The organism is Streptomyces sp. NPDC002853, assembly GCF_053591915.1.
The window spans coordinates 113,617-170,787 of record NZ_JBSFUS010000003.1 but is presented as its reverse complement, the minus strand read 5'-3'; the positions used below and the strand labels follow the sequence as shown (position 1 = coordinate 170,787).

At 70.5% G+C, this 57,171-nt stretch carries 51 protein-coding genes and 1 tRNA gene (1 of these 52 only partly in view); 24 read left to right on the top strand and 28 right to left on the bottom strand.

The features are described 5' to 3' along the window. Window positions 1–594: the 5' portion of a helix-turn-helix transcriptional regulator gene (locus ACWD02_RS08645; RefSeq protein ID WP_451206260.1), read on the bottom strand. The gene continues 549 nt to the left of window position 1, outside the view; only the first 594 of its 1,143 coding nucleotides appear in the window; its start codon is at window positions 592–594; its stop codon lies off the left edge, out of view. Window position 595: 1 nt separating this feature from the next. Beyond that, window positions 596–1,495 (bottom strand): DUF4097 family beta strand repeat-containing protein, encoded by a 900-nt coding sequence (locus tag ACWD02_RS08640; protein WP_451206257.1) that lies wholly within the window; start codon window positions 1,493–1,495, stop codon window positions 596–598. A 169-nt stretch (window positions 1,496–1,664) separates the two neighbouring features. Between ACWD02_RS08640 and ACWD02_RS08635 the strand changes: the two genes are divergently transcribed. Next, the gene (locus ACWD02_RS08635) at window positions 1,665–2,513 is read left to right on the top strand and encodes a hypothetical protein (RefSeq protein ID WP_451206254.1); all 849 of its coding nucleotides are present in this window, start codon (window positions 1,665–1,667) and stop codon (window positions 2,511–2,513) included. A gap of 47 nt (window positions 2,514–2,560) precedes the next feature. On the opposite strand, the gene ACWD02_RS08630 is transcribed toward ACWD02_RS08635, so the two are convergent. From ACWD02_RS08630 to ACWD02_RS08610, 5 genes are all read right to left on the bottom strand, one after another. Next, a complete protein-coding gene (locus ACWD02_RS08630) occupies window positions 2,561–2,743 on the bottom strand; it encodes a DUF6104 family protein (protein WP_003961784.1) in 183 nt (60 codons plus the stop codon). 188 nt (window positions 2,744–2,931) lie between these two features. Beyond that, window positions 2,932–6,741: a multifunctional oxoglutarate decarboxylase/oxoglutarate dehydrogenase thiamine pyrophosphate-binding subunit/dihydrolipoyllysine-residue succinyltransferase subunit gene (locus ACWD02_RS08625; protein WP_451206251.1), complete on the bottom strand. Its 3,810-nt coding sequence runs from the start codon at window positions 6,739–6,741 to the stop codon at window positions 2,932–2,934. A gap of 259 nt (window positions 6,742–7,000) precedes the next feature. Then, window positions 7,001–8,086: a HAMP domain-containing sensor histidine kinase gene (locus ACWD02_RS08620; protein WP_451206248.1), complete on the bottom strand. Its 1,086-nt coding sequence runs from the start codon at window positions 8,084–8,086 to the stop codon at window positions 7,001–7,003. 13 nt (window positions 8,087–8,099) lie between these two features. Further along, window positions 8,100–8,840 (bottom strand): response regulator transcription factor, encoded by a 741-nt coding sequence (locus ACWD02_RS08615; protein WP_363209230.1) that lies wholly within the window; start codon window positions 8,838–8,840, stop codon window positions 8,100–8,102. A gap of 65 nt (window positions 8,841–8,905) precedes the next feature. Continuing rightward, window positions 8,906–9,610, bottom strand: coding sequence for a spermidine synthase (locus ACWD02_RS08610; protein ID WP_451206244.1), 705 nt, complete (start codon window positions 9,608–9,610; stop codon window positions 8,906–8,908). Between the two features lie 164 nt (window positions 9,611–9,774). Between ACWD02_RS08610 and ACWD02_RS08605 the strand changes: the two genes are divergently transcribed. Both ACWD02_RS08605 and lon read left to right on the top strand, forming a co-directional pair. Continuing rightward, the gene (locus ACWD02_RS08605; protein ID WP_451206241.1) at window positions 9,775–10,521 is read left to right on the top strand and encodes a rhomboid-like protein; all 747 of its coding nucleotides are present in this window, start codon (window positions 9,775–9,777) and stop codon (window positions 10,519–10,521) included. 133 nt (window positions 10,522–10,654) lie between these two features. Continuing rightward, window positions 10,655–13,078, top strand: coding sequence for an endopeptidase La (gene lon, locus ACWD02_RS08600; protein ID WP_451206238.1), 2,424 nt, complete (start codon window positions 10,655–10,657; stop codon window positions 13,076–13,078). An 83-nt stretch (window positions 13,079–13,161) separates the two neighbouring features. Here the strand turns inward: lon and ACWD02_RS08595 are convergent, their stop codons facing one another. Beyond that, on the bottom strand, window positions 13,162–14,004 hold the full coding sequence (locus tag ACWD02_RS08595) for a lysozyme (RefSeq protein ID WP_451206236.1): 843 nt from the start codon (window positions 14,002–14,004) through the stop codon (window positions 13,162–13,164). Window positions 14,005–14,282: 278 nt separating this feature from the next. Here ACWD02_RS08595 and ACWD02_RS08590 point away from each other — a divergent pair, with 278 nt between their 5' ends. Continuing rightward, window positions 14,283–14,801, top strand: a complete 519-nt coding sequence (locus ACWD02_RS08590) for a MarR family winged helix-turn-helix transcriptional regulator (protein WP_451206233.1) — start codon at window positions 14,283–14,285, stop codon at window positions 14,799–14,801. Between the two features lie 179 nt (window positions 14,802–14,980). Here the strand turns inward: ACWD02_RS08590 and ACWD02_RS08585 are convergent, their stop codons facing one another. Beyond that, window positions 14,981–15,826, bottom strand: coding sequence for a protein phosphatase 2C domain-containing protein (locus tag ACWD02_RS08585; RefSeq protein WP_451206231.1), 846 nt, complete (start codon window positions 15,824–15,826; stop codon window positions 14,981–14,983). Window positions 15,827–16,194: 368 nt separating this feature from the next. Between ACWD02_RS08585 and ACWD02_RS08580 the strand changes: the two genes are divergently transcribed. Genes ACWD02_RS08580 through ACWD02_RS08560 form a run of 5 tightly spaced genes read left to right on the top strand, consistent with a single transcriptional unit; the run spans window position 16,195 to window position 21,865 of the window. Next, window positions 16,195–19,038 carry a nitrate- and nitrite sensing domain-containing protein gene (locus ACWD02_RS08580; protein ID WP_451206228.1) on the top strand — a complete coding sequence of 948 codons (2,844 nt, stop codon included), beginning with the start codon at window positions 16,195–16,197 and terminating at the stop codon, window positions 19,036–19,038. Between the two features lie 8 nt (window positions 19,039–19,046). Continuing rightward, window positions 19,047–19,580: a roadblock/LC7 domain-containing protein gene (locus ACWD02_RS08575; protein ID WP_451206224.1), complete on the top strand. Its 534-nt coding sequence runs from the start codon at window positions 19,047–19,049 to the stop codon at window positions 19,578–19,580. After that, window positions 19,577–19,981, top strand: a complete 405-nt coding sequence (locus tag ACWD02_RS08570) for a DUF742 domain-containing protein (RefSeq protein ID WP_451206221.1) — start codon at window positions 19,577–19,579, stop codon at window positions 19,979–19,981. Before ACWD02_RS08575 ends, ACWD02_RS08570 begins: the two co-directional genes overlap by 4 nt. Continuing rightward, the gene (locus ACWD02_RS08565; protein ID WP_451206219.1) at window positions 19,962–20,591 is read left to right on the top strand and encodes a GTP-binding protein; all 630 of its coding nucleotides are present in this window, start codon (window positions 19,962–19,964) and stop codon (window positions 20,589–20,591) included. Before ACWD02_RS08570 ends, ACWD02_RS08565 begins: the two co-directional genes overlap by 20 nt. Before the next feature lie 41 nt (window positions 20,592–20,632). Continuing rightward, window positions 20,633–21,865 (top strand): styrene monooxygenase/indole monooxygenase family protein, encoded by a 1,233-nt coding sequence (locus ACWD02_RS08560; RefSeq protein WP_451206216.1) that lies wholly within the window; start codon window positions 20,633–20,635, stop codon window positions 21,863–21,865. Window positions 21,866–21,950: 85 nt separating this feature from the next. Here the strand turns inward: ACWD02_RS08560 and ACWD02_RS08555 are convergent, their stop codons facing one another. From ACWD02_RS08555 to ACWD02_RS08540, 4 genes are all read right to left on the bottom strand, one after another. After that, a complete protein-coding gene (locus tag ACWD02_RS08555; protein ID WP_451206214.1) occupies window positions 21,951–23,030 on the bottom strand; it encodes an NlpC/P60 family protein in 1,080 nt (359 codons plus the stop codon). A 150-nt stretch (window positions 23,031–23,180) separates the two neighbouring features. Continuing rightward, window positions 23,181–23,459, bottom strand: a complete 279-nt coding sequence (locus ACWD02_RS08550; protein ID WP_451206211.1) for a hypothetical protein — start codon at window positions 23,457–23,459, stop codon at window positions 23,181–23,183. 33 nt (window positions 23,460–23,492) lie between these two features. Further along, window positions 23,493–24,221, bottom strand: a complete 729-nt coding sequence (locus tag ACWD02_RS08545; RefSeq protein WP_451206208.1) for a TetR/AcrR family transcriptional regulator — start codon at window positions 24,219–24,221, stop codon at window positions 23,493–23,495. A 59-nt stretch (window positions 24,222–24,280) separates the two neighbouring features. After that, window positions 24,281–25,219: an AurF N-oxygenase family protein gene (locus tag ACWD02_RS08540; protein ID WP_451206205.1), complete on the bottom strand. Its 939-nt coding sequence runs from the start codon at window positions 25,217–25,219 to the stop codon at window positions 24,281–24,283. Window positions 25,220–25,426: 207 nt separating this feature from the next. On the opposite strand from ACWD02_RS08540, the gene ACWD02_RS08535 reads away from it, so the two are divergent. Continuing rightward, window positions 25,427–26,533 (top strand): ferritin-like domain-containing protein, encoded by a 1,107-nt coding sequence (locus ACWD02_RS08535; RefSeq protein WP_451206203.1) that lies wholly within the window; start codon window positions 25,427–25,429, stop codon window positions 26,531–26,533. 37 nt (window positions 26,534–26,570) lie between these two features. Then, a complete protein-coding gene (locus ACWD02_RS08530) occupies window positions 26,571–27,476 on the top strand; it encodes an ADP-ribosylglycohydrolase family protein (protein ID WP_451206200.1) in 906 nt (301 codons plus the stop codon). 33 nt (window positions 27,477–27,509) lie between these two features. Here the strand turns inward: ACWD02_RS08530 and ACWD02_RS08525 are convergent, their stop codons facing one another. The 7 genes from ACWD02_RS08525 to ACWD02_RS08495 all read right to left on the bottom strand — a co-directional run bounded on the left by ACWD02_RS08525 (window position 27,510) and on the right by ACWD02_RS08495 (window position 34,097). Further along, window positions 27,510–29,009 (bottom strand): penicillin-binding transpeptidase domain-containing protein, encoded by a 1,500-nt coding sequence (locus ACWD02_RS08525; RefSeq protein ID WP_451206198.1) that lies wholly within the window; start codon window positions 29,007–29,009, stop codon window positions 27,510–27,512. Further along, a complete protein-coding gene (locus tag ACWD02_RS08520; RefSeq protein ID WP_451206195.1) occupies window positions 29,006–30,370 on the bottom strand; it encodes an FtsW/RodA/SpoVE family cell cycle protein in 1,365 nt (454 codons plus the stop codon). The genes ACWD02_RS08525 and ACWD02_RS08520 overlap by 4 nt, the downstream gene beginning before the upstream one ends. Before the next feature lie 63 nt (window positions 30,371–30,433). After that, a complete protein-coding gene (locus tag ACWD02_RS08515; RefSeq protein WP_451206193.1) occupies window positions 30,434–30,796 on the bottom strand; it encodes an SH3 domain-containing protein in 363 nt (120 codons plus the stop codon). Between the two features lie 128 nt (window positions 30,797–30,924). Then, on the bottom strand, window positions 30,925–32,226 hold the full coding sequence (locus ACWD02_RS08510) for an ATP-binding protein (RefSeq protein WP_451206190.1): 1,302 nt from the start codon (window positions 32,224–32,226) through the stop codon (window positions 30,925–30,927). Further along, window positions 32,223–33,014 carry a hypothetical protein gene (locus ACWD02_RS08505; RefSeq protein WP_451206188.1) on the bottom strand — a complete coding sequence of 264 codons (792 nt, stop codon included), beginning with the start codon at window positions 33,012–33,014 and terminating at the stop codon, window positions 32,223–32,225. The genes ACWD02_RS08510 and ACWD02_RS08505 overlap by 4 nt, the downstream gene beginning before the upstream one ends. A 99-nt stretch (window positions 33,015–33,113) precedes the next feature. Beyond that, window positions 33,114–33,659 carry a class F sortase gene (locus ACWD02_RS08500; protein WP_451207421.1) on the bottom strand — a complete coding sequence of 182 codons (546 nt, stop codon included), beginning with the start codon at window positions 33,657–33,659 and terminating at the stop codon, window positions 33,114–33,116. Between the two features lie 153 nt (window positions 33,660–33,812). Next, complete coding sequence (locus tag ACWD02_RS08495) at window positions 33,813–34,097, bottom strand: hypothetical protein (protein WP_451206185.1); 285 nt, start codon at window positions 34,095–34,097, stop codon at window positions 33,813–33,815. Between the two features lie 560 nt (window positions 34,098–34,657). Between ACWD02_RS08495 and ACWD02_RS08490 the strand changes: the two genes are divergently transcribed. Next, entirely contained in the window at window positions 34,658–35,461 is an 804-nt protein-coding gene (locus ACWD02_RS08490; RefSeq protein WP_451206182.1) for a nuclease-related domain-containing protein, read from the top strand. A 16-nt stretch (window positions 35,462–35,477) separates the two neighbouring features. On the opposite strand, the gene ligD is transcribed toward ACWD02_RS08490, so the two are convergent. Further along, the gene (gene ligD, locus ACWD02_RS08485; protein ID WP_451206180.1) at window positions 35,478–36,383 is read right to left on the bottom strand and encodes a non-homologous end-joining DNA ligase; all 906 of its coding nucleotides are present in this window, start codon (window positions 36,381–36,383) and stop codon (window positions 35,478–35,480) included. Between the two features lie 110 nt (window positions 36,384–36,493). On the opposite strand from ligD, the gene ku reads away from it, so the two are divergent. The 3 genes from ku to ACWD02_RS08470 all read left to right on the top strand — a co-directional run bounded on the left by ku (window position 36,494) and on the right by ACWD02_RS08470 (window position 39,481). After that, window positions 36,494–37,609, top strand: a complete 1,116-nt coding sequence (ku, locus tag ACWD02_RS08480) for a non-homologous end joining protein Ku (RefSeq protein ID WP_451206177.1) — start codon at window positions 36,494–36,496, stop codon at window positions 37,607–37,609. Window positions 37,610–37,689: 80 nt separating this feature from the next. After that, complete coding sequence (locus ACWD02_RS08475) at window positions 37,690–37,956, top strand: type B 50S ribosomal protein L31 (RefSeq protein WP_451206174.1); 267 nt, start codon at window positions 37,690–37,692, stop codon at window positions 37,954–37,956. A 142-nt stretch (window positions 37,957–38,098) separates the two neighbouring features. Further along, entirely contained in the window at window positions 38,099–39,481 is a 1,383-nt protein-coding gene (locus tag ACWD02_RS08470) for a DUF1254 domain-containing protein (protein ID WP_451206171.1), read from the top strand. A gap of 46 nt (window positions 39,482–39,527) precedes the next feature. Here the strand turns inward: ACWD02_RS08470 and ACWD02_RS08465 are convergent, their stop codons facing one another. From ACWD02_RS08465 to ACWD02_RS08450, 4 genes are all read right to left on the bottom strand, one after another. Then, the gene (locus tag ACWD02_RS08465; RefSeq protein ID WP_451206168.1) at window positions 39,528–40,193 is read right to left on the bottom strand and encodes an Rv1733c family protein; all 666 of its coding nucleotides are present in this window, start codon (window positions 40,191–40,193) and stop codon (window positions 39,528–39,530) included. A 33-nt stretch (window positions 40,194–40,226) separates the two neighbouring features. Next, window positions 40,227–41,087 (bottom strand): rod shape-determining protein, encoded by an 861-nt coding sequence (locus ACWD02_RS08460; RefSeq protein ID WP_451206165.1) that lies wholly within the window; start codon window positions 41,085–41,087, stop codon window positions 40,227–40,229. Beyond that, window positions 41,084–41,458 (bottom strand): TraR/DksA family transcriptional regulator, encoded by a 375-nt coding sequence (locus tag ACWD02_RS08455; RefSeq protein WP_451206162.1) that lies wholly within the window; start codon window positions 41,456–41,458, stop codon window positions 41,084–41,086. The genes ACWD02_RS08460 and ACWD02_RS08455 overlap by 4 nt, the downstream gene beginning before the upstream one ends. 118 nt (window positions 41,459–41,576) lie before the next feature. Beyond that, window positions 41,577–41,894, bottom strand: a complete 318-nt coding sequence (locus ACWD02_RS08450; protein ID WP_451207418.1) for a TraR/DksA C4-type zinc finger protein — start codon at window positions 41,892–41,894, stop codon at window positions 41,577–41,579. 478 nt (window positions 41,895–42,372) lie between these two features. Here ACWD02_RS08450 and ACWD02_RS08445 point away from each other — a divergent pair, with 478 nt between their 5' ends. From ACWD02_RS08445 to secD, 3 genes are all read left to right on the top strand, one after another. Then, a complete protein-coding gene (locus tag ACWD02_RS08445) occupies window positions 42,373–43,389 on the top strand; it encodes a HAMP domain-containing sensor histidine kinase (protein WP_451207414.1) in 1,017 nt (338 codons plus the stop codon). Then, entirely contained in the window at window positions 43,373–44,062 is a 690-nt protein-coding gene (locus ACWD02_RS08440) for a response regulator (protein ID WP_451206159.1), read from the top strand. Before ACWD02_RS08445 ends, ACWD02_RS08440 begins: the two co-directional genes overlap by 17 nt. Before the next feature lie 1,891 nt (window positions 44,063–45,953). Next, window positions 45,954–48,377 (top strand): protein translocase subunit SecD, encoded by a 2,424-nt coding sequence (secD, locus tag ACWD02_RS08435; RefSeq protein ID WP_451207411.1) that lies wholly within the window; start codon window positions 45,954–45,956, stop codon window positions 48,375–48,377. On the opposite strand, the gene ACWD02_RS08430 is transcribed toward secD, so the two are convergent. From ACWD02_RS08430 to ACWD02_RS08420, 3 genes are all read right to left on the bottom strand, one after another. Continuing rightward, entirely contained in the window at window positions 48,349–48,927 is a 579-nt protein-coding gene (locus tag ACWD02_RS08430; protein ID WP_451206156.1) for a dihydrofolate reductase family protein, read from the bottom strand. The two genes, secD and ACWD02_RS08430, sit on opposite strands and share 29 nt — an antisense overlap. A 100-nt stretch (window positions 48,928–49,027) precedes the next feature. Beyond that, window positions 49,028–49,240 carry a hypothetical protein gene (locus tag ACWD02_RS08425; protein WP_451206153.1) on the bottom strand — a complete coding sequence of 71 codons (213 nt, stop codon included), beginning with the start codon at window positions 49,238–49,240 and terminating at the stop codon, window positions 49,028–49,030. Between the two features lie 100 nt (window positions 49,241–49,340). Continuing rightward, window positions 49,341–49,412, bottom strand: a tRNA-Arg gene (locus ACWD02_RS08420). A gap of 165 nt (window positions 49,413–49,577) precedes the next feature. Between ACWD02_RS08420 and ACWD02_RS08415 the strand changes: the two genes are divergently transcribed. From ACWD02_RS08415 to thrB, 6 genes are all read left to right on the top strand, one after another. Continuing rightward, window positions 49,578–50,096, top strand: coding sequence for a response regulator (locus tag ACWD02_RS08415; RefSeq protein WP_451206150.1), 519 nt, complete (start codon window positions 49,578–49,580; stop codon window positions 50,094–50,096). A 316-nt stretch (window positions 50,097–50,412) separates the two neighbouring features. After that, entirely contained in the window at window positions 50,413–51,720 is a 1,308-nt protein-coding gene (gene nrtL / locus ACWD02_RS08410; protein ID WP_451206147.1) for an ArgS-related anticodon-binding protein NrtL, read from the top strand. Between the two features lie 140 nt (window positions 51,721–51,860). Further along, window positions 51,861–53,252, top strand: coding sequence for a diaminopimelate decarboxylase (gene lysA, locus ACWD02_RS08405; RefSeq protein ID WP_451206144.1), 1,392 nt, complete (start codon window positions 51,861–51,863; stop codon window positions 53,250–53,252). 158 nt (window positions 53,253–53,410) lie between these two features. After that, window positions 53,411–54,703, top strand: a complete 1,293-nt coding sequence (locus tag ACWD02_RS08400) for a homoserine dehydrogenase (protein WP_451206141.1) — start codon at window positions 53,411–53,413, stop codon at window positions 54,701–54,703. A gap of 6 nt (window positions 54,704–54,709) precedes the next feature. Continuing rightward, complete coding sequence (gene thrC / locus ACWD02_RS08395; protein ID WP_363209279.1) at window positions 54,710–55,768, top strand: threonine synthase; 1,059 nt, start codon at window positions 54,710–54,712, stop codon at window positions 55,766–55,768. A gap of 308 nt (window positions 55,769–56,076) precedes the next feature. Then, window positions 56,077–56,994, top strand: a complete 918-nt coding sequence (thrB, locus tag ACWD02_RS08390; RefSeq protein WP_451206138.1) for a homoserine kinase — start codon at window positions 56,077–56,079, stop codon at window positions 56,992–56,994. Window positions 56,995–57,171 lie beyond the last annotated feature (177 nt).

Genomic DNA, 57,171 nt, shown 5'->3' with positions numbered 1-57,171 from the left:
CCGCCGGGCCTGCTCCTTCCACTCCGTCTTGGCGCGCTTGAACTCCTCCTTGGCCTGGCGCCAGCCCTCCTTGTCGCCCCAGGAGCCGTCGAAGAAGTCCGCGGGGTCGGGGAAGGGCCTGCCCGCACCGGAGCCGGTGCCGCTCTTGCCCTCGGCCGTGCCACCAGCCGTGCCGCCAGCCGTCCCACCAGCAGTGCCGCCGGACGCGCGCGCCTCCTTGGCCGCCTCCCGCATCTCACGGCGCAGCTCACCGGCCGCGCCCCGCACGCCGTCCCGGATCTCCGCGGCCAGCTCGGCGACGGAATCGCGGATCTCCAGCTCCAGGTCGGCCAGCTCACCGCTGCGGTCGGCCAGTTCGGCGCGGCCCGCGTCCGTGATGGCGTACACCTTCCGGCCGCCTTCGGTGGTGTGTGTGACCAGGCCCTCGGCCTCCAGCTTCGCCAGGCGCGGGTAGACCGTGCCGGCCGAAGGTGCGTACAGCCCCTGGAAGCGTTCCTCCAGGAGGCGGATCACCTCATAGCCGTGGCGCGGCGCCTCGTCGAGGAGCTTGAGCAGGTACAGGCGCAGTCGGCCGTGGGCGAACACGGGGGCCATCTCAGAGCACCTTCTTGTCGGTCGGGGCGGCGTCGGACGGGGGAGTGTCCGTGGGGTCTGTCGGGCCTGGGACGTCGTCGGGCCGATCTTCCTCCGTCGGTGGCCTGCGCAGCAGCGCGATGGACCCCGACACCGTCGTCGCCTTGAGCTTTCCGCTGCCCGAGCCCAGGCGGCCGGTGATCTTCTTCGCCCCCCACTGGCCGCTGACCCGCAGATCCTCGAACGCGTTGGACACCGCGCCGCTCGCGGTGTTCGCCTCGACGTCCGTGTCCGTCGGATGGGGCAACCGGATCGCTATCTCGCCCGAGACGCTCGTCAGGCCGATGTCGGCGGGGACGCCCGCCGGGTCGAGGTCCACGATCATCGAGCCGCTCACCGAATCGGCACGGACGGAGGACCCCGCCCCCTCGAAGACCGTGAGATCGCCGGAGACGGAGTTGAAGCGCAGGTCGCCGGTGATGCCCTGGGCCTCCACGCTGCCGGAGACCGTGTCGGCGCGGACCCGGCCCGAGAGACCCACGAAGGTGGTGTCCCCGGTGACGCCCTTGACCTCCGTGCTCCCCTCGATCCCCGAGACCACGGCACCCGCCCCGACCACGCCCACCTCGACGCGGGTGCCCGCGGGGACGGCCAGGGAGACCACCGCGCTGCGGCGCCAGCCCTTGCGGTCGAGCCACTTGAGGAAGCCCTTCCAGGGCAGGTCGTCATAGGCGACGGTCAGCACGCCGTCGACCTGCGTGACGGTCAGGGGTGGCCCCTCGATCTCGGAGACCTCGAGGCGGGCGGAAACTTCGTCGGTGCCCACGACGTTCACCGTTCCGTTGACCACGCGCACGTGGAGGGTCTTCACGGGGGCGTCGAACGTGAGCTTCTGGGGCTCGGCGACGGACCACTCTGACATCGGGCTGACCTCCTCGGCGGGTGCGGCTGCTGCGGAGCGGGAGGGCCGAAGGCCCGACAACAACGCGCCATATCGCGTCTCTTCAACACACGATATATCGCGGTCACGGAAAGTCAAGACACCCTCGCCTCTCTGCGCCAAATATGGCGATTTGACCTAGCGTGGGGCCATGTCGTCCGAAGCTTTCGAGCACGCCGCAGTCGGTGCCGCCGGTGCACTGCTGCTCTGCCGGGCCGAACCTGACGCGGTCGAGCCCGCCGCCCGCCTGTTGCGCGAACAGATGCTGCTCGCTCCGGCGGGCCGCGAGTGGAGCGTGCTCGTGCCCGAGGGCAAACCCTGGGTGCACGGTGACGAACCGGTGGACCGGGTGCTCACGGGGTGGGCCACCGCGCTCGCCGTCGGGGCGAACTGGCCCGTACTCGCGCTGTGGTGGGACTCCGACCGCTCGGGCTGCACCCTCGCCGCGGGCTTCCGGCGCACCGTCGAGTACGTATGGCTGGCGAACGGGACGCCCGTGGGTGAGGACGAGGCGCTGCGGACCTTCGCCGCCCGCCTGGGTCTAGACCCCGTCCTGGACCTGCAGGCCCTGGAGGCCCTGGGACGCCCCGACACGGAGGCCGACGCCCGCGCGCGTCTGCTGGGGCTGCTAGCCGTCCTCGCGCGGGCAGAGGTGGCCCTCCCGGCAGGCCTCGGCCCCGGTGAGCCGGCGGACCGGCTGCGCACGGTGGCGCGCATGGCGCCGGGAGTGCGGGAGGTCGAGTGGTCGGGATGGCGGGACGCGGTACGTGCGGAGCTGGACGTGGTCGAGCGGGGACCCTTCGGGCCCTGGCTGCGGGGACCCCGGGCGCGTGCCCTGGCGGTCGCGCAGATGGCCGCGGGACTGCCGCTGGCGGCGTGGGCCGTGCGGCGGCGCAGCGGGGGATGGGCCGTGGCCGGCGCACTCCTGCTGGTGCACGGCTCCCTGGGGCTGGCCTACGACAGGGTGCGGGCCGCCGACGCAGGGTCGGCGCGGGGCTGAGACCAGCGGGGGCCGGGTCCTGACGGTCCTCCGGTGACGGGTCGGTCCTACTCGTCCTCGTCCTCGTCGTCCAGGCGGGCCAGCCAGGTCGCCAGGCGCTCGACCGGTACCTCGAAGTCCGGGTTGAGGTCCACGAAGGTACGGAGCTGCTCGGCGAGCCACTCGAAGGTGACTTCCTCCTCGCCGCGCCGCTTCTCCAGCTCCTCGATGCCACGGTCGGTGAAGTACAAGACAGGCTCCGCGATTCAAGAACGACTGACTACTGACGACTGACTACTGACGACTGACGAGCGGTGTGCTCGGGACATTCAGGATAAGCCGATACGCCGATGGGCCCGGCCCCGGGTGACAAGCACTCGGGACCGGGCCCACCGGCGTAAAGGCTGCCGTACGGACCGCTCGAACGAACCGCTCGGGCTTACGCCTCGAAGACCTCGTTCAGGAGCTGCTCCTGCTCCTGCTCGTGGCGCTTCTTCGAACCGACCGCCGGGGACGAGCCGTGCGGCCGCGAGATGCGGCGCAGGCGCTCGCCGTGCGGGATGTCCGCGCCGACCGCCAGGTCCAGGTGGTCGATGAGGTTGAGGGCGATGAAGGGCCACGCGCCCTGGTTCGCCGGCTCCTCCTGCGCCCACAGGTACTTCTCGGCGTTCGGGTACTTGGCGATCTCCGCCTGGAGCTCGGCACCCGGCAGCGGGTACAGACGCTCGATGCGGATGATCGCGGTGCCCGTGTCGCCGCGCTTCTTCCGCTCGGCCTCGAGGTCGTAGTACAGCTTGCCCGCGCAGAAGACGACCTTGCGGACCGCCGACGCCTCGACCGTGTCGTCGCCGATGACCGGGCGGAAGCCGCCCGTCGTGAACTCCTCCGTCTTCGAGGCCGCCGCCTTGAGGCGCAGCATCGACTTCGGGGTGAAGACCACCAGCGGCTTGTGGTGCGGGTTGTGCACCTGCCACCGCAGGAGGTGGAAGTAGTTCGACGGAAGGGTCGGCATCGCGACCGTCATGTTGTTCTGCGCGCACAGCTGGAGGAAGCGCTCGATGCGGGCGGACGAGTGGTCCGGTCCCTGGCCCTCGTAGCCGTGCGGAAGCAGCAGCGTGACGCCGGAGTGCTGGTTCCACTTCTGCTCGGCGGCCGAGATGTACTCGTCCACCACCGTCTGCGCGCCGTTGACGAAGTCACCGAACTGCGCTTCCCACATGACGAGGGACTCGGGACGGGCCAGTGAGTAGCCGTACTCGAAGCCCATCACCGCGTACTCGGAGAGCAGCGAGTCGTAGACGTTGTAGCGCGCCTGGTCCTCGGAGAGGTACAGGAGCGGCGTGAAGTCCTCGCCCGTCTCGCGGTCGATGAGGACCGCGTGGCGCTGACCGAACGTGCCACGACGCGAGTCCTGGCCCGAGAGGCGGACCGGCGTGCCCTCCAGGAGCAGCGAACCGATGGCGAGGGTCTCGCCCATGCCCCAGTCGATCGTGCCTTCCTCGACCATCGACATGCGGCGCTGCAGCTGCGGCAGCAGACGCGGGTGGACGGTGACCCGGTCGGGGATGTTGACCTGGGACTCGGCGATCCGCTTGACGACCTCCTGGGAGATCGAGGTGTCGACGTTCACCGGGAACTCGGCCTCCGGGGCCGGGACCTCGGCCTCGGCGGGCTGCGAGATGGCCTCGCGGACCTCGGTGAAGACCTTCTCCAGCTGCCCCTGGAAGTCCTGCAGGGCCTGCTCGGCCTCTTCCAGGGTGATGTCGCCGCGACCGATGAGGGACTCGGTGTAGAGCTTGCGCACCGAGCGCTTCTTGTCGATCAGGTCGTACATCAGCGGCTGCGTGAACGCCGGGTTGTCCGACTCGTTGTGACCGCGGCGGCGGTAGCAGATGAGGTCGATCACGACGTCCTTGTTGAACGCCTGACGGAACTCGAACGCGAGCCGCGCGATGCGGACGACGGCCTCGGGGTCGTCGCCGTTCACGTGGAAGATCGGCGCCTCGATCATGCGGGCCACGTCCGTGGCGTACATGGAGGAGCGCGACGACTCCGGGGCGGCGGTGAAGCCGACCTGGTTGTTGATGACGATGTGAACCGTGCCGCCGGTGCGGTAGCCCCGCAGCTGCGACATGTTCAGCGTCTCGGCGACCACACCCTGGCCCGCGAAGGCCGCGTCACCGTGCAGGGCGACCGGCAGGACCGTGAAGTCCGTGCCGCCCTTGTTGATGACGTCCTGCTTGGCGCGGGTGATGCCCTCGATGATCGGGTCGACCGTCTCCAGGTGGGACGGGTTCGCCGCGAGCGAGACCTTGATCTGCTCGCCGTCCAGGCCGGTGAAGGTGCCCTCGGCGCCCAGGTGGTACTTCACGTCGCCGGAGCCGTGCATGGACTTCGGGTCCATGTTGCCCTCGAACTCGCGGAAGATCTGGGCGTACGACTTGCCCACGATGTTCGCGAGGACGTTCAGGCGGCCGCGGTGGGCCATGCCGATGACGACCTCGTCCAGGCGCGACTCGGCGGCGCTGTCGATGACGGCGTCGAGCAGCGGGATGACGGACTCGCCGCCCTCCAGGGAGAAGCGCTTCTGGCCGACGTACTTCGTCTGGAGGAACGTCTCGAAGGCCTCGGCGGCGTTCAGCCTGCGCAGGATGCGCAGCTGCTCCTCGCGCTCCGGCTTCGAGGCGTGGGTCCGCTCGATGCGGTCCTGCAGCCACTTGCGCTGCTTCGGGTCCTGGATGTGCATGAACTCGATGCCCGTGGTGCGGCAGTACGAGTCGCGCAGCACGCCGAGGACGTCGCGCAGCTTCATCATGGACTTGCCGGCGAAGCCGCCGACCGCGAACTCACGCTCCAGGTCCCACAGGGTGAGGCCGTGCTCGGTGATGTCCAGGTCGGGGTGCTTGCGCTGCTTGTACTCCAGCGGGTCCGTGTCGGCCATGACGTGGCCGCGGACGCGGTAGGAGTGGATCAGCTCGAAGACGCGGGCGGCCTTCGTGACGTCGTCGTCGTGCGAGGCGTCGATGTCCTTGAGCCAGCGGACCGGCTCGTACGGGATGCGGAGCGCCTTGAAGATCTCGTCGTAGAAGTCGTTCTCGCCGAGCAGCAGGTTCGCGACGATGCGCAGGAACTCGCCCGAAGCGGCGCCCTGGATCACCCGGTGGTCGTAGGTCGACGTGAGCGTCATGACCTTCGAGATGCCGAGCTTGTTCAGGGTGTCCTGGGACGTGCCCTGGAACTCCGCGGGGTAGTCCATCGAGCCGACGCCCATGATGACCGACTGTCCGGGCATCAGGCGGGGGACCGAGTGGACCGTGCCGAGGCCACCGGGGTTGGTCAGCGAGACCGTGACACCGGTGAAGTCGTCCATGCCGAGCTTGCCGTCGCGAGCGCGGCGGACGATGTCCTCGTAGGCCTGCCAGAACTCGAAGAAGTTCAGCGTCTCGGCCTTCTTGATGCCCGCGACGACCAGCTGGCGGTCGCCGTTCGGCTTCACGAGGTCGATGGCGAGGCCGAAGTTCACGTGCTCCGGCTTGACCAGCGTCGGCTTGCCGTCCTTCTGTACGAAGGAGTAGTTCATCGACGGCATGGCCTTGATGGCCTGCACCATCGCGTACCCGATGAGGTGCGTGAAGGAGATCTTCCCGCCGCGGGCGCGCTTGAGGTGGTTGTTGATGACGATGCGGTTGTCGAAGAGCAGCTTCACCGGGACCGCGCGGACCGACGTCGCCGTCGGGACCTCCACGGAGGCGTTCATGTTCTTCGCGACCGCGGCGGCGGGGCCGCGCAGCGTCACGTACTCGGGCCCGGCCGGGGCCTCCGACGCCGCTGCCGCGGGCTCCGCCTTGGCGGCGGGCTTCGCGGCGGCGGGCTTGGCGGCGGGGGCCGGAGCGGCGGCCGCGGGCTTCGCCGCCGGGGCTGCGGGCGCGGCGGACGCGGCGGGCTTCGCGGGTGCGGCCGGAGTGGCGGCGGGTGCGGCAGGAGCTGCGGGGGACGTGGTGGCCGCAGCCCCCGCGGCCGCGTCACCCGCCGGCTTGGCCGGGGCAGCGGCAGGTGACGCAGCCGCTCCCGGCTTGTAGTCGGCGAAGAAGTCCCACCAGGCTCGGTCGACCGAATTCGGGTCCTGGAGGTACTGCTGATAGATCTCGTCGACGAGCCACTCATTGGGACCGAAGGCAGCAGCAGGGTCCTTGCCCTGACCGTCTTGGTCGGTCGAGATGCTCGAGCTACTGGGGGACTGTGACGACACGGCGGTAACCGCCCTCTTCCGCTTCACAAGGTGATGGACAGCGGGAATCAAGGCTACGCCTCCATTGCCGCCAGGTGCAGGCCGGGCCCGTCATCCGTCGCGTAAGTCACATCGGGCGGATGGTTTCGGCAGCCGAAATGGCGGGAAACAAGCGAGGTTCCGGAACGCCGGATTGCCGCGCGGGCCCTGCCCTGCGCGGCGGCTTCACCCGGGCGCGCTTCCGATGCGCCCGCGAATCGCTTCAGTTTCGAACGATACGTCAACTTCGCAGTTCGGGCAGGCCCGGAAGGGTGACCTGGATACGGCAGCCGCGAGGGGATTCGGCCACGCCGATGTGCCCGCCGTGCAGATCGACCGCCCAGCGCGCGATGGCGAGCCCGAGTCCGGTGCCGCCGTCGCTGCCCGGTCCCTGCGGAGGGGTGTTGGCGTGGCTGCCGCGGTTGAAGCGCTCGAAGACGCGGTGCCATTCCGACTCCGGGATGCCGGGGCCCTCGTCGAGCACTTCCAGGTCGAGGGACTCGGGATAGAGGCCGCGCCGGGCGCGCACGGTGACGCGGCCGTGCGGCGGGCTGTGCTTGACCGCGTTGTCGATGAGGTTCGCCACGACCTGGTGCAGGCGCTCGGCGTCCGCGTGCGCGGTCAGCTCGGGAGGTGTCACGTCCAGGTGCAGATGCACGTCCGTGCGCGTGTGGCTGCCGGAGCCCGACGCGATGCCCGCGCGCGCGGAGGCCACCATGTTGGCTTCCTTCAGGACGCCCGATAGATAGGGCCACACCTCGAAGCGGCGCGCCCGCAGCGGTACGACGCCGTTGTCCAGGCGGGACAGGTCGAGCAGCGTCTCCACGAGGCGCCCGAGCCGCTCCGTCTGCTTCAGGGCCGTACGCATGGTCTCCGGGTCGGCGGCCGACACTCCGTCGACGACGTTCTCCAGGACCGCGCGCAGGGCCGCGATGGGGGTGCGCAGTTCGTGCGAGACGTTGGCGACCAGCTCCTTGCGCTGCTGGTCCTGGGCCTCCAGGTCGTCCGCCATGCGGTTGATCGTGGTGGCCACGTCGCCCAGCTCGTCACGGCGGTCGGCGCCGCGCACCCGGCGCGTGTAGTCGCCGTGCGAGACGGCGCGCGCCACGGAGTTCATCTCGTCGAGCGGCGCGGTGAGGCTGTGCGCCACGAACTGCGTGATCAGCAGCGTGGCGATCACCGAGAAGACGGTGATGAAGCGCAGCTCCGTCTCCGTCTTCATCGCCACCATCAGCAGACCCGTGGTGATGAAGACCGAGACGACCACCAGGGCGCCGAGCTTGGTCTTGATGGAGAAAGGCCGCAGCCCGCCGAAGGGACCTGTCATCGGACGGCTCACCTCAGGGGGTCGGGGTCTCCAGGGCGTACCCGACGCCGTGCACCGTACGGATCCGCTCGGCGCCGATCTTCCGGCGCAGCGCCTTGATGTGGCTGTCGACGGTCCGGGTGCCCGACGCGTCCGCCCAGTCCCACACCTCGGCGAGCAGCTGCTCGCGCGAGAGCACCGCACGCGGCGTGTTGGCCAGGCAGACCAGCAGGTCGAACTCCGTCGGCGTCAGGTGGACGTCCTCGCTGCGGACTCTGACCCGCCGCTGGGCGTGGTCGATCTCCAGCTCGCCGAGCCGCAGGATGCCGCTGCGCGGGGTGGTCGCGGCGAGCGCGGCCCGCTCGACCCTGCGCAGCAGGACGTGCACGCGGGCCGCGAGCTCCCGCATGGAGAACGGCTTGGTCATGTAGTCGTCCGCGCCGACACCGAGCCCGACCAGCATGTCCGTCTCGTCGTCGCGCGCCGTCAGCATGAGGACCGGCACCGGCCGCTGGGCCTGCACCCGACGGCACACTTCAAGCCCGTCGAAGCCCGGCAGCATGATGTCCAGGATCAGCAGATCGGGCTGCCAAGCCTGCGCGGTGTCGACCGCCGAAGGACCGTCCATCGCCGTTTGCACTACGAAACCCTCGGCGCGTAGCCGGGCGGCGATGGCGTCGACGATCGTCGCGTCGTCCTCGACCACCAGAACCCGGCGCTGGGCGCCTGGCATCGCCGCCGTCGCGCCGTTGTGGGAGGTGTGTGTCTGCTCCATCGCCCGCCCCTGACACTGATCGCTTGTGTTCGGTCAGCAGGGTACGGGTCGCGAAGGCACCTCGGCTACGCAGCCCTTACGCCGAGATGAACCACGTCGGGTACGCCTCGGGCAACGGGGATCTCTTCCGTCCGTACCGACTGGAACCCGGCATTCCGTAGAGCGAAGTCGAAAGCGGACGAGGGCTGGGCGGACCACACGGCGAGCACTCCGCCGGGGTTGAGGCGAGCCTGACAGGCCGACAGACCGGCGGGAGAATAGAGGGAGTTGTTGTCCTCCGTCACCGTCCAGTCCGGCCCGTTGTCGATGTCCAGACAGAGCGCGTCATACGTTCTCGGGGTGCCGGCACAGGCGTCGGCGCCGGTCAGATGCGCCACCAGGTCTGTGTGCAGGATCTCCGTGCGCGGGTCGGCGAGCGCGGCCCCGGAGAGCGTGGCCAGCGGGGCGTCCGTACCCGAGCGGTGCCAGTCGATGATGGCCTGCTCGCGCTCGACGACCGTGATGCGGCCCCAGCGCGGATCGGCCGCCGCGTGGGCGAGGGAGAAGCCGACGCCCAGACCGCCGATGAGCAGGGCGGGCTCCCGTGGGTCTTCGAGGGCGTCGTACGCCGCGTCGACGAGCAGCCGCTCCGAGCGGCCGTCCGAAGTGTCCATCAGGAAACAGCCGTTGGCGATGATCTGCAGAAGCTCACCATGGCGCCGCAGTACGACCTCGCCGTACGGCCCCTCACGCCGGTCGATGACGACGGGGGCGTCGATGTGGGTGTGCATGGCGGTCAGGGTATGACCGCCATGGGTGCGATTCGGGGCGGACGCGAACACGGCCCGGCGGGTTGCTGTGATTCGCGTCTCACGTGGCGCGGGTCGTGGCACGGGTCATAGACAGTGCCGGAAAGATCGGCAAAGGGTGGACATGACGGAAGGAGCGTCTCACCTTGGACCCGAGCGCGTCGGCCGCCCCCACGGCGCCCGAGGAGACGGCCCCGCCCGGCCTGGACGCCATCCCGCGACAACGGGAGCGCGCACCCGAGGTGACCGCCCCCGAGGTGACGACCGCGCCCGTCCGGCGCCCACGCCTCTGGCGCCTGCTTCCGACCCCCACGGGCACGCCCTTCACGTTCGGCTACGCCGCGGTCCTCGCCTTGACGTCGCTCCTGGCGCAGTACGCGGACCCGTCCCTGATCTCGGACCTGCACCGGCACTCCAGTACGGACGTCGCGCACCTGGCGCAGCAGCCGCTGCTCGTCCTGGTGGCCAGCGCGCTGTGGATCGCGGGCGGCATCGCGTCGCCGTACGCGATCGGCTTCCTGCTGGTCCTCACGGCCCTCGAACGCCGTGTCGGCGCGCTGCGCACGGCGGGCGTCTTCCTGCTCGGTCATGTCGTGGCCACCCTCGCGACCGAGGTCCCCGTCGGCCTCTCGGTTCTCGCGGGGCATCTGCCCGACAGCTCCCTGCACCGCCTCGACTACGGCATCAGCTTCGGTGTCGCGGCGAGTGTCGGAGCGCTGGCCGGGCTCTTCAGGCCATGGCTCCGGTGGCTGGTGCTCGCCGGCTTCGGCGGCATGCTGATCGACGACCTGATCGCGTTCGCGGACCCGATGACGAATTGGGGCCACTTGCTGGCCCTGTCGATCGGCGTCGCCACGTGGCCGCTGGTGCGACGGTGGCGCCGGCCCGCCTGACCGACCACTCGTTGCCGCCTGCCTTCCCGCACGTGCCGAAGTGATCGCTCACAGCGAACATCCCTTGGGGAACATTCATGGACTCACGAGCATTGAGTCCACATAGCTCAACTTGAATGCCGAAGGGGAGATCATGACTACTGAGTCCGCCGAGTCGAAGCCGTCCACACCGCTGACACTGCCCGTGCTGCCGCTCGACGACGAGGTTGTCCTGCCCGGCATGGTGGTTCCGTTCGACCTGTCCGACACCGAGGTGCGCGCCGCGGTCGAGGCGGCCCAGGCCGCCGCACGCTCCGATGGGAGCAGCAAGCCGCAGGTCCTTCTTGTTCCGCGCATCGACGGGACGTACGCCGCGACCGGCGTCCTCGGCACCGTCGAACAGGTCGGCCGCCTCTCCGACGGCGACCCCGGCGCCCTGATCCGCGGCCGTGGCCGCGTGCGGATCGGCGCCGGGACGACCGGGCCCGGCGCCGCGCTCTGGGTGGAAGGCGTCAAGGTCGACGAGACCGTGCCCGACCCCCTGCCCGGTGCCGTGGCCGAGCTGGTCAAGGAGTACAAGGCGCTGGCCACCAGCTGGCTCAAGAAGCGCGGTGCCTGGCAGGTCGTGGACCGCGTCACGCAGATCGACGACGTCTCCGCGCTCGCCGACAACTCCGGATACTCACCCTTCCTCTCCACCGATCAGAAGATCGAGCTCCTGGAGACCGGCGACCCGGTCGCCCGCCTCAAGCTCGCCACCGAGCAGCTGCGCGAGCACCTCGCCGAGCAGGATGTCGCCGAGTCCATCGCCAAGGACGTACAGGAAGGCGTCGACAAGCAGCAGCGCGAGTTCCTGCTCCGGCGCCAGCTCGACGCCGTGCGCAAGGAGCTGCGTGAGATCAACGGCGAGCAGGACGGTGAGGAGTCCGACGACTACCGCACCCGTGTCGAAGCAGCCGACCTCCCCGGACACGTCCGCGAGGCCGCCCTCAAGGAGGTCGACAAGCTGGAGCGTTCCAGCGACCAGTCGCCCGAGGGTTCCTGGATCAGGACCTGGCTCGACACCGTCCTCGAACTCCCCTGGAACGAACGGACCGAGGACGAGTACGACATCAAGGGCGCCCAGAACGTCCTCGACGCCGAGCACGCGGGCCTTGAGGACGTGAAGGAGCGCATCACCGAGTACCTCGCCGTGCGCAAGCGGCGCGCCGACCGTGGCCTCGGGGTCGTCGGCGGCCGCCGTGGCGGCGCGGTGCTCGCCCTGGTGGGTCCTCCTGGCGTCGGCAAGACCTCGCTCGGCGAGTCCGTCGCGCACGCCATGGGCCGCAAGTTCGTGCGGGTGGCGCTCGGCGGCGTACGCGACGAGGCGGAGATCCGCGGACACCGTCGTACGTACGTCGGGGCGCTGCCCGGACGCATCGTGCGCGCCATCAAGGAGGCCGGGTCCATGAACCCGGTCGTGCTCCTCGACGAGATCGACAAGGTGGGCTCCGACTTCCGGGGCGACCCGGCGGCCGCCCTCCTCGAAGTCCTCGACCCCGCGCAGAACCACACCTTCCGCGACCACTACCTGGAGGTCGAGCTCGACCTGAGCGACGTGGTGTTCCTGGCGACGGCGAACGTCCTCGAATCCATCCCCGAGGCGCTGCTCGACCGCATGGAACTGGTGCGCCTCGACGGTTACACCGAGGACGAGAAGGTCGTCATCGCCCGTGACCACCTGCTCCCGCGACAGCTGGAGCGGGCGGGTCTGGAGACGGACGAGGTGACCCTGGACGAGAGCGCGCTGCGCAAGCTCGCGGGGGAGTACACCCGGGAAGCGGGCGTACGGAACCTGGAGCGGTCCGTGGCGCGGCTGCTCCGCAAGGTCGCGGCCAAGCACGAACTGGGCGAGCAGGAACTGCCGTTCACCGTGTCGGACACCGACCTGCGTGCGCTCATCGGGCGCCCGCACCACGTGCCCGAGTCGGCGCAGGACCCGGCCGAGCGGCGCACGGCGGTACCGGGTGTGGCGACCGGGCTCGCGGTGACCGGCGCGGGAGGCGACGTCCTGTTCGTCGAGGCGTCGCTCGCCGACCCGGAGACCGGCGCCGCGGGCCTGACCCTGACCGGTCAGCTCGGCGACGTGATGAAGGAGTCCGCCCAGATCGCGCTCTCCTTCCTGCGCTCGCGCGGCGCCGAACTGGAGCTGCCCGTCGCCGACCTGAAGGAACGCGGCGTGCACATCCACTTCCCGGCGGGCGCGGTCCCCAAGGACGGGCCGAGCGCGGGCGTCACCATGACGACCGCCCTCGCGTCGCTGCTCAGCGGCCGCCTGGTCCGTACGGATGTGGCCATGACCGGTGAGGTCTCGCTGACCGGGCGCGTCCTGCCGATCGGCGGCGTCAAGCAGAAGCTGCTCGCCGCGCACCGGGCCGGGATCACCACGGTGATCATCCCGAAGCGGAACGAGGCCGACCTGGACGACGTCCCGGCCGAGATCCTGCAGAAGCTGGACGTGCATCCGGTGACGGACGTCCGTCAGGTGCTCGAACTGGCCCTGACGGAGGCCGAGGTGAGGGTTCCGGCCGCCGCGTGACGGAGGTGGCCGGTGTGTGAGGAGGGCCCGGGATCCCTTGTGGGGTCCCGGGCCCTCGTGCGCACCGGGGTGCCGGGGGGTGCTCAGCCGTTGGCGAGCGCCTTGACCCTGTCGAGCGCGCCGTTGAACTTGTTGTGGTCCCCGACCGTCGGGCCCGTCGAGGTGTACTGCCACATCGTGTGGAAGCCCCATCCGGCGGGCAGCTCGCCCGGCGAGGTGTTGTAACGCGCGATCCACAACGGGTTGTTGGCGGCGAAGCCACCGTAGTTTCCGGTGCACTGCTTCCACCAGCTGGTGGCCGTGTAGATCACCGCGTCGCGGCCGGTGCGCGCCTTGTACTGGTTCAGGAAGTCACGGATCCAGGTGACCATCCCCGACTGGGACTTGCCGAAGCAGGCCGCCCCGTACGGATTCCACTCGATGTCGAGGGCGCCCGGCAGCGTCCTGCCGTCGCGCGACCAGCCGCCGCCGTTGTCCACGAAGTAGTTGGCCTGGGCAGCGCCGCTCGTGGTGTCGGGCGTCGCGAAGTGGTAGGCGCCGCGGATCATGCCCACGTTGTACGAGCCGTTGTACTGCTGGGCGAAGTACGGGTTCTTGTAGTACGTGCCCTCGGTCGCCTTCACGTAGGACCACTTCACGCCGCTGTTCCAGAGCGTCGACCAGGCGACGTTGCCCTGGTGGCTGCTGACGTCGACGCCTTCGGTCTGTACGGCGTCGCCGCCGGGCGGCAGACTGCCCTGCCCGTCGTGCTTGATGACGCCCTGTCCCATGCGGGCGGAGCCGCGGGCGGGGGTGTCATCGCCGCCGGCGGCCTGTGCGGCGCCCGGCAGCGTGAGGAGGAGGGAGAGGGCGGAGAGGACTGAGAGCAGGACTGCGGCCGCTGACCAGCGGGAGCGGCGGGGCGTTCCGGGTCTGTGCACGGGCATGGGCGTGCCTCCGTAGGCCTCGGGTGAGCTCGATGGAGCTCGTGGGGGGACCTGTCGACATGTTCCTGGTGTGAACATGTCACTCAGGACGCTACGCACGTAGACCCGGAGCTGGGAAGGGGTCCCGGTGTCTGCCGTTGGTCTACTCCAGCGGCGGTGTCCTCGGCGTCGGCCGTCGGGGCGTTGCGAAATACTGGTCGAGCTGCGGCGATGGGCCGACGCGGATGTCTGCCGCCGTGCGGGGCGGAAACTTCTCTGATCCGGAAAGAAAGCGTGCCATGGGTGCTGAAGTGCACGAGGGCGGGAACGACGGTGAAGTCGACGTGAACAGGGCGGACGTGGATGAGCCCGACGTGGACAGGGGGACCGACCGTGAGTTCCTCTCCCTGGAGCGGGAGTTGTCGCTGCTCCTGCGCCGGGCGCGTGCCTCGTCCGGCGAGATGGCGCGTCAGGTCCACCCCGACCTGGAGCCCGCCGCGTACGGACTCCTGGTCTGCCTCGACGACTCGGGCCCGCAGCGGGCCACCGACCTCGCCGCGTACATCGGCGTCGGCAAGGCGACGATGAGCCGTCAGCTGCGGGCCCTCGAAGAGCTGGGGCTCGTCGCCCGCGAGCCCGACCCGGCCGACGGGCGGGCCTGGCTGGTCCACCTCACGACGGAGGGCGGCACGCGGTTCCGTACGGTGCGGGCGGGGCGGCGGGAGCGGTACGTGCGGAAGCTGGCCGGGTGGGACCGCACGGAGGTCGCGGAGCTGGCCCGCCTGTTGCGGCAGCTGAACGAGTCCCCGGAGTCTTGAGGGGCGGGGCAGGGCAGGGCGGGGCGTTGGCAGGGGCGCGATTCGGGCTGCGGCTGAGGCTGCGTCGTGGCTGGTCGCGCAGTTCCTCGCGCCCCTTGAGGGACGTCCACCGTCTGTCGTCTGCGGGTCGGGTGTGGTTGCTTGCGCAGTTCCCCGCCTCCCTTGAAGGGCGGGGGCTCCTACAGTTCCGCGTAGACCACCGCCGCGTCGTCATGCAGCTTGCCCCGCGGGAACGCGATGCCCTCGGGGTCCGCGCGTTCCAGGTCCCGTACCCGGTCCACCAGGCGCTGCGGACCGTCCTTGCGCAGCAGCGCGAAGCACTCCGCCCAGTCGCCCTCCCGGAACGTCTCGACCCAGCGGCCGACGCCGTCCGTGAGGGCCGCCACCGCTGTCACCTCGGCGCGCGGCCAGGTTCCGGTGACCGCGCGCGCGGCCGCCGACGGATCGGCGGCCGCGGTGAAGAAGCCGTCCTCCGCGTTTCGCAGGGCCTCGACGGCGGCGCCGTACACCCGGCCCGCCTCCTCGCGCTCGGTGGTGCCGCGCGGCAGCGCCCGGACCGCGTCACGCAGGGTGCGGATCCTCGGGGGCAGTTCCGCGAGGCGTTCGTCGAGAACCGGCGTGATGTGGCCGTCCGGGCCCGCCATCAGGAGCGCGGAGTCGGACAGGACGAGGTACTCGACCCGCTCCTCGTCCCAACGCACCAGAATCACGGTCGCCTGAGGCGTACGCGGGTGAGAAAGGTCACAGCCTTGACCATGGGCCTCCGCGGTGCGCACGATCGCCGCCGCGAGGATCTCGGAGAGCGTCATATCCCGTCGCGAAACGGACAGTTCTCCCAGTGCGCCGCCGAGTCGCGCCGTGAACCAGGGAACGGAATGCAGACAGCCGTCATCTCCGACAGGCGGAGTCACCCCGTCCAGAAGGACGAGCGATCCGCCTTGTCCGGCTGCGGGAAGGATCACCGCGGCATAGTCCTCGTTGGGTCGCGCGGGGTCTCCGGGCTCGGTGGCGAGTTCGATACGCATTCGGCCAGTCTGCACGAGGCCTTCACAAGGCCGTCCGGAACGCGCAAAACAACGGGGGTTGGCCCGGACCAGCAGGTCAGACGCCGGATTTCAGTCGGAATGATCGCTTCCAGCGGCGTGTGGCGGCGCATCCTGCCAAAGCCTGCGGTCGACGTCCAACCGGCGCACCGTGGCCGGGACTTTCGGCCCGCGGCGGGACTTGCTCGCCAACTCCCCGCCGATGTTCACTCCTTCGGGTGGCCAGGCATGTGATGCACGACTGCCACCCATCGGCACTGGAAGGGTCTGGAGCCGTACCGGGGGGCGCGTGTGTTGACGGATCGTCACCCGGGCCCATGGGCAGACGAAAAACAAGAATGCGAGCACCGGTGCAGAAGATGCGGCCTGGGCGCAAGGGCAAGCAGACGGCTCCCGAAGGGGCCACGCCGGGCGCGACCACCCCTACGGAGCGTTCGCCCGAGCCCGCAGCGGGAGTGAACCCCGAGCACGCGGCGGGAGAGCACACCGCCCCCGCGGTGACGCCTCCTGACGGCCCGAAGCCCGACGACGGCTCGAAGCCCGATGACGGACCGAAGTCCGAGAAGCCCGCGAAGCCGGTGCAGTCGGTGAACTCCAAGCCCACCGCACGCGTGCGCAACCGGCTGATCGTCGCCGTCGCCGTGGTGGCCGCCGCGATCGCCGGCGCCGGAGCGCCCGCCGTCGTCGCCGCCTCCGGGCAACTGAGCGACGCACAGCAGCTGGTGACCCTCGCCGAGCGCACCCAGGACGCCGTGTCCCTCGGCCACTCGCTGGCCGACGAGCGCGACGAGGTCACCTCCTTCATCGCCGCGGGCCGCCCGCAGGGCCAGGGACTCTCCGAGAGCCGCAGCGCCCGCGTGGACCGCCAGATCGAGGAGCTGCGCACGGCCGACGCCCCGGCCGGTCTGCGCAAGGACCTCTCCGACATCGGCGCCGTGCGCAGAGCGGCGCTCACCGGCAAGAGCAGCGCTCTGGAAGCTCACACGGCGTACTCGAACGTCATCACCGAACTGCACGGCCTCACCCGCGAACTCGCCGAGAAGACCCCGCCCCGCGCGGGTTCCGGCGCCTACGCGCTCGCCGACCTGGACCACGCCGTCGAACAGGCGGCGAGCGCCCGCGGCCTGCTCCTCGCCACCCTCGCCGTCCCGCGCTCCACGGAGACGAGCACGAGCATCGACCCGGTGACCGGGCTGCCCACCACGGTGGTCGACGAGTCGCCGGCCGCCGGCAAGAGCCGCGACGCCCTCAGCGCCGCCGGCCAGCAGGCCCACGTGCGCGCGCAGGCCTCCCTCGCCGACTTCCGGGACGCGGCCACGGACCGCGCCCGCACGACGTACGACTCGACGGTCACGGGCCACGAGGTGACCACGGCCGAGAAGTACCTCACCCGCCTCACCGACCAGCCCACGCTCTCCACCGCCGAGCTCGGCTACGACCGCAAGAAGCTCGACGCCGCGCTCTCCGCCCGCATCGAGATGATGCGCGGCGCCGAGTCCGCGCTCACGGTGCAGCGCACCAAGAACCTCACCGACCTGCGCGACGACGACGTCACGGCGCTCGAGATCCGCGTCGCGCTCATCGGCGTCACGCTGCTCGTCGCGGTCGGCGTCTCCATGGCCATGGCCCGCAGCCTGACCCGCCCGCTCGCCGTCCTGCGCATCGGCTCGGCCCGCCTGGCCACCGAGCCCGCGCCCCAGGAGCCGATCCGCTTCACGGGCCGCGACGACGAGTTCGCCCAGGTCGTACGGTCCGTCAACGCGCTGCACGAGCACGCGGCCGCCCTCACCGAGCGCCTCACCACGCTCGAAGCCGACCGCAAGCACCTCATCGGCCGGCGTCAGTCCATGGCCGACGAGCGGGAGACGCTGCGCGCCGAGCTGGCCGAGGCGTCCGCCCACCTGGAGCGGGTCAGGCAGTCCATCCACGGCACGTTCGTCAACCTGGCGCTTCGCACCCTCGGCCTCGTCGAGCGGCAACTCGCCGTCATCGAGAACCTGGAGGACCGCGAGCAGGACCCCGACCGCCTCGCCACGCTCTTCAAGCTCGACCACTTCGCCACGGTCATGCGCCGCCACAGCGAGAACCTCCTGGTCCTCGCCGGCGCCGAGCACGGCCACCAGCACCCGGGCCCCGTCCCGCTGGTCGACGTCGTACGCGCCGCCGTCAGCGAGATCGAGCGGTACGAGCGGGTGCGCATCGCCACGCTGCCGCCGCACGCGCACGTCGCGGGCTTCGCCGCGGACGACATCAGCCACCTGGTCGCCGAGCTCCTGGAGAACGCGACCTCGTTCTCGCCGCCGGACGCCTCCGTGGAGGTCTCGGGCTGGCTCCTGGAGAGCGGCGAGGTCATGCTCTCCGTGCAGGACGAGGGCATAGGGGTCACCGAGGACCGCATGGAGGAGCTCAACTCCCGCCTCGCGGACTTCCGTCCCGACGACGCGTACGACCAGGAGAGCGGGGACGGCCTCGGGCTCGGCCTCTACGTCGTGGCCCGGCTCGCCGCGCGGCACGGGGCGCGGGTCCGGCTGCGCGAGCAGAAGCAGGGCGGTGTCGCGGCGGTCGTGGTCCTGCCGAAGGCGATCCTCGCCGCGGCGCCCGCGGTGGGCGCTCCGCCGGTCGGTGTCCCGGTGGCCGGGGCCGCGCCCGCGGTGCATCTGCCCGGCTCGGAGGCCGAGGCGAACTCCAACGTGCTGCCGGGGCGTTCGGCGGTACCTGCCGCGGTGGTGGCCACGCCTGTCGGTGAGGACCCGCTGATCGCGGCTGCCGAGCAGACGGTCCGGGACGCGGAAGCGGACGCCGCGCCCGAGGTTTCAGCCGAGACGACCATGGAACTCGCGGTTCCGCCCGCTCCGGAGGCTCCGGAAGCCGGGGCTCCTGCAACCGAATCCGAGACCGAGACCGAGACCGAAGCCGAGCCCGCCCCCGGACCCGCCCCCAAGTGGGAGCGCGTCACCGACAAGGGACTCCCCAAGCGCACGCCGAAGATCACCGCGCCCGAGCCCACCGTGCCCAAGGCACGCAGCGGCTCCGTCGACGCCGAAGCGCTGCGCAAGCGCCTCGGAGGCTTTCACCAGGGGGCCATCAGCGGCCGTCGCGACGTAGAGGCCGAGCTGACCGAACGTGCCGAGTCGACCGAACGTAACGAAGAGACCAAAAACATGGGGGACACAGTCGAGGAGGCAAGCAGTTGACTGCGCCCATGCGCTCGCCCAGTTCTTCCACCGGCAGTAAACCCACCGGGAGCTCCATCGCCGGCGGCACTCCCGCCGGATTCGGACTGAGCAGCGAAGCCCGCAACCTGCACTGGCTGCTGACCAATCTCGTGGAGGAGGTGCCGGGGCTGCTCTCGGTCGCGGTGGTCTCCTCCGACGGCCTGCTGCTGCTCTCGTCCGACCCCGCGCGGAACAACGAACAGGCGGTGGACAACAGTTCGGGACCCAAGGGCTCCAGTGCCGACCTCGCCACCATCGTGTCCGGCCTGGGCTCCCTGTGCATCGGCGCCGGCAAGCTGATGGACGCGGGAGCCGTCAAGCAGACCGTCGTCGCGATGGAGGAGGGCAGCCTCTTCGTCATGTCGATCAGCGACGGCTCGCTGCTCGGCGTGCACGCCACCCCGGACTGCGACATGAGCGTCGTCGCGTACCACATGGCGCTCTTCGTCGGCCGCGCCGGGCATGTCCTCACCCCCGAACTCCGCAGTGAGCTGCGCCAGTCGATGGAGAGCGTCCGATGAGCAGTAAGCCCGGCAAGCTGCCCCAACGGGGCGGCGACCGCAAACCTTCGCGCGTGCGCCCGTACTCGCTCACCGGCGGGCGCACCCGCTTCGGCCACGTCCTGCTCGTCGAGACGTTCGTGGCCGCGCTCGAGGCCCCCGAGGAGCGCCGCGAACTGCCGCAGGGCAACGCCATCGCCCGCGTCATGCCGGAGATGCGGGCCATCGTCGAGATCTGCCGCCGCATGCGTACGGTCGCGGAGATCGCCGCGCTGCTCAAGATGCCGCTCGGCGTGGTCCGCGTACTGCTCAGCGACCTCGCAGACCAGGGAAAGATCCGCGTGTACGGAACGGGCCACGGCCCGGGACAGCCGGACCGCGCACTGCTGGAAAGGGTGCTCAGTGGACTCCGCCGTCTCTGACCTCCGTATCCCGGGCCCCGACCCGGACGAGAACCTCCAAGCCTGGCAGACGGACCGCACCCGGGCCCCGATCGCGACGAAGATCGTGGTCGCGGGCGGGTTCGGCGTCGGCAAGACGACGCTGGTCACCGCCGTCTCCGAGATCACGCCCCTCCAGACGGAGGCGCTGATGACGCAGGCGAGCGAGGACACGGACGACCTCACGTCGACCCCGGACAAGACCACGACCACGGTCGCCATGGACTTCGGCCGGATCACGCTCGACGACGACCTCGTGCTCTACCTCTTCGGTACGCCGGGGCAGCAGCGCTTCTGGTTCATGTGGGACGACCTGGTGCGTGGCGCGATCGGCGCCGTCGTCCTCGCCGACACCCGCAGGCTGCCCGACTGCTTCCCCGCGCTCGACTACTTCGAGAGCTGCGGTCTGCCGTACATCGTGGCCGTCAACCACTTCGACGGCACCGAGGAGTTCGAGCCCGCGGACGTCCGTGAGGCGCTGACGATCCCGCAGCACATACCGGTGCTGATCATGGACGCGAGGCAGCGGATCTCGGTGATCGAGTCGCTGCTCTCGCTGGTCGGCCACGCCCTCGCAGCAACCCCCGAATAGCTTTAACCTTAAGCTTTTCAGCACGTAGGAGAAGACGCCGCATGCGGAAGATACTCGTCGTCGGAGCCGGTCAGGCCGGGCTCCAGATCGCTCTCGGACTCCAGTCGCAGGGGTACGAGGTCACCCTGATGTCCAACCGCACGGCGGACGAGGTCCGGTCCGGCCGTGTGATGTCCACGCAGTGCATGTTCCACACGGCGCTGCAGCACGAGCGCGACCTCCAGCTGAACTTCTGGGAGTCGCAGGCGCCGAAGATCGAGGGCGTCGGCGTCTCGGTCGCGGGCCCCGACTCCTCCCGCGTCATCGACTGGGTCGGCAAGCTGGACGGCTTCGCCCAGTCCGTCGACCAGCGCGTGAAGATGGCGGGCTGGATGGAGACGTTCGCCCAGCGGGGCGGCCAGTTGGTCATTCACGGCGCGGCGGTCTCCGACCTCGACTACTTCTCCCGCACGTACGACCTGGTGCTGGTCTCCGCGGGCAAGGGCGAGCTCGTCTCGATGTTCGAGCGCGACGCCTCCCGCTCCCCGTACGACACCCCGCAGCGCGCGCTTGCCGTCGCCTACGTCCACGGGATGGGGCCCCGGCCCGAGCACCCCGAGTTCGACGCGGTGCGGTGCAACCTCGTGCCGGGCGTCGGCGAACTCTTCGTCATGCCGACCCTCACCACGTCCGGGCGCGCGGACATCCTGTTCTGGGAGGGCGTCCCCGGCGGCCCGCTGGACGTCTTCCAGGGCGTCAAGGACCCCTCGGAACACCTCGCGCTGACCCTCGAACTCCTCGAGAAGTACACGCCGTGGGAGTACGCGCGTGCCACCAAGGTCGAGCTCACGGACGCGGGCGGCACGCTGTCCGGCCGTTACGCCCCGACGGTGCGCAAGCCGATCGGCCGGCTGCCGGGCGGCGGCCTCGTGCTCGGCGTCGCGGACGTCGTGGTCGCCAACGACCCGATCACGGGCCAGGGCTCCAACTCGGCATCGAAGTGCGCGGCCTCGTACCTCTCCTCGATCGTCTCGCACGGCGACAAGCCGTTCGACGAGGAGTGGATGCAGTCGGCGTTCGACCGCTACTGGGAGACGGCTCAGCACGTCACCAAGTGGACGAACGCGATGCTGTCGCCACCCCCGGAGCACGTCCTGAACCTGATCGGCGCCGCGGGCCAGCTCCAGCCGGCCGCGGACCGCTTCGCCAACGGCTTCAACGACCCGTCGGACTTCGAGAACTTCTTCTACGAGCCGGAGAAGACGGGCGCGTACCTGACGGGGCTCACGGGCTAGTCCGTACCCGGCGCGTCGGACCGCCCGTACCCCGCGTCATCGCCCTTGCGTGCCCCGCGGGGCAGCTTCGGCGGGACGTAGTTCTTCATCGGTTCGGCCGAGGGTCCGGGCGTACCGCGCCGAGGACCGGGTTCGAGGCGATGGGGGAGACCTTCACCCGGCTTCCGGGGCGCGGGGCCTGGATGACCATGCCGTCGCCCAGGTAGAGGGCCACGTGCGTGGCCTTGGGGAAGTAGACGATCAGGTCGCCCGGGCGCAGCTTCCGGAGGGAGACCCGCCGCAGCTGGGCCCACTGCTCCTGTGATGTGCGGGGGATGTCCTTGCCCGCCTTCGCCCAAGCCTTCGACGTGAGCCCCGAGCAGTCGAAGGTCTTGGGCCCCTCCGCGCCCCACTTGTACGGCTTCCCGATCTGTTTCACGGCGTAGCCGAGCGCCGTCCTGCCCTTCCGGGAAGGCGCGCGGGTCGGTGCGGACCCGGGGGGCCCCGCGGCCCCGCTCAGCGAGCCCGAGTCCAGGAACTTCCGCTGCGCCGCCGCCATCCCCTCCTCCTCGGCCCGTGCGAGATCCGCGAGCTGCTCCGTGCTCAGCGAGGCGAGCAGTTCCTCGACCTCCTTCAGTTGGCCCTTGACCGTGTCCCGTGCCTCCTTCTGCCGGGCGGCGAGGGAGAGTTGGGTCTCCAGGGCGCTCTTCGCCGTGGCCGCGAGCTCGGACGCCTGCTTCTCGCCGCCGACCAGCCGGTCCACCGTCGCGGCGCGCTCCGCCGCCGCCCGCCCGATCACATGCCCCTGGTCGAGGGCCCGCTGCGGGTCGCGGGCGAGGAGGAGGCGTACGTAGGGGGAGATCTCCGTCGTGCCCTGGTACTGCTCGCGGGCGAAGCGGCCCGCCGCGCCCCGGCTGTCGTGGACCGAGGCGCGGGCTCGGGCCAGGCGCTTGTTCAGGCGGGTGACCTCGGTGCGCTGCTCCTTCAGCTTCTCCGCGGTCGCGTTGTACGTCTCCGTCGACTCCTCGGCCTTCCGGTACAGCTCCTGAAGGTCCCGCAGCAGCTCGGCCACCGGGCGCTCGGTGGCGTCGTCCGGCTGTGGAACGGCGTATGCCGGGGCCGTCGGCGCCAGCAGTGCGCCGACCATCACACCCGTACCGACCCATCGCAGCAACCTGCCTGACATGCCATCACCTCCGGCGCGCGGCGGCGGCTCCGCCCCGCACCGTGAGCATCAGCGGCCCCGGCGCGGCCCGCCTCCGGAAGGTGCGCGGGTTGGCGCAATGCGGTCACTCGTCCAGGGTCCGACGGCGCGCCGCCCTTGCGGATGCCGCGCTCAGGCCGCCCCGCCCGGCTTCGACCACGGCCACTTCAGGCCGGGCCCCGCCTTGTCGCCCTCCGGGTCGTACTCGTACGTCCAGCCCTGGTGCAGGCCGAGCCGCTTGCCCCCGGCCCTGGCCACCCGGCGGTACACCAGCACGGTCGCCGGTCCGCCCGCCTCGTCCGGCACCGGGACCCGGTACACCTTCGGGGGGTGGCCGGTGGGGCCGAGCAGGATGGGCAGTACGCGGCCGTCCAGGGGGCCACCCACGAAGGGGGTGTCTTCGCTCTTCACCCGGCCAGTGTCACAGCAGGCGGCCGCCGCGCGTCACAGCAGGTGCGCCGCGTCGCTCACCACGGGAAGCACCCGCCGGGCCAGCGAGCCCGCGGGCCCGTCGGACGTCTCCATGGCAAGGGCGCCCCGTACGGCTTCCGCGGTCTGCGGGTCGCGGCCCGCGGAGGCCACGAGAACCGCCATGAACTGCTCGACGAGCCAGTCCCGCAGCTCGTCGAGCGGCGGCTGCTTCTCCTCGTCCAGCCAGATCAGGGACGCCGCCTCGACGGAGGTGATCCACATCCGCACGGTCATCCGCAGCCGCGGGCCCCTGGCGCCGACGACCTCCAGGTGCGCGAGTATGTGCTCGGCGGCCGTCCTGCGCACCTCGTCCACTATGGCGGTGGTCCGCGAGGTCTCCACGACGCTGCCGCCCTGCAGCAGAGCGCTGAACCCCGCGTCGTGCTGGTCCACGAAGGCGAGGTAGCGGTCGAGCGCGTTGGCGAGGCGCTGGGTGAGCGGACCCTCCGGGGGTTCGGCGAAGCACTGCTCCAGCTCGTCGGCGGCGGAGCGCAGCGCGGCCTCGTACAACTGCTGCTTGCCGCCCGGGAAGTAGCGGTAGACGAGCGGCCGGGAGACTCCGGCCGCCTCCGCGACGTCGTCGAGGGAGACCTCGTCGGGTGCGCGCACCGCGAAGAGGGACAGGGCGGCCTCCTTGAGCTGCCGCTGCCGCTCTTCGACACTGAGGCGCCGGTACGCGCGGGTGGGAGCAGGCGAGGTCATGCCTCGCAGCGTAACCGCCCGCTCGAACAAGCGCGCCGGAACCCTCCGTACCCTCTTCGCTACGCCAGCAGTCCCGAGCTCTTCCACAGCCGCCGTCCCGCGCCCCGCAGCACCCCGATGTCGTCCAGGAAATCCGTCAGGCGCTTGGCTCCCGTCTGCATGATCTCCCGGCGGTGGGCGCTCGCCTTGACCTGGGCCATGGCCTCGCGCTTGTCCAGGCCGACGTTCGTGTAGACCTCGGGGTTGATGAAGGCGATGGAGAAGACACGGGCGAACTCACCCGAGGTGAGGCGGGTGAACTCCTGGGACCAGCGCGGTGCCGTCACCATCTGGCGGCGCAGCTCCTCACGGGCGTACCGCACATGGCGCGCCTCCTCCACGACGTGGATGCGCGTGACGCCGCGCACCAACGTCTGCACGCGCTCGTCCGGGAACGTCAGGCGCTGCATCCAGTCCAGGATCTCCTCGCCGAGCAGCGTCGCCGTGAACGAACCGGGAGTCGTCGAGATGGTCTTGAAGAGGCGGCCCAGGTTCCGGTGCACGGCGCTGACCGGGTAGTACGGGGTGTCCCCGCGGGTGATCAGGCGCGCGAACATCTTCGAGTGCCGGCACTCGTCCTCGATCTCGGTCAGCGCGTACCGCACGTGGGCGCTCGTGGCGGGCTTGTCGTAGATGTGCCGTACGAGCAGCTGCATGAGGATCAGCTCGAACCAGATGCCGAGGGAGGCGAGCGCGGCCGCCTCGTGCTGCGAGAGCGCGATGCGCTGCTCCTCGCTCATGCGCCGCCACATCGGCGTGCCGTACAGGGAAAGGAGCTCCGGGGGCCAGAACCACTTGCCCTCCTCGAAGGGCGCCTCCCAGTCGAGCTCCTTGTCGGGGTCGAAGGAGTGCTTGGCGGAGGAGTCCAGCAGCCGCTCGGCCACCTGCTCACGGTCCTTGAGCGCTCCCAGCGCGTCCCGCAGCCCTTCGATCGCCGCGTCCTCCGTGGTGGTCGTCATGACTCTGCCCCTGCCTCGTCGTCAGAGCTACCGGCGGTCACGCATTATGAGACTGCTTGTCAGCAAGGGCGTCAATCCCTTGTGCGCGACTTGTTGACCCGACGTCTACGAACGTGTGAGCCTTCCAACTACCAATCGGTACAGAGCAGTCGAAAGCAGCACGGGGGGACTACGGAGAGAACGAGGCCACTTACCTAGGAGCCGTCAGTGTCCACGCATGAGCTCTACACGCACGCCCCGGACGGAAACATCTGGCAGATACCGGCGAACGGCGCCGCCCGCTTCAGCTGGGAGTACGACGAAGGCCGTGCCCGGCTGCTCGCCCTCTACCAGAAGGGCAAGGACAAGCAGTGGGACGGTGCCAAGCGCATCGCCTGGGATCTGGAGGTCGACCCGTACGACCCCCTGGGCACCCCCGACGAGTCCATGTCCCTCTACGGCACCCGTCACTGGGACAAGATGAACGACCGCGACAAGGGCGAACTGCGCAAGCACTACGCCTCCTGGCAGTTCAGCCAGTTCCTGCACGGCGAGCAGGGCGCGATGGTGTGCGCGGCGCGCATCGTGGAGTCCGTGCCCGACATGGACGCGAAGTTCTACTCCGCGACCCAGACGATGGACGAGGCGCGGCACGCCGAGGTCTACGGCCGCTTCCTGCACGACAAGATCGGCATGCTCTACCCGATCAACGACAACTTGCAGTCCCTGCTCGGCGACACCCTGCGCGACTCCCGCTGGGACATGCCCTACCTCGGCATGCAGGTCCTCATCGAAGGCCTCGCGCTCGCCGCCTTCGGCATGATCCGCGACACGACGGACAAGCCGCTGCCCAAGCAGATCCTCGCGTACGTCATGCAGGACGAGGCCCGGCACGTGGCCTTCGGGCGCATGGCCCTGCGCGACTACTACAAGCAGCTCTCCGACGCGGAACTGCGCGAGCGCGAGGAATTCGTCATCGAGGGCTGCTACTTGATGCGTGACCGGCTGCGCGGTGTCGAGGTCCTGGAGAACTTCGGCATCCCGAAGGCGGAGGCCGAGGAGTGCAGCGAGAACTCCGAGTTCCTCGCCCTCTTCCGGCAGTTGCTCTTCAGCCGCATCGTGCCGTGCGTCAAGGACATCGGCCTGTGGGGCAAGCGCCTCCAGGAGGCGTACGTCGACATGGGCGTGTTCGAGATGGGCAACGCCAACCTCGACCAGCTGATGGCCCAGGACGAGGAGATCGCCGAGAAACTGGACGCGGAACGATTCGCGGCGGAGGAGGGCGAACGGGTGGCGGAGGTCGAGGACATGATCGCCGCCGGCGACGGAAAATAGGGCCGCAGGCCCTCGCTCCGCACGGCAGCATGACCCCATGACTTCCGTGACCTCCGCATCCGCCGACCGCGCCGCCGCCCGCCGTAGCCTCGAAGGGCTCGCCCTCGGCGACGCCTTCGGCGAGCGGTGGTTCCCGCTCTTCCGGGCGCCGCGCGTCGCGTACACGCAGATCCGTGCGCGCCAGGTGCCCGAGGAACCGCTGTGGCACTGGACCGACGACACCGCGATGGCACTCGGCGTGCAACGGGTGCTCGACGAGTACGGCGAGATCCGGCAGACCGAGCTGGCCGCCGCCTTCGCGCTGCTGCACGACGCCGACGCGGGGCGTGGATACGGCAGCGGCATGCACGAGCTGCTGCCCCGGCTCGTCGAGGAGCCGCAGCGTTGGCCGGAGCTGTCGCGCGAACTGTTCGACGGGCAGGGCAGTCTCGGCAACGGAGCCGCGATGCGGGTCGCGCCGCTGGGCGGTTGGTTCTCCCGCGACCTCGAACTCGCGGCGGCGCAGGCCACGTTGTCGGCTCAGGTCACCCACGCGCACCCGGAGGGCGTCGCGGGAGCGGTGGCGGTGGCCGTCGCGGCCGCGCTCTCGGCGCGCGGGGAGCTGACGTTGGCCGGGGTCGCGGAGCGCACCCCGCCCGGCGCGGTCCGCGAGGGCGTGCTGCGCGCCGCCGCCCTGTCCTTCGACACCGAGCCGTGGAAGGCCGCCGACGAGCTCGGCAACGGCCGGCGCATCCGGGCCACGGACACGGTTCCGTTCGCCCTGTGGACGGCCGCGCGACACCACGACGACCTGGTCGCGGCGCTGTGGACCACGGCCGAGGGGCTCGGCGACGTGGACACGACCTGCGCGATCACCGGCGGCGTGGTCGGCGCCCGCACGGGCGTCGACGCGGTCCCGCAGGCCTGGCTGCGGCGCAGGGAAGCGCTGCCGGGAGCCGAGTGACCGGGCGCCCGCGCCCGGGGCGTAGGCCTCCGCTCAGGAACCCGCGAGCACCGCCTCCATCACCGCCTTCGCGACCGGCGCCGCGCTGCCGCCCCCGCTGATGTCGCCCCGGTCCGCCGCCGCGTCCTCCACCACCACCGCGACCGCCACCGATGGCTGGGCTTCGCCGGAGTCCTGGGCCCAGGAGATGAACCAGGCGTACGGCGTGCCGGTGTTGTCGATGCCGTGCTGCGCCGTGCCCGTCTTGCCGCCGACCGTCACGCCGGGGATCGACGCGTTGCCGCCGGTGCCCTTCTCGACGACGTCGGTCATCATCTCCCGCAGCTGCATGGCGGTGGCCGGGTTCATGGCCTGGTGGAGGGAGCTGGTGCCGGTGTTGCGCACCACGTCGCCGTCGTCGGTCGTGGTCTCGTCCACCAGATGCGGTGTCTCGACCTGGCCGCCGTTGGCCACCGCCGCCGAGACCATCGCCATCTGCAGCGGCGTCGCCCGCGTGTTGAACTGGCCGATCGAGGAGAGCGCCAGCTGCGCCTTGTCCATCGACGTGTCGAAGTTGCTCGCCGCCACCGACGAGGGGACCTTCAGGCCGCTGTCGTTGAAGCCGAAATTCTCCGCCGTGCCCAGCATGTCGCCGAGCCCGGTGCTCACGCCCAGCTTGGCGAAGACCGTGTTGCAGGACCACTCGAAGGCGTAGCGGAGAGGTGCGTTCTTGCAGCCCTCGACCTCGTTCGTCAGCTGCGTGCTCGTGCCGGGCAGCGTGTACGGGGTGGGCGACTTGGTGGCGGCGTCCAGGTCCGTGACCGTGCCGGAGTCCAGCGCGGCCGCCGCCGTCACCACCTTGAACGTCGACCCCGGCGGGTACGTCTGGCGGATCGCCCGGTTCAGCATCGGCTTGTCCGCGCTGCCGTTCAGCGACGCCCAGGACCTCGCCACCGACCCACGGGTGCCGGAGAGCCGTTCGGGGTCGTACGACGGGGTGCTGACCAGGGCGAGGATCTTCCCGGTCGACGGCTCGATCGCGGCGACCGCACCCTTCTTGCCGCCGAGCCCCGCGTACGCGGCCTGCTGGGCCGCGGCCCTGATGGTGGTCCGCACCATGCCGCCGGGGTTCTGCGCGCGGCTGATGTCGTTCCACAGGGGGAGCGGCGCGAGCATCGGGTCGGTGCCGGAGAGGATGTCGTCCTCGGCGTTCTCCAGGAGGGTCGTGCCGTAGACCTGCGAGGCGTACCCGGTCACCGGGGCGTACAACGGGCCGTTCTTGTACGTCCGTTCGTAGCGGAGCTGCTCCCCGGTGTCCTTGGAGCCGGTGACCGGGCGTCCGTCGACCATGATGTCGCCGCGCGGCTGGCCGAAGCGTGCGATGGCCTGGCGGCGGTTGGCGGGGTTCTCGTCGAAGTGCTCGGCCTGGACGACCTGGACGCGGGTGGCGTTCACGAGCAGAGCGAGCAGGAGCAGCGCGCAGAACGCGGCGGCGTGCCGGATGGTGGGGGTACCCCCTGGTCGAGCGAAGCCGAGAGCTTGGGGGATGGTCACACCTCCTCCCGCGGGGGGCCGACCGGCTGGCTCCGTGCCGAGTCGCTGACCCTGATGAGCAGCGCCACGATGATCCAGTTGGTGACGACCGACGAGCCGCCCTGCGCGAGGAACGGCATCGCCATGCCGGTCAGCGGGATCAGCCCGGTCACCCCGCCCGCGATCACGAACACCTGGAGCGCGACGATCGAGGCGAGCCCGACCGCGAGCAGCCGCCCGAAGACGTCCCGCAGCGCGAGCCCCGCCCGGTAGCCGCGCTCCACCAGGAGCGCGTACAGCAGGAAGATCGCGGCGAGCCCCGCGAGGCCGAGTTCCTCGCCCGCCGTCGCCAGGATGAAGTCGGACTTGGCGGCGAAGCCGATGAGGATCGAGTGGCCGAGCCCGAGCCCGGTCCCGAGCATCCCGCCGGCCGCGAACGCGAAGAGGGACTGGGCCAGTTGGTTGGGCCCCTCGCCCGCGTCGATCGAGGCGAACGGGTGCAGCCAGTCCTCGACCCGGCTGTGCACGTGGGGTTCGAGCGAGCCGACCGTGTACGCGCCCACCGCGGCCAGCACCAGGCCGACCGCGATCCAGCCGGTGCGCCCGGTGGCCACGTACAGCAGGATCACGAAGAGGCCGAAGAAGAGCAGCGAGGTGCCGAGGTCCCGTTCGAGGACGAGGACCCCGACGCTCAGGAGCCAGATCGCCACGATCGGACCGAGCACACGGCCGGTCGGCAGCTGGAGCTTCGTCAGCTTCCAGACCGTACGGCCGGTGTAGGCGAGCGCGTTGCGGTTGGCGGCGAGATAGCTGGCGAAGAAGATCGCGAGCAGGATCTTCGCGAACTCGCCCGGCTGGATGGAGAATCCGCCGACCCGGATCCAGATGCGGGCGCCGTTCACGGCCGGGAAGAAGATCGGCACGATCATCAGGAGCAGCGCGGCGACGACGCAGATGTACGCGTACCGCTGGAGCACCCGGTGGTCGCGCAGGAAGATCACGACGGCGATGAAGAGCGTCACGCCGACGGTGGACCAGACGAGTTGCGTGGGCGCCGCCTCGTCGCCGGGGGTCTCCAGGTCGAGCCGGTAGATCAGGACGAGGCCCAGGCCGTTGAGGAGCACCGCGATCGGCAGGAGCAGCGGATCGGCGTAGGGCGCGCGGAAGCGGACCGCGAGATGCGCGAGGAGCGCGAGCACGCCGAGCCCGGCGCCGTAACCGGCGGCGCCGGGCGGGACGGTGCCGTTCTTGGCGAGGCCGACGTCGCAGTAGCCGTAGACCGAGAGCAGGACGGCCACGACGATCAGTGCGACTTCGGTGCCGCGGCGTCGGGGCACGCGAACAGCGGGTACGGAGGGGGGCGCCGTCGCTGTTCCGGTCATGCCCGGAACGTAGCAAGCGATAGGCCCCAATGTCCGCTTATGTCACCGTGCCCTTGTGGTGCGTCAGCACCAGCGCGGGGCGGGCCCGATGTTGGAGATGTAGTGCGCGGCACCCCAGGCCCAGGTCCCGTTGGTGAGCAGGTACCAGCGGTTGTTGCCGGACACGTGGTCACCGGTCGTCTTGCAGTAGATGTTGACGACCTTGCCGTACGGCACGCTGCGGATCACCTTGGCGCCCCGGTGGGGGGAGGTGCGAAGCAGCAGACCGGACTTGGCGATGACGCGGCCCTTGTAGGTGCGCGGGTGGCCATTGGCGCCGGTGTCGTCGGCCGCGACGGCGGGACCGGTGAGGGTGCAGGCGGCGAGCGCACCGCCGGCGACGAGTATGCCGAGCCGGGTGCCGATGACGGTGGACCGAAGGGACATGGGGGTCTCCTCTGGAAGGGCGGATGCGATACGGCCCGCAAGCCCCTGAAGCAGGGGTCATAGGCCGCAATTCACACTAAAATCGGCATGCTGAGTGCGCAAAAGGTCACACGGCGTCAAACCGCCCGTCAGACCGCCCCGTCGGCACCCCCGCAGCCGGCTTCCCCGGTCTCCTCGTACGGCAGCGTCAGCGTCGCCACCGCCCCGCCGTCCGCCGCGTTCGTGAACGTGAGGCGTGCGCCGAGCACCGCCGTCTGGCCCAACGCGATCGTCAGGCCGAGCCCGTGGCCCCTGGTCGTGCCCTCCGTACGGAACCGCTGCGGGCCGTGCGCCACCAGGTAATCGGGGTATCCGTCGCCGTGGTCGCGCACCGAGAGCACGGGGCCGTCGACGGTCAGCACGACGGGCCCGCGCCCGTGCTTGTCCGCGTTGGCGATGAGATTCCCGAGCACCCGCTCAAGCCGCCGCCGGTCGGTCACCACGCAGACGTCGCGCACGACGACCAGCTCGGCATCGATGCCCGAACCCCGCACGGCGCGCTCGGCCAGTGGGGCGAGATGGTGGTCGTCCAGCTCGACGCGCTCGCTCTTCGCGTCGAGGCGGGAGATCTCCAGAAGGTCCTCGGTGAGGGTGCGCAGCGCGGCGACCCGGTCGCGCACCAACTCCGTGGGGCGGCCCGGCGGCAGCAGCTCGGCCGCCGCGTGCAGACCGGTCAGCGGCGTGCGCAGCTCGTGCGCCACGTCCGCGGTGAACCGCTGCTCGCTCTGGAGCTTGCCCTGTATCGAGGCCGCCATCGTGTCGAGCGCGCCGGAGACCGCGGCCACCTCGTCCTGGCTGCGCGACGGCTCACGGGTGCGCGGATCGTTCACGCGGGCGTCGAGGTCGCCCGCACTGATCCGGCGGGCCACCGTCGCCGTCTGGTGCAGGCGCCGCGTCACGCGGGTCACGGCGAACGCCCCGACCAGGAGAGTCGCCCCGATGGCCAGCACCGAGGAGCCGAGGATCGCCCGGTCGAGTCCGTCGATGGTGCGGGCGCCCTGGGCGTAGTCGACCCGGACGGCGATGGCACGCCGGTCCGTCGCGGGCCCGGCGGCCCACATCGTCGGCCGGGAGTCCTGCGCGGCGACCATCGTGCCGCGTTCCCCGCCCACCGCGAGATCCCGCAGCCGCTCGGGCAGGCCCTCGGGGTCGACCCCCGCGCCGGGGCCCAGATCGTCGCCCGCCTCGAACGCCTTGGTGGCGTCGTCGAGCCGGGTGAGGGCGTGCTCGCGGGCCTGGCCCACGGTCTGGTTGGTCACCGAGACGTGCACGAGCGCACCGAGCAGCGCGGCGAGCGCGCAGCACATGACGGTGATGAAGACCCCGGCCTTCCAGGTCAGGGTCGCCGTCCAGGCGGGGAGCCGCGGTCCGCGCGGCAGCCGGTGGCTCATCGGTCTCCGCTCGGGGACGCGCCGGGCGATGCGCCGGGGGAGTCGCTCGGGGAGGGCGCGGTGCGGCCGCTCGCCGCGGGCTCGGGCTTGCGCGACGGCTTGCCCTTCGGCGCGTTCGGGGAGCGCACGATCTCGTCGGTCGTCGGCAGCATGGACTTCTGGTGGGCGTCCCAGGACCAGACGGTGCGGTACTCGTACCCCGGCATGCCCGAGACGGCGCGGACGATCACCTCATGGCCGGCCAGTTCGACACCGAGCACGGCGTCCCCCATCTCCATGATCTGCGTCAACTGCCGCTTCTCCACGGCGTAGGCGCGTATGTCGAGGTTCTCGGCGTGCCCGCGGGCCAGCCGGATGCCGATGATGAGGTCGTCCTCGCCGTCACCGGTGAGGTCGCGGTAGTAGGCCTTCAGGACGGGGCACTCGGCGTCGTCGGCGTCCTTGGTGTCGCACGCGTCGAGCTTCTCGGCGGTCTGCTTGTAGACCGCGTCCGAACGGCTGTACATCCCCGGGTTCTCGTCGAAATCGGCCTTGGCGACCGTCACCGGGTTCACCTTGTGCAGGTCGCCGCCCGGTACGTCCACGCCCTTGACCGGCAGGCTCTCTATCGTGCCGTAGTCCTCGGCGGGCGCCGACGGGGGCGGCAGCTTCGGCCACAGGCGGGTGGGGGCCTCGGCGGTGGGCGTGGAGCCCGCGCCGCGCAGGTCGCCGGGATCGCCGCAGCCGCCGGCCAGCAGGACGGCGGGCAGCACGAGTCCTGCGGCGAGCGCGAGACGGCTCCGGTGCACTGCACTCCTGCCTGCCGGTGGAGCGGCCCGGGGCTGCTCGGCTGCGGCGCGAGGTTCGGTTGCGGCGCCGCGGGGCCGGGTCCCGTTGCCCGGGTCCGGCTACGGCGCGAGGTCGGCGTAGAGAATGATGTTGTCGGTGCGGTGACCGTCCTTGATCGGGCCGCCACAGGTCAGCAGGCGCAGCTCGGGCCGGTCGGTCGCCCCATACACCTTATGGGTGGGGAAGTTCTTTTTGTCCACCTGTTCCATCTCGCGCACCTTGAACGTCGCCGTGCTTCCGTCCGCTCGCGGCACCGAGATCGTGTCCCCCATTCTCACCTTTCCCACGTGCCGCATCAGCGCGGGCCCCTCCGCGGTGTCGTAGTGCGCGACCAGGACGGCCGCCCCCTTCTCGCCGGGGGTGACGCCCCCGGTCCACCAGCCCGGCTCGTCCGCCTTGTCGACGGGCGGCACCTCCAGCGCGTCGTCCGCGCCCACGCCGAGGTCGAGCATCGACTTCGCGTCGACACCGGCCGCCGGTATGCGCAGGCCCGTCGGCCGGGACTTCCCCAGCGGGGCGCGTGGCTCGGCCGCCGGTGCGGCGGTGGCGTTGTCGACCTTGACGTCGGGCGCGGGGCTGCCGCCCGAGCCCTGGCCGCAGGCCATGAGGCCGATGCCGAGGGCGGCGGTGAGCGTGGCGGCGGCCGCGATGCGGGTGGTGTGACGGCACTTCACGGGGGCGGACGCGGGGACGGGTGCTTCGTCGGCGGGGGTGCTCACAGCGGCTCCTGCGGGTGGGTACGTGGGGGAGGGCGGGGCTCAGGCGTCGGTGCGGCCGCGGCGGAGCATCGCGTACCCGAGACCGGCCGCACCGGCGGCCGCCATGGCGCCACCGGCGGCGATGAACACCGGGTCGCCGCCGTGGAACCCCTCGGTGCCCGCCCTGACCCCGCCCTCGGGGGCGGCCGGCGCCACGGTCCGGGTGTCCTCGGCCCGGGAGGGCGTATCCGCGACGGCGGCAGCGGCCGGCACGAGGAGCGCGCCGCCGAAGACGGCGGTCACGGCGGCGGAACGGAGGACGGCGCGGCGGCGAAGGCTGCTCATGAGGGGACGGTCCTTACGGCTGAGATCTTGGCCGACGGCTGCCGACGGCTGAACGGCGGAGGCTGCGAGGAAGCGAGGAAGCGAGACAGAAGGGGCGGAAGGAACACCTCTGAAGCTAGATGTCCGCCATTGCGGCAATTAGTCGGCAATGTAACAACGGGCCATCACTACGAAGGCGGACGGCCGCGGGCACTGTCCTGAGGGCTGGCGGGGGGCATGGTCCCGAGCGGTGCCGCGGGCGTGGTCCCGAGTGCCGCCTCGGGCACGGTCCTGAGTTCTGCCTCGGGCGCGGTCCCGAGCGGTGCCGCGGGCATGGCCCCGAGACTGCCTCGCGCACGGTGCCGAGTGCCGCCGTGGGCGCGGCCCCGAGTGCCGCCGCACCCTTCGGTCCCGAGCGCTCTCGCAGGTGCCGTCACGGGCCCCATGACGGGCCCCGTCACGGTCCCCGTCGCGGGTGACGGCCGGGTGTCGGCAGGAGTGGCTCAACTTCTCTCCGTGGTGCCCAGGTTCTTGCCCAAGGCATGTCCTTGCTGCTCCCATGGTCCGTGGGGTGATGGTGCATGAGCGGACTGCGCGTCATACCGGCCTGGCGGCACGGACAGGAGCGGCTGTACGTCTGTCGTGCGGACGGCAGGAATGTGGCGTGGTACGAGAGGGAGCCGTCCCGCGTGACCCTCCTCGCCGACGACCACAGGGAAGCGGTTCTGCGCGCCCTCGCCCCCTTCATCACCGGCGGCGTCTCGATCGGCCCGCCGCCCGTCCCCACCCCCGCCGAGCTGGCCCGCCTCGCCCTCCACCCGGACGACGACCTCGCACCGAACCGCCCCGGCGAGGCCCTCCTGATCGCCCTGGACCGCGAACCGGCCCCCGCCCGCAGGCTGCGCGCCGACCCCCGGCAGCGTGCACTCACCGCCGAGCAGGCCGTCGGCGAGGTGCTCGACGGGCTCGATGGCGCGGGCTGGCACACCCTGCACTCGGTGCCGCTGCCGGGCGGCGCCCGCATCCACCACCTCCTGATCGGCCCCGGCGGTCTGTTCAGCGTCCACACGCTCCCCGCCCGCAAGCAGCGGGTGCGCGTCGCCGACCCGATGGTCACGGTCGGCCGCGCGGACCCGCGTCCACTCCTGAGGCAGATCCGCGCCGACGCCGACCGGGCGTCCTTCGCGCTGACCGCCGAGATCCGCCCGGTCCTCGCCCTGTCCGGGGCGGCGGACCTCGACGTGACGGCCCCGCCGCGCGGGGTGCGGATCGTGCGCGACGCGGAGGTGTCGGCCCTCGCGGGCATCGGCGGCGTACTGAAACCGGCCGATGTGGAGGCGCTGCACGCGATGGCCCGCGACCGTCACACGTGGCGGCGGGCCTAGGTCCTTCGCAACGCTCTCACTCCCCCGGCCGGGGAAGCGCACGCGGGAGCGGACGGCCCTGGTCCGGGTCGGTGAGGGGACCCAGCAGGTCCCCGTACCGCTGAAGGCGGGGCGCGATGTCGGCGGCGAGGAAGACGAGATCCGCAGGGTCGCTGCACCCCTCGACCTCCTCCCAGGTCACGGGCGCGGAGACCGTCGGTTCCCGGCGGGCGCGCAGGGTGTAGGGGGTGGCGGTCGTCTTCGCCGCGGCGTTCTGGCTGAAGTCGACGAAGACCTTGCGGGGGCGCAGGCTGCGGGTCATCCGGTGGACGACCAGGTCGGGCAGTTCGGCCTCGGCTTCCTGGGCGAGCGCCTTCGCGTACGCGGTGACCTGCTCGGAGGGCGTCGGCTCCAAGGGGCAGAGCAGATGCAGGCCCTTCGAACCCGAGGTCTTCGCGTAGACGTCCAGGCCGTCCGCCCGGAGGCGCTCGCGCAGCCAGAGGCCCGCCCGGCAGCACTCGACGACGGTGGCGGGGGCGCCGGGGTCCAGGTCGAGCACGAGCCGGTCGGCCATGGCGGGAGCGTCCGCCTGCCACTGGGGAGTGTGGAACTCGGTCACGAGATTGCCCGCCCACATCAGGCTCGCCAGATCGTTCACGACGATCTGCCGGATGTTGCCGTCCGAGCGCGGCACGTCGGCGGTGTGCACCCAGTCGGGGGTGCCCGGAGGCACGTTCTTCGCGAAGAACTGCTGGCCGTCGGGCCCGTCCGGGAACCGGAGGAAGGAGAGGGGTCGGTCGCGGAGATGGGGGAGCAGCGCGTCGGCCGTGCTGGCGTAGTAATGCAGCAGCTCGCCCTTGGTGAAGCCGGATGCGGAGTAGAGGACCTTGTCGAGATTGCTGAGGGAGAGCCGCCGCCCCTCCACCTCGGTGATCGGCGTCATACGATGAGAATCCCACGAATGGGAACAATGGGTACTAATTGGTAATGATTGGTACTCATTGCTTCCCTCTGCCCACCCCGTTACCGCTCGGCCGCTGAGAGGTGCCAGACGTGCGATCCGTATGGAACGGTGCGATCTCCTTCGGCTTGGTCAGCATCCCGATCAAGCTCATGAACGCCACCGAGAACCACTCGGTGTCCTTCCGGCAGATCCACACGGAGGACGGCGGCCGGGTCCGCTACCGCAAGGTGTGCGAGCTGGAGGAGCGGGAGGTGACGTCCGCCGAGATCGGCAAGGGGTACGAGGACCCGGACGGCTCGGTCATCCCGATCACCGACGAGGATCTGGCGGACCTGCCGCTTCCGACGGCCAAGACGATCGAGATCGTGGCCTTCGTGCCCGCGGGCGTCGTCGATCCGATGCAGATGGACACGGCCTACTACCTGTCGGCCAACGGGGTGCCCGCCACCAAGCCGTACACCTTGCTGCGGGAGGCGTTGAAGCGGAGCGAGAAGGTGGCGATCGCGAGGTACGCGCTCCGGGGACGGGAGCGGCTGGGAATGCTGCGCGTCGTGGACGACGTGCTCGCGATGCACGCCCTGCTGTGGCCGGACGAGATCCGGGCGCCGGAAGGGGTGGCTCCGGACACCCAGGTCAAGGTCAGGGACGCGGAACTCGACCTGGCGGACGCCCTGATGGACACGCTGGGAGAGGTCGACGTCTCCACCCTCCACGACGACTACCGCGCGGCGCTGGAGGAACTCCTCACCGCCAAGGCCGAGGGCACGAGCCCCGCGGCGCCGGCCGCCGACGCGGACTCCGGCGGGGGCAAGGTGATCGACCTGGTGGCGGCTCTGGAGAAGAGCGTGAGCGCGGCGAAGACGGCGCGGGGTGACGGAACGGTGGCGGAGGTGACTCCGCTGCAGCGAGGCGGGCGCAAGAAGGCCGCGGCCGCACCGAAGCGGACTGCCGCGTCGTCCGGCGCCTCGTCCGCCGCCTCGTCCGCTGGTTCGTCCGCCGGTTCCTCCGGGCGGGCGAAGACGACCCCGAAGGATGTGGGCGGCAAGAAGTCGACGGCGAAGAAGGCGACGGGGGCGGCGGCGAAGAAGACGACGGCGAGGAAGTCGACCTCGAAGACGGCGAGTGCGAGTACGGCGAGAGGGACCGCGGCGGCGAAGAAGACCCCCGCGAAGAAGGCGACCACGAAGAACCGGGCCCGGGCCTAGGGCGGCGGCGACGGAGACGCCGTAGCTCGCGTGGCGTCCTCGGGGTCGCCGTCGTGTTCGCGGGCGGGGAACCTGGAGGAATGACCCAGGACAAGGACAGCAACTACCGGCCCGTCGTCTTCCGGGACCGCTCGGCGGGCTACGCCTTCCTCACCCGCTCCACCGCCGAGAGCGACCAGACCATCGAGTGGGACGACGGCGAGACGTACCCGCTGGTGGAGGTGGAGATCTCCTCCGAGAGCCATCCCTTCTACACGGGCCGCGCCCGGGTCGTGGACTCCGAGGGCCAGGTCGCCAAGTTCGAACGCCGCTACGGCGACCAGGCACCCCCGGGCACGCCGGAGTGATCCGCCCTGCCCCACCCGCCCGCGCCACGCCGCGTGTGCGGCAGTAGTGGCAGTGGTGGCAGGAGTGACAGGACGTGGCAGGAGTGGCAGGAGAGCCAGGACGGCCCGACGATGGCCCTAGAACCTTGATCACGAACGACGCATGACGAACGAGCTTGATCACGAGAAGGCGGCGGGCATGACCGACGGCACGACCGATCTCCAGGCGCTGGCGGCCGAGGCGTACATCTACGGCCACCCGATGGTGCTCAACCTCGACGAAGTCGACCGCGTCTCCCGCAACGGCATGGGCCCGGTGCCCCCCGCGCCGTTCAACGAGTTCAGCCACGGCGGCAGGCCCGCGGACTCCCGGGACCAGTGGGTGAACGCCGACGCCGACACCATCTGCTCCCTGGCGCAGCTGGACCTCTCCGGCGGCGCCCTGCTCCTGACCGTCCCGGACACCGGCGGCCGCTACTACGTCCTGCAGTTCGTCGACGCGTGGACCAACAACTTCGCCTACGTGGGCCGCCGGGCCACCGGCACCGGCGAGGCCAGCTACCTGCTCACGCCCCCCGGCTGGGACGAGGAGATCCCGCTGGGCGCCACCCGGATCGCCGTGCCGACAGAGGTGGCGACGATCGTCGGGCGATGGGCGTGCACGGGACCGGATGACGAGGCGGCGGTGCGGGAGCTCCAGGAGGACACACTCCTGGAGCCGTACTGGACGGCATCCGGCGAGCCCCGCGGGCTGCCGACCCACACGTACGTCCCCGACGGCGAGCCGGAGATCCTCTTCTACGAGAAACTGCGCGCTCGCATGGCCGCCTTCCCGCCCGCGCAGCCCGACCTCGCGTATCAGCAACGGTTCGCGCCGCTGGGCCTGTTGGACGCGCAGAGTCCGTACGCGCAGCCCGAGCCCGACCTCGCCGAAGCGCTGCGCGCGGGATTCGCGGCGGGCAAGGAGCGGGTCGAGCAGGCGGCCGCGGACGGGAGCGGACCGCAGCAGAACGGCTGGAAACTCGCGTATCACGCCTTCGACTACAACGCCGACCACTTCGAGACCGGCACCCTCAATGACCCTCAATGGATCTGCGCGGACCGGGAGTTGGGCCGCATGCTGCGCGCCACCGCGGCGCACACCGCGCTCTGGGGCCGGCACGGCTACGAAGCGGCATGCGCGCTGGCGTGGGACGACGGCGACGGCCGGCCGCTGGAGGGCGAGCAGTCGTACACCCTGCGCTTCGAGAAGCCGCCGCCGGTGGACGCGTTCTGGGCGGTGACGATGTACGGCCTGCCGGACCGGCATCTGGTCACGGGCCCCGTCGAGCGCCACTCCATCGGCGACCGCACTCCGGGCCTCAGCTACGACGACGACGGCTCCCTCACCCTCCTCCTCCAGCGACAACGCCCCGCCGACGACAAGACGGCGGCGAACTGGCTGCCCACGCCGGAGGGCCGCTTCCGCCCCATCCTGCGCATGTACACGCCTCGCGCCGCCGTCATCGACGGAACGTACGAGCTGCCGCCGATCCGCCGGACCTGACCGGACTGAAACGGACCGAACCGTACGTAACGGGACCTGACGTGACCTAAGGAGAAGTGGCCCACCGAGAGGAGGCGGCGACCCAATCCGCCTCCCAGCGGGCGAGGTTGATCCGTTCGAGCCTTCGGTGGGCGCAGGCGTACGCGGCGGCGCCGAGGAGCGGGACGGCGATGGCGGCCATGACGGCGTAGCCCACGGCGTGGTCGCGGACCTCGCCCTCGGTGAGGGGCGGGTCGGTGATCTTCCCCTCGTCACTCACCCACACGGGGACGGTGCTCCCGGCGGATGTCGCGGGCTCGACGTCCTGCTGCGCGGTACGGGTGTCTCCGTGCCGGTCGGTGAAGCGGACGGTGACCGGGTACAGGACGTTCCTCGCCTCGACCGACCCGGGTTCGGGATGGCGGGGCGCGTCATGGACGAGGACGGCGGTGGTGCGGTGCCGGGTGTCGGCCTGATGCCGGGCGATCTGTTCGGTGTGGCGACGGACCGCGTCGCCGACCAGGACGACGGCGGCCGGGGTGGCGGTCAGGACGACCAGGAAGAGGCCGAGGGCGATCCATGCCTCTATGAGGTCGGTGCGGCGGCGCAAGGGGTTGCGCCGCAGGCGCCATAGGAGGGGGAGGGGGCGGGGGTGAGGGCGAGGGCGTGGGTCGGGCTGGTGGGGTTCTCGTGCTTCGGGGGGCGGTTGCGCCGGGGGGATGGGGCCGGCCACGGGGGCTCCTTGGTCGTGGTTCTTCGGGGTGGATCAGTGGGGGTGCGCCCTGGAGGGGTGCCCGTGCGCGGCCCGGAGGAGCTTCGCGGCACCGCGGACCGCCGCGGTGTGCGGGGCGGGCACGGGCTGCACGGGAGCGTGCAGCTCGCCGGCGAGGCCGTAGCTGATGCCGGGCAGCAGCGCGCCGCCGCCGGCGAGGAGCACCCCCCGCCGGAGGGCTGCGCTGGTCCGGGAGGTGCGGTCCTGTTCGAGCATCGCGGTCACCATCGCGACGACGCAGGCGGTGATCCGGGAGTGCGGCGACGGTGATGAGTGCGGCGACGGTGATGCGGTCGTCGTGCCGTCCACGTCGCTGGTCCCCAGGGCGGTGTGCCGGGCGTCGGTCACGTCGCCGTCACAGAGCAGGGCGACCTCGGTGAGATGGGCGCCGATGTCCACGACGAGCAGGGGGCGGGCCAGATCGGCGTCCACGGCCGTGGCCACGGCTCGCGCCGTGGAGATCGTGAGGACGGTGCGCGGGCGGAGCACCTCGACGGCGACGCGGGCTTCGGCCCGGTAGGCGACCCCGCCGAGGACGGGCGCGGTCAGGATGATCAGGGGGCGCCCGAAACGGGGCAGCCGGTGGCCGAGCAGCCGGTCGAGCATCAGGGCGGTCCCGGGGGTGTCGACGATGGCGCCGCGCCGGACGGGGTGGACGGTACCGCCGCCGGTGAAGGTCACCGTGGGTACGTCGAGGATCATCCGCCGCCCGGACGTCCAGGCACGGGTCCGCGCACTGCCGAGGTCGAGGGCGATGCCGGAGCATCGGCGGCACCAGGGCCATGGGTACGAGGGGTGCCGGCCTGGTGCGGGGGAGCGGTCGGGGGTGGGGAAGCGGTTGGCGGCCACGGTCATCGATCGGCTCCTCGGACCTGCTGGCAGCGGGCGCAGTAGCGGGCCTGCGGCACGATCATCAGGCGCTCGCGATCGATGGGGCGGCGGCACAGGTGGCAGGCCCCGTAGTCGCCGCGGTCCATGCGCCGCAGGGCGGCCTCGACGTCGGCGAGGACCATGCGGGCGGACGCGGAGAGCTTGATGCGGACCTCGGTCCGGGACGCGCTCTGCCGGTCGAGGAGCGCGTCCGTGCGGGGCAGCGCGGAGTCGGAGAGCTGCTGCAACTGCTCGCGGCGGAACAGGAACTGGTCGCGGAGGTTCTCGCTCAGGGCGGCGAGGTCCTCGGGCGACAGGTGTGTGCCGCGGTCGTCGATGATCTGGTGGTTCACCACTTCACCCCTCAGGCAGGGCGGGAGAGACGGGGAGCGGGAGAGACGGAGGGCGGGAGACGGAGTGCGGGGGACGGAGTGCGGGAGACGGGGGGAGGGGGAGGGCTGCTGTCGTCGGCGGTCAGCCCGTCCTGCGCTGGCAGGGAACGCAGAACTGCGTGTAGGGCAGGATCTCCAGGCGCTCGACCGGGATGGGCTTGGCGCAGGTGGGGCAGGTCCCGTAGCTGCCGTCCCGGACGCGGGCGAGAGCGGCCTCGATCTCCTTGAGGACCCGTTCGATCGTTTCCTTCTGCGCCAGCATCACTTGCTCCTCGACCTCGTGCCCGGCTCCGCCGATGGCCCGCGACCGGGACAGCTGGGTCGACTGGTTCAACTGGGTCAGCTGGGTCAGCCGGGAATCTCGTTCGTGTTCCAGGCGCAGGTGCGCGTCGTGCGACATGGCGGGTCCTTCTTCCGGCGAGGCGGCCGCCGGGGCGGGCGGCGCGTATATGCCCCCACCGTCGCCGGTACGGAACGTAAAGCCCATCGGGCGCGATACCCATCTACGGCCGTTCAGAGGGCCCATCCCGGCGCGCGGGCCGACCAAGAGCAGGTCCAAGAGCAGGTCCAAGAGCAGGTCCATGAGCAGGTCCATGAGCAGGTCCATGGGCAGATCCATGGGCAGGCCAAGGTGAGGAAATGGGCATTGGGCCCCATCGACGGAGAGAACGGAAGCAGGCAGGCTGGACGACAGACGGGACAAGATCGCCCGGAAGGACGAGACGAAACGTCACGCAGGCAGGCAGGCACGCACACACGCAGGCACGCGGTCGTTTCCGTCACGCACACAGCAGACGTTCCGTCACGCACACAACGGACGTTCCGTCACGCACACATACGAGATGAAACGTCACCCACCCAAGAGAGGCGCCACCCCGTTGTCCCTGTTCTGGCGGATCTTCGCGCTCAACGCGGTGGTGCTGGGAAGCGCCACCGCGCTGCTGCTGTGGGCGCCGGTGACCGTCTCCGTGCCGGTGGTGCTGACCGAGGCGGTCATCCTCGTGGCCGGCCTTGGCGTCATGCTGGTCGCCAACGCGGCCCTGCTGCGGATCGGCCTCGCCCCGCTGGAACGGCTCACCCGCTTGATGACCACGGTCGACCTGCTGCGCCCCGGCCACCGCCTGCCGGAACAGGGCAGAGGCGAGACCGCCGAACTGATCCGCACGTTCAACGCCATGCTCGAACGGCTGGAGCAGGAACGGGCAGCGAGCAGCGCCCGCGTGCTCCTGGCGCAGGAATCGGAACGGCGCCGTATCGCCCAGGAGCTGCACGACGAGGTCGGCCAGACGATGACCGCGGTCCTGCTGGCCCTCAAGCGGGCGTCGGACGCGGCGGACGAACCCCTGCGCGCCGAGCTGCAGCAGGCGCAGGAGATCACGCGGGGGAGCCTGGACGAAGTACGCCGCCTGGTGCGCAGGCTGCGGCCGGGCGTGCTGGACGACCTCGGCCTGATCAGCGCGCTGACCTCGCTGACCACGGAGTTCGCCACACACGCCGGGCTACGAGTGGTACGCCGCTTCGACGCATCCCTGCCTCCACTGGACCAGCAGACGGAACTGGTCCTGTACCGGGTGGCCCAGGAGGCCCTGACCAACGCGGCCCGCCACGCCGAGGCGGGCCGGGTCGAGGTGAGCCTGACCCGGGCGTACGGCACGGTGGTGCTGTCCGTCGCGGACGACGGCCGGGGGACGGGGGTCGCCCACGAGGGGGCGGGGATCCGGGGGATGCGAGAACGGGCGCTGTTCATCGGGGCGAAGCTGGACGTCACGTCGGGCCTGCAGGCTGCCGGCACGGAGGTAAGGCTGACGGTCCCGACTCATTCGTCCGCTGACGCACCGGGCACGCACTCCGCACCTCCGGCACCTGCAGGAGGTACCGATGAAGAATTCAACTAGTACACCGATCAACGCACCGATCGGCACACCGATCCGTATCCTCCTGGCCGACGACCACGCGTTGGTACGTCGCGGGGTGCGGCTCATCCTGGACGGCGAGCCGGACCTCCAGGTGGTCGCCGAGGCAGGGGACGGCGCGGAGGCCATAGCCCTGGCCCGCACGCACGAGGTCGACCTGGCGGTACTGGACATCGCGATGCCCCGGATGACCGGTCTGCAGGCCGCGCGCGAACTGGCGGCGCTGAAGCCGGGCGTACGCGTACTGATGCTGACGATGCACGACAACGAGCAGTACTTCTTCCAGGCGCTGAAGGCGGGTGCGAGCGGATACGTGCTGAAGTCGGTGGCCGACCGGGACCTGGTGGCCGCCTGCCGGGCGGCGATGCGGGACGAACCCTTCCTCTACCCGGGCGCGGTCACCGCACTGATCCGCAACTACCTCGACCGGGTCCGCCAGGGCGAGGAGCCGCCGGACCAGGTGCTGACGGCGAGGGAGGAGGAGGTTCTGAAACTCGTGGCCGAGGGCCACTCCTCGAAGGAGATCGCGGAAATGCTCTTCATCAGCATCAAAACGGTTCACAGACACCGAGCGAACCTGCTCCACAAACTGGGCCTGCGCAACCGCCTGGAACTAACGCGCTACGCAATCAGAGCAGGCTTGATCGAACCCTGACCCCGGCCTCCGCGAGACCTGAGGGACTCGGACTCCCGCTTCCCGAAGCCGGACGGGCGGGCCCGAGGCTCCCCGAAGCCTGAGGGACCCGAGGCTCCCCGAAGGTTGGCGGACTCCAGCTTCCCGAAATCTGAGGACGCGGTACTCCCTGAAGTCTTAGGGACTCCCGCTTCCTGAAGCCTGAGGACGCCGGGTCCCCCGAAGCCTGAGGGACGTCGGGCTCCCAGAAGGCTCACGGGCCCGAGGCTCCGAAGGCTGACGGGCCTCGCGCCCCCAACGCAAGACCGACCCCGCCCGATCACCAGCCCGCCCGCCCTGGTGCGCTCCGCGCGCGGGCCTGGCCGACGCGCCCCCCAACCGCCGTTCCCCAACCGCCCAACCGCCGCTCTCCCAACCGCATGACCTGCTCGACCTTCTCGCCTGCCTGATCCACCCCCCCACCCACATGACCGCCTCAAGGCCCAGCTGCCACTCCCCGGCCGGGCCTTGAGGCATCCAACGTACGTAGGCCACCAACCACCGACACGAAGAGGGGGACGGCCCGTGGCACGCTCGTCGCACACCGTCCCGCGCACCCTCGCCCCAGGTCCGGCAGCACTGCTGGCCGTACTGCTCGCGGTTCTGACCGCCCTGCTGGGACCCCCCGAACACAACAGCGGCACGTACGCACCGGCATCAGCCGGTGCCGCGGCTCTGTTCGACACACTGGCCGCAGTTGGTGCGAACGCACGCGCGTCAGCCGGTACCGAGGCTCGGCTCGGCGCACCGCACGTAGACGGTGCAAGCACGCCCGCATTCGGTGCAGCCCTCGCACTCAGCGCACCCCGCGCAGACGATGCGAACGCACCCGCATCCAGAGCAGCAACGGCACTCACCACACCGCGCGCAGACGACGCGGACCCCTCAGCCTCCAGCGCCGCGACCCGTAGTCAGCGCGACACCACCACCGGCGAGCGGCCGTCGCCGCCGCCCCCAGTCACTCCCACCACGGTGGGCACAACTGCCGCCCTGGGCCGGCCCGCGTGGGCGCCCTCGTCGGCGCCACGCCCGCCCGCATCCCTGCAAGCAGCCGGCCCACCCGGCGTACGCGCACCACCCCCACCTCCCGGCACCTGACACCCCTTCTTCCCCTTGACCGCGGCCACTGCCCTGGCCGCGGCGTGCCTGCCGGAGGCCCGCTGTGCCCCAACCACCCCCGCGTCCCGACGCGAACCGCCCCCCGAACCCGGACGACAAATGCCCCTCAAACTCCGACGTGAACACCCCCACGCCCCCGGAGCCGAGCCGTCGTCCAAGCCCTGACGCGACCCCTCTGCCGGGCTCGCGCCCGCTCACGGAGGCGAGTCGCCCCGCGAGCCTCGACGAGCACGATTCCTCGTTCCCGGACGCGGGTCGTCCCCGAACGCCCGACGCGAACACCCCCACACCCGCGGTCGCGAGTCGCCCCCCAAGCCGCGACGCGAACCCGCCCTCGAACCCGATCCCGGACGTCAACCATCCCCCGCACCCGGATCGCCCCTTGAGCGCCGACGCGAACCACCCAGCAAACCCCCACCCGCACCCAGACCCATCCGCGAGCCGCCCCCAGAACCCCGACGGGAGCCACCCTCCAAACTCCGGCGCGAACCACTCCCGTAGCTCCCACGCGAACCACTCCCAGAGCCCCGACGCGAACCACCCCCCAAACTCCGGAACCTCCGGCGTGTCCCACCCCCCAAGCCCCAACGCAAAGAAATCTCAACGCGGCCCCACCCCGCGTTCCCCGCACCGATCAGCCACCACCAGACCCCCGCACCGATCGAGCCCCCGCCCCCCACGCCAATCAACCCCGCGCACCCCACGCCAATCCACCCCCCGGCCCCCACGCAGATCCACCCCCCGCCCCCAACTCATCAGAGCCCTACTAGCCCTGGCCGCAGTAGCCCTATCCCTCTACGTAGCCCTGACCGTGCCCGTCCACCTGGGGCTCGACCTGCGCGGCGGCACGCAACTCGTACTGGAAACCCGCCCCACCTCCACCGACAACTCCACCTCCGAAGCAGGCAAGGAGGCCACGGACCGCACCGTGGAGGTGCTTCGCGGACGTATCGACGCGCTAGGTGTCGCCGAGCCCACCATCGCCCGCTCCGGGGACAACCGGATCGTCGTGGAGCTGCCCGGCGCCCAGGACCCGACCAAGGCAGCGGACATGCTCGGCCGCACAGCCGAACTCACCTTCCACCAAGTGATCGGCGCAGCAAAGAAAACCGACGATTCCGCACCCCACCCCACCCCCTCCTCCCACCCGGCCCCCACACCCTCCTCCCGCCCCCACCAGCAAACCCTGACCGACGAGTCAGGCAACCCCCTGCACCTGGAGGCGGCCGCACTCACGGGCAAGCAGGTCGAGAAGGCCACCAACCGCTTCGACCAGCAGGGCGGCGCCGGTTGGCACGTGACCGTCGACTTCAAGGGACCAGGGCGTGACGCCTGGACCCGCCTGACGGGCGAAGCCGCCTGCCACCCCGCAGGGGACCCGGCCCGAAGGGTCGCCATCGTCCTGGACGGCAAGATCATTTCCTCGCCACAGGTAGACACCTCGGTCACGTGCGGCTCCGGAATCAGCGGCGGCTCGACGCAAATCACGGGCTCGTTCAGCGACAGCGAGGCCCGCGAACTGTCCCTACTGATCAGCGGGGGAGCCCTCCCCGTACCGGTGGAGATCATCGAGCAACGCACGGTAGGCGCCAGCCTCGGCGCGCAAGCCATCACGGCCAGCATCTGGGCCGCAGCCATCGGCACCACGCTGACCGCGCTCTTCATCATCGCCGTCTACCGACTCATGGGCGCCCTCGCCACCCTGGCCCTGGCCGCATACGGCCTGATCTCCTACGCCGCCCTCGCCGCACTCGGCGCCACTCTCACGCTCCCCGGCCTCGCCGGCTTCGTGCTGGCCATCGGCATGGCGGTCGACGCCAACGTCCTCGTCTTCGAACGCGCCCGCGAGGAGTACGCAGCCCGGGACCGCCCGACACCCCGGTCGACCCTGACCGCAGGATTCCGCAACGCGTTCAGCGCGATCGCGGACTCCAACATCACCACGCTCATCGCCGCCGGCCTGCTCTTCTTCCTCGCATCAGGCCCGGTACGAGGCTTCGGCGTCACGTTGGGCATCGGCGTCCTCGCCTCGATGTTCAGCGCCCTGGTCATCACCCGCGCCCTGGCTGACCACGCCGCGGCACACCCCGCCATACGCCGCCACCCCGCTCTGACCGGCATCGCGGGCATCGGCACGATCCGAGCTCGCCTGACTCGCGCCAATCCCAACCTGATGGGCCACCCCCGCAGATGGCTGGCAGTCTCCGCAGCCGCGCTGATCCTGGCGATCACCGGAATCGCCTCACGGGGCCTGGACTTCGGCATTGAATTCACGGGCGGCCGCGTAATCGAATACGCCACCGAGACCCCCATCGCCCCCGAAAAAGCCCGTACGGCACTGACGAAGGCAGGATTCCCGGAAACAGTAATCCAGACAACAAACGCCCCCAAAATCCCCACCCCCAAGGACTCCCAGCACGCCCCCCAAACTCCCACCCCACACCACCTCACAATCCGCACCCACACTCTGACGAATTCTCAGGCAGAGAAGATCACCACCACGATCGGCACCCTGACGGACCAGCCACCCACAAAGCTCCGCGACGAATCGATCGGCCCCAGCCTCGGCAAGGAACTACGTCAGGGCGCCTTGATCGCCCTCGGAGTGGCGCTGGCCGCGCAACTCGCGTACCTGGCGGCCAGATTCCGCTGGCTACTGGGCACAGCAGCAGTCGTCGCCCTGGCCCACGACGTAATCATCCTCGTCGGCATCTTCGCGTGGCTTGGCAAACCGATAGACGGAATCTTCCTGGCCGCGCTCCTGACAGTGATCGGCTATTCGGTAAACGACTCGGTGGTGGTCTTCGACAGAATAAGAGAACTAACAAAAAAGACCACAACCAAAACGACAACCAAAACGACAACCAAAACCGCTACCCAAACCACGTCCAAACCCACGCCCCCATACGACACCCCACACGACACCCCACACGACACCCCATACGCACAAATCACCAACAAGGCCCTACTGCAAACCCTCCCCAGAACCATCAACACAGGAATGGGCGCGGCATTCATCCTCACGGCGCTGGCAACGTTCGGAGGCGCCCCTCTGACGGACTTCGCCCTGGCGTTGCTGATCGGTCTGGCGGTGGGCACCTACTCCTCGATGTTCACGGCCACACCGCTGGCCATAGAAATGACAGCTCTCAGCCGTGCAGGGAGGGCCGATAAATGAGCTCGTGAGTACGTCCGTCAAGCACGCGGCTTTCGATCAACTCAAGATCGAAGTCGTCCGCACCCTGAAAGATCGGGTCCAGCCCGCTCCGACCGGTGATCACGGGAAAGAGCGTGACCTGGACCCGATCAACCAGGCCGGCAGCCATCAAGGCCCGATTCATGGACAGACTGCCGTGCGACCGCAGCGGCACGGCGGACTCTTCCTTGAGCCGAGCGACGACTTCAACGGCGTCCCCGCTCGCGACGGCCGCATCCGCCCAGTCGAGAGGCTCTTTCAGGGTGGTGGACACCACCGTCGCCGGCAGATTGATCATCCGGGTAACCCATGGATCACGAACCTCGGACTCCTCGGTACTGGCAGCCAGCATCTGAGAGAAAGCCCGATACGTGTTGGCCCCAAAAACCATCCGCTGCTCCTCGCGATAAAGAGCAAGGCGATGATCGAGAAGCTCGGGCCCTTGCTTGCCCCAGTACCCGGTCCAGTCACCACCGGCGCCCCCAAAACCATCAAGGCTGGAGAAGACGTCAAAGGTGTAGGTAGCGGCCATGATGATCCCCAAATCCGAGGCTGATCGAACAGGTCACCAGTACAGACCGCCCCGCACAACAAAACTCATCGCCACACCCAAGGCCTGCTGCGGTCGCTCCTCACGCCTCAGAGACGCGACGCCCACGCGCGGCGGCGCGCAACAGGGCCTGAGCGACGAGCTCGGCATCACCAGGGCTCAGAAAGATCTCATCAGTGCACAACACCGCCAACCGCACGGTGCCGTCCAACAGATTCGTGGCGACATCCACCTCAACGCCACTCCCGGTGACATCGCTGACGCCCAGTTCCAGGTCACTGCTGTAGGCACTCATGCACAAGAGCATGCCCGCCCCCACCAACCACCCACGCACACGCAAAACCCCGCCCGCAACGTCTCCGCTGCTGACGGGGTCTCAGGCACCCACTACAAGGTGCCCCCGGCAGGATTCGAACCTGCGCACACGGCTCCGGAGGCCGTTGCTCTATCCCCTGAGCTACGGGGGCGTGTCGGCCGTTTTGCGCGGCGACGTGTAGAACCCTACCAGCTCCTAACGGCTCCCCATGAACAGGTATTTCCGCACTCCGTGGCCGTGAAGGCGGGCGCATCCGCACCCTGCGTCCCAGAGGTCGCCCCTGGCTCCGCCGCGCGATCCCCCGTGCGGGGCGGAAGTGGGGAAAACCCGGACGCGGTGGTGGGCGCGGACCTACTCTCGAGTTGTGTCAGGCGTGTCAGGCCGCGTGCTTGTTGTCGACGACAACAAGGTCATCCGGCAGCTGATCAGGGTCAACCTCGAGCTGGAGGGCTTCGAGGTCGTGACCGCGGCTGATGGTGCCGAATGTCTGGACGTGGTCGACCAGGTCAGACCCGATGTCGTCACGCTCGACGTGGTGATGCCCCGCCTCGACGGGCTGCGTACCGCCGCTCGGCTGCGGTCCGATCCGCGGACCCGCGATCTGCCCGTCGTCATCGTCAGCGCCTGCACCCAGTACGAGGTGGAGAGCGGGCTGGAAGTGGGCGTGGACGCCTTCCTGGCCAAGCCCTTCGAACCATCCGAACTGCTCGGCATCGTACGGCAGTTGGTGGAGAACGGCAGGCGTGACGGGCCCGCGAGTGGTGGTGGGGCCATCGGCGGTGAGTTTGGCGCTGCCGCCGGTGAAGCCGAGCGCGCCGGCCGCCCCGGCGCCTGACCCCCACCGGCTTAGCCGGCTCCTACCGGCTTGGCCGGCTCCTACCGGCTTGGCCGGCTCCTACCGGCTTAGCCGGCTCCTACCGGCCTGGGCGTCTTGGCTTGGCCCCGCGCTGACCCCCACCCCCTTCTGCCCCCCACCCCCTTCTGACCCCCACCCCCTTCCGCCCTCACCCCCTTCCGCCCCCCCCAGCGCCCCGTCGGCTCATCTCCGCAACAGCCCCAGCCCCCGCCCTCCAGCCCACCCCCGTCCACATCCCGGACCATCAGGGAAACCAGGTCGCGTCCCCACCCCCCTCCTCCCATACGCTTGACCCGTGACCCCCGTCGAGCTCTCCCGCACCGTGCTGCGCGCCATGCGTCGTGCCGTCGATGACGGCGAGCTCAGTGGCCTTGGAGAGCTCCGTGGCCCGGGCGGGATGAGTGATCTCGACAACAAGACGAGTGATGTCGGGGAGCAGAGTGATCTTGGGGGTGACGGTGCCCCCTGGCGGGTCGTCGTCGAGCGGCCCCGTCCCGGTGGGTGTGGGGATTACGCCACCAACGTCGCCCTGCAGATCGCCCGCGCCGCCGGGCGTTCGCCCCGTCAGGTCGCCGAGGTGCTCTCCCCGCGGCTCGCGATGGAGCCCGGCATCGCGGCCATCGACATCACCGGGCCCGGATTCCTCAACATCACCCTCGATCGCGGTGGCCCCAGCACCGGCCACCCGGGCGGCAGCAGCTCCGACCCCGGCAGCGACACCCCCGCCTCCCACCGGGGGAGCAGCGGCAGCGCCGCCCTCGTACGGGACGTACTGGAGCGGGGCGCCCACTACGGCCACGTCCCCCCCGGCCCAGCGCACAGCTCCACCAACCTCCGCACCCCCCTCACCCTCCACTTCCCCCGCGAACCCCGCGCCGCCGTCCTGGCCGACGCCCTCCGCCGCATCCTCCGCACCCAGGGCATCTCCGTCCGCCTCACCTGCGACGAAGCCCCCGACCCCAGCTGGACGGCGGCCGGCGGGCTCGGCGTGCACGTCGACGCCAGCGGGAAGCCCACGGCGGACGCCGAGATTCTGCGACCCCACCCCGCGCCCACCGGCCCCTCGGGCACCGGCCCCGCGCCCACCGGCCCCACCCCTCCGGGCACCGTCCCCACCCCCCTGCGCACCGCCCCCACCCCCCTAGGCCCCGACGCCACCCGCTGGGCCCTGCTCTGGCCCGCCGGTCACGATCGGCCCCGTATCAGCGGCGAGCACCTGGTCCAGCGTGCGAGCAATCCCCTCTTCCGCGTGCGGTACGCCCACTCCCGCGCCCGTGCCCTCACTCGCAACGCCGCCGCCCTCGGTTTCAGCGCCGAGCCCGGTGACATAGCCGGGGCGGAGGCGTGGGAGTTGCTCGACGCCCTTGTCGACCATCCGCGCATCCTCGCCGGGGCCGCCCGGCACCGTGCTCCCGATCGGCTTGCCCGGCATCTCGTCGTGATCGCCGATGCCTTCCTCGCCTTTCAGCCCGACGTTCTGCCGCTCGGTGACGAGAAACCCTTGGCCGCCCACCGCGCCCGGCTCGCGCTCGCCGAAGCCGCCGGGACGGTGCTCGCAGGCGGCCTGTCCCTGCTCGGCATCAGCGCCCCCGAGTACTTGTGACTACTTGTGACACGTAGAGACGCGACCGACGCGCCCGACATGCCCGACGCGCCCGACGCGACCGATGCGCCACACATCAACGACGCGCCCGACGCGCCCTACGCGCCCGACGTGACCGAAGTGAGAGAGACGACCGCGACATGAGCCGTTCCGCACACCCCGCCGGGCCTCGCCACGCCGACGTACTGCCCGAAGGGCACTACACCGCCCCGGCCGACGACCTGAATTCCCTCGACCCGAAGGTCTGGGCGCAGACCGTCGGGCGCAGCGCCGACGGTGTCGTCACCGTCGGCGGCATCGAGGTGACCCGGCTCGCCGAGGAGTTCGGCACCCCCGCCTACTTCCTCGACGAGGCCGACTTCCGTGCCCGCTGCCACGCCTGGCGCGGAGCCTTCGGCTCCGATGCCGACGTCTTCTACGCCGGGAAGGCCTTCCTCTCGCGGGCCATCGTGCGGTGGCTGCACGAGGAAGGGCTCAACCTCGACGTCTGCAGCGGTGGCGAGCTCGCCACCGCCCTCGCCGCCGGCATGCCCGCCGACCGCATCGCCTTCCACGGCAACAACAAGACGGAGGGCGAGATCGAGCGGGCGATCGAGGCCGGTGTCGGGCGCATCGTGCTCGACTCCTTCCAGGAGATCGTGCGCGTCGCTCACATCGCCGACCGGCTCGGCGTACGTCAGCGCGTGCAGATCCGCGTGACCGTCGGCGTCGAGGCCCACACCCACGAGTTCATCGCCACCGCGCACGAGGACCAGAAGTTCGGCATCGCCCTCGCCGGGGGGCAGGCCGCCGAAGCCGTGCGCAGGGCCCTGCAGCTCGACGGGCTCGAGCTCATCGGCGTGCACTCGCACATCGGGTCGCAGATCTTCGACATGGCCGGGTTCGAGGTCAGTGCCCGGCGCGTCGTCCAGTTGCTCGCCGAGGTGCGGGACGAGCACGGCATCGAGCTTCCCGAGATCGACCTCGGCGGTGGCCTCGGCATCGCCTACACCTCCGAGGACGACCCCCGCGAGCCGCACGAGATCGCCAAGGCGCTGAGCGAGATCGTCACGCGTGAGTGCGAGGCGGCCAACCTCCGCACTCCCCGTATCTCCGTCGAGCCCGGGCGCGCCATCGTCGGGCCCACCGCCTTCACCCTGTACGAGGTCGGCACCGTCAAGCCCCTCGAGGGACTGCGTACGTACGTCTCCGTCGACGGCGGCATGTCCGACAACATCCGTACGGCGCTCTACGACGCCGAGTACAGCGTCGCGCTCGTCTCGCGTGAGTCCGATGCCGAGCCGATGCTCGTGCGCGTCGTCGGCAAGCACTGCGAGAGCGGGGACATCGTGGTGAAGGACGCGTTCCTTCCGGCGGACCTCGCGCCGGGTGATCTGATCGCCGTGCCCGCGACCGGCGCGTACTGCCGCTCGATGGCGAGCAACTACAACCACGCCCTGCGTCCGCCGGTCGTCGCCGTGCGGGACGGCGAGGCGCGGGTCATCGTCCGGCGCGAGACGGAGGAGGATCTCCTGCGTCTCGATGTCGGCTGAGCTCGGGATAACGTCGAGAACAGCGACTGGCGGGTGCCGACCGGCACCGGTGAGTATCGGCCAGTGAAATAGATGTCTCACAGTCCGGACAGTGGATAGAAACCGCGATCCGGTGGGTGAGACTGGTCCCACTGTAGATGTATGAGAAGTGAGGTCGGATGATGCGTACGCGTCCGCTGAAGGTGGCGCTGCTGGGCTGTGGGGTTGTCGGCTCAGAGGTGGCGCGCATCATGACGACGCACGCCGACGACCTCACGGCCAGGATCGGCGCCCCGGTGGAACTCGCCGGGGTGGCCGTGCGCCGGCCGTCGAAGGTGCGTGAGGGAATCGATCCTTCCCTCGTCACCACCGACGCGACCGCGCTGGTCAAACGCGGTGACATTGATGTCGTCGTCGAGGTCATCGGGGGCATCGAGCCCGCCAGGACCCTCATCACCACCGCTTTCGAGCACGGTGCGTCCGTCGTCTCCGCCAACAAGGCGCTCATCGCGCAGGACGGCGCCGCGCTGCACGCCGCCGCCGAGGAGCACGGGCGGGATCTTTACTACGAGGCTGCCGTCGCCGGTGCCATTCCGCTGATCCGGCCGCTGCGCGAGTCCCTCGTCGGCGACAAGGTCAACCGGGTTCTCGGCATCGTGAACGGAACCACCAACTTCATCCTCGATGCCATGGACACCACCGGTGCCGGGTATCAGGAAGCGCTCGACGAGGCCACCGCGCTCGGGTACGCGGAAGCCGACCCGACCGCCGACGTCGAAGGCTTCGACGCCGCCGCCAAGGCCGCGATCCTCGCCGGGATCGCCTTCCACACGCGCGTGCGTCTCGACGACGTCTACCGCGAGGGCATGACCGAGGTGACCGCCGCCGACTTCGCGTCCGCGAAGCGCATGGGCTGCACCATCAAGCTGCTCGCCATCTGTGAGCGCGCCGCCGACGGCGGGTCCGTCACCGCGCGCGTGCACCCCGCGATGATTCCGCTCAGCCATCCGCTGGCGTCGGTCCGTGAGGCGTACAACGCCGTCTTCGTGGAAGCGGAGGCCGCGGGTCAGCTCATGTTCTACGGGCCCGGCGCGGGCGGCGCTCCCACCGCGTCGGCCGTTCTCGGCGACCTCGTCGCCGTCTGCCGCAACAAGCTCGGCGAGGCCACCGGGCCCGGCGAATCCGCGTACACCCAGCTGCCCGTGAGTTCCATGGGCGAGGTCGTCACGCGCTACCACATCAGCCTCGACGTAGCCGACAAGCCGGGTGTCCTCGCCCAGGTCGCGACGGTCTTCGCCGAGCACGGCGTATCGATCGATACGGTCCGTCAGACGGGCAAGGACGGCGAGGCCTCCCTCGTCGTCGTCACCCACCGCGCGCCCGACGCCGCCCTCACCGGCACCGTCGAGGCGCTGCGGAATCTCGACACCGTGCGTGGTGTCGCCAGCATCATGCGGGTTGAAGGGGAGTAAGCAGCAATGACCCACCAATGGCGCGGAATCATCGAGGAGTACCGGGACCGTCTTCCCGTCTCCGACACGACGCCGGTCGTGACGCTCCGTGAGGGCGGCACGCCGCTCGTGCCCGCGCAGGTGCTCTCCGAGCGCACGGGCTGCGAGGTACATCTCAAGGTCGAGGGCGCCAACCCGACCGGGTCCTTCAAGGACCGCGGCATGACGATGGCGATCACGAAGGCCAAGGAGGAGGGCGCGAAGGCCGTCATCTGCGCCTCCACCGGCAACACGTCGGCCTCGGCCGCCGCCTATGCCGTACGCGCGGGAATGGTCTGCGCCGTCCTCGTGCCGCAGGGCAAGATCGCGCTCGGCAAGATGGGCCAGGCGCTCGTCTACGGCTCGAAGATCCTCCAGGTCGACGGCAACTTCGACGACTGCCTGAACCTCGCCCGCGCCCTCTCCGAGAACTACCCGGTGGCGCTGGTCAATTCGGTCAACCCGTTCCGCATCGAGGGTCAGAAGACCGCCTCGTTCGAGATCGTCGACGCGCTCGGTGACGCCCCCGACATCCACGTCCTGCCGGTGGGCAACGCGGGCAACATCACGGCCTACTGGAAGGGCTACAAGGAGTACGCCGCCGACTCGATCTCGACGCGCACTCCTCGTATGTGGGGCTTCCAGGCCTCCGGTTCCGCGCCCATCGTGCGCGGCGAGATCGTCAAGGACCCGTCGACCATCGCCACCGCGATTCGCATCGGCAACCCCGCGTCGTGGCAGTACGCCCTCGACGCGCGCGACGAGTCGGACGGCTTCATCGACGAGGTGACGGACCGTGAGATCCTGCGCGCCTACAAGCTGTTGGCGTCCCAGGAGGGTGTCTTCGTCGAGCCGGCGTCGGCCGCTTCCGTCGCCGGTCTGCTGAAGGCGGCCGAGCAGGGCAAGGTCGACAAGGGGCAGCGCATCGTCTGCACCGTCACCGGGAACGGCCTCAAGGACCCGGACTGGGCCGTCGCCGGCGCGCCGCAGCCGGTCACGGTGCCGGTCGACTCGGCCGCCGCGGCCGAGCGTCTGGGCCTGGCGTAGCCGAATCTGGTCTGGTGCGAGTGACCCGGATCTGGCATAACCGTCCCGGTCCGGGATAACCGCAGCCGGACGGCGGGCATAACCGCCTGGAAAACCCGGAACTCCGCATAGGGGGTGCACAGGGGGCTTACGACACGCATCGTGCGCCTCCTGTGCGCCCTATGTCGCCACAGAACCTTCCTTCGATAGGCTGTACCGAACCCGCCCCGCCGCATATGCCGCGGTGCTGCCGCAGAGCGGCCTTCGGGTAGTGCCTCATCACGTGGCAAGTCCTCAAAAGATCGCAGCTCAAGGAGAGTCATCGAGCGATGGCCGGTCCCGCGTTCCGCGCCGCCGCCGTCCGGGTGCGCGTCCCCGCCACCAGCGCCAACCTCGGCCCGGGCTTCGACGCCCTCGGCCTGTCGCTGGGTCTGTACGACGACGTCGTCGTGCGGGTGGCCGACACCGGACTGAACATCGACATCGCAGGTGAGGGCAGCGAGACGCTCCCACGCGACGAGTCGCATCTGCTTGTACGTTCCCTGCGCACCGCCTTCGACCTGCTCGGCGGACAGCCGCGCGGGCTCGAAATCGTCTGCGCCAACCGCATTCCGCACGGCCGGGGCCTCGGCTCCTCGTCCGCCGCCATCTGCGCGGGCATCGTCGCCGCGCGCGCCGTGACGATAGGCGGCGACGCCCGGCTGGACGACAACGCCCTGCTCGAGCTCGCCACCGAGATCGAGGGCCACCCGGACAACGTCGCCGCCTGTCTGCTCGGCGGCTTCACGCTCTCGTGGATGGACGGGGGAGCGGCGCGGGCGATCCGGATGGACCCCGCCGAATCCGTCGTTCCGGTGGTCTTCGTACCGGGAAAGCCCGTCCTCACCGAGACCGCGCGCGGACTGCTCCCGCGCACCGTCCCGCACGTCGACGCCGCCGCCAACGCGGGTCGGGCCGCACTGCTCGTAGAGGCCCTGACCAGGCGCCCCGAGCTGCTGCTCCCCGCGACCGAGGACCGGCTCCACCAGGACTACCGCGCACCCGCCATGCCCGAGAGCGCCGCCCTGGTCGAGCGCCTGCGCGCGGACGGTGTCCCGGCGATGATCTCCGGCGCGGGACCCACGGTCCTCGCGCTGGCCGACGAGAGTGCGGCGGACAAGGTCGCACGCCTTGCCGGCGAAGGCTGGGCGGCCAACCGCCTGGCGCTCGACGCGTCCGGCGCGAGCGTGTTGCCGCTTGCGCCCTGACACCCGTTAGCCGGTTAGAAGAGGGGGAATGTTTGTTGGATCCGGTAGTGTTAACCTCAAGTCTGCACCCGACCCCACCATGGCGAGGTGCTTCGTGTCCCCGTCCGGGACATCCATCCTTCCGGGAGCCTCCCAAACTGCTCTGTGCCTCGCACTGAGCGGTGCCGAGCACGCTCC

Bases quoted from the DNA above. Each gene is read 5' to 3' on its own strand.
- ACWD02_RS08520 (WP_451206195.1), bottom strand. From the start codon at position 30,370: ATGACCGGAACAGCGACGGCGCCCCCCTCCGTACCCGCTGTTCGCGTG.
- ACWD02_RS08575 (WP_451206224.1), top strand. From the start codon at position 19,047: ATGCGCTCGCCCAGTTCTTCCACCGGCAGTAAACCCACCGGGAGCTCC.
- ACWD02_RS08620 (WP_451206248.1), bottom strand. From the start codon at position 8,086: ATGACAGGTCCCTTCGGCGGGCTGCGGCCTTTCTCCATCAAGACCAAG.
- ACWD02_RS08585 (WP_451206231.1), bottom strand. From the start codon at position 15,826: ATGCGTATCGAACTCGCCACCGAGCCCGGAGACCCCGCGCGACCCAAC.
- ACWD02_RS08635 (WP_451206254.1), top strand. From the start codon at position 1,665: ATGTCGTCCGAAGCTTTCGAGCACGCCGCAGTCGGTGCCGCCGGTGCA.
- ACWD02_RS08490 (WP_451206182.1), top strand. From the start codon at position 34,658: ATGAGCGGACTGCGCGTCATACCGGCCTGGCGGCACGGACAGGAGCGG.
- ACWD02_RS08450 (WP_451207418.1), bottom strand. From the start codon at position 41,894: ATGTCGCACGACGCGCACCTGCGCCTGGAACACGAACGAGATTCCCGG.
- ACWD02_RS08430 (WP_451206156.1), bottom strand. From the start codon at position 48,927: ATGGCCGCTACCTACACCTTTGACGTCTTCTCCAGCCTTGATGGTTTT.
- thrC (WP_363209279.1), top strand. From the start codon at position 54,710: ATGACCCACCAATGGCGCGGAATCATCGAGGAGTACCGGGACCGTCTT.
- lon (WP_451206238.1), top strand. From the start codon at position 10,655: ATGACTACTGAGTCCGCCGAGTCGAAGCCGTCCACACCGCTGACACTG.
- ACWD02_RS08545 (WP_451206208.1), bottom strand. From the start codon at position 24,221: ATGACCTCGCCTGCTCCCACCCGCGCGTACCGGCGCCTCAGTGTCGAA.
- ACWD02_RS08460 (WP_451206165.1), bottom strand. From the start codon at position 41,087: ATGACCGTGGCCGCCAACCGCTTCCCCACCCCCGACCGCTCCCCCGCA.
- ACWD02_RS08570 (WP_451206221.1), top strand. From the start codon at position 19,577: ATGAGCAGTAAGCCCGGCAAGCTGCCCCAACGGGGCGGCGACCGCAAA.
- lysA (WP_451206144.1), top strand. From the start codon at position 51,861: ATGAGCCGTTCCGCACACCCCGCCGGGCCTCGCCACGCCGACGTACTG.
- ACWD02_RS08595 (WP_451206236.1), bottom strand. From the start codon at position 14,004: ATGCCCGTGCACAGACCCGGAACGCCCCGCCGCTCCCGCTGGTCAGCG.
- ACWD02_RS08560 (WP_451206216.1), top strand. From the start codon at position 20,633: ATGCGGAAGATACTCGTCGTCGGAGCCGGTCAGGCCGGGCTCCAGATC.
- ACWD02_RS08515 (WP_451206193.1), bottom strand. From the start codon at position 30,796: ATGTCCCTTCGGTCCACCGTCATCGGCACCCGGCTCGGCATACTCGTC.
- ACWD02_RS08540 (WP_451206205.1), bottom strand. From the start codon at position 25,219: ATGACGACCACCACGGAGGACGCGGCGATCGAAGGGCTGCGGGACGCG.
- ACWD02_RS08440 (WP_451206159.1), top strand. From the start codon at position 43,373: ATGAAGAATTCAACTAGTACACCGATCAACGCACCGATCGGCACACCG.
- ACWD02_RS08510 (WP_451206190.1), bottom strand. From the start codon at position 32,226: ATGAGCCACCGGCTGCCGCGCGGACCGCGGCTCCCCGCCTGGACGGCG.
- ACWD02_RS08475 (WP_451206174.1), top strand. From the start codon at position 37,690: ATGACCCAGGACAAGGACAGCAACTACCGGCCCGTCGTCTTCCGGGAC.
- ACWD02_RS08470 (WP_451206171.1), top strand. From the start codon at position 38,099: ATGACGAACGAGCTTGATCACGAGAAGGCGGCGGGCATGACCGACGGC.
- ACWD02_RS08615 (WP_363209230.1), bottom strand. From the start codon at position 8,840: ATGGAGCAGACACACACCTCCCACAACGGCGCGACGGCGGCGATGCCA.
- ACWD02_RS08590 (WP_451206233.1), top strand. From the start codon at position 14,283: ATGGGTGCTGAAGTGCACGAGGGCGGGAACGACGGTGAAGTCGACGTG.
- ACWD02_RS08530 (WP_451206200.1), top strand. From the start codon at position 26,571: ATGACTTCCGTGACCTCCGCATCCGCCGACCGCGCCGCCGCCCGCCGT.
- ACWD02_RS08610 (WP_451206244.1), bottom strand. From the start codon at position 9,610: ATGCACACCCACATCGACGCCCCCGTCGTCATCGACCGGCGTGAGGGG.
- thrB (WP_451206138.1), top strand. From the start codon at position 56,077: ATGGCCGGTCCCGCGTTCCGCGCCGCCGCCGTCCGGGTGCGCGTCCCC.
- ACWD02_RS08500 (WP_451207421.1), bottom strand. From the start codon at position 33,659: ATGGCCTGCGGCCAGGGCTCGGGCGGCAGCCCCGCGCCCGACGTCAAG.
- ACWD02_RS08425 (WP_451206153.1), bottom strand. From the start codon at position 49,240: ATGAGTGCCTACAGCAGTGACCTGGAACTGGGCGTCAGCGATGTCACC.
- ACWD02_RS08555 (WP_451206214.1), bottom strand. From the start codon at position 23,030: ATGTCAGGCAGGTTGCTGCGATGGGTCGGTACGGGTGTGATGGTCGGC.
- ACWD02_RS08400 (WP_451206141.1), top strand. From the start codon at position 53,411: ATGATGCGTACGCGTCCGCTGAAGGTGGCGCTGCTGGGCTGTGGGGTT.
- ACWD02_RS08495 (WP_451206185.1), bottom strand. From the start codon at position 34,097: ATGAGCAGCCTTCGCCGCCGCGCCGTCCTCCGTTCCGCCGCCGTGACC.
- ACWD02_RS08640 (WP_451206257.1), bottom strand. From the start codon at position 1,495: ATGTCAGAGTGGTCCGTCGCCGAGCCCCAGAAGCTCACGTTCGACGCC.
- ligD (WP_451206180.1), bottom strand. From the start codon at position 36,383: ATGACGCCGATCACCGAGGTGGAGGGGCGGCGGCTCTCCCTCAGCAAT.